This window comes from Paraburkholderia sp. BCC1884, assembly GCF_900996225.1.
Taxonomy (GTDB): Bacteria; Pseudomonadota; Gammaproteobacteria; order Burkholderiales; family Burkholderiaceae; genus Paraburkholderia.
This window is the reverse complement of record NZ_CAAJGL010000011.1, coordinates 1-56,948: the sequence shown is the minus strand read 5'-3', so window position 1 is coordinate 56,948 and position 56,948 is coordinate 1. Positions and strand designations below refer to the sequence as shown.

At 64.6% G+C, this 56,948-nt stretch carries 48 protein-coding genes, 1 pseudogene and 2 riboswitches (1 of these 51 running past the window's edge); of the genes and pseudogenes, 25 read left to right on the top strand and 24 right to left on the bottom strand.

Going from position 1 to position 56,948, the window contains the following annotated elements; all coding sequences use genetic code 11:
* From FQ705_RS00295 to FQ705_RS00280, 4 genes are all read left to right on the top strand, one after another.
* Positions 1 to 2,481 carry the 3' portion of a xanthine dehydrogenase family protein molybdopterin-binding subunit gene (locus tag FQ705_RS00295; protein WP_144137479.1) on the top strand. 348 nt of this gene lie to the left of the window's left edge, so the window shows 2,481 of its 2,829 coding nt (coding positions 349-2,829); its start codon lies beyond the left edge, outside the window; the stop codon is at positions 2,479 to 2,481.
* Positions 2,478 to 3,107, top strand: a complete 630-nt coding sequence (locus FQ705_RS00290) for a (2Fe-2S)-binding protein (protein ID WP_144137478.1) — start codon at positions 2,478 to 2,480, stop codon at positions 3,105 to 3,107. The genes FQ705_RS00295 and FQ705_RS00290 overlap by 4 nt, the downstream gene beginning before the upstream one ends.
* The gene (locus tag FQ705_RS00285) at positions 3,104 to 4,390 is read left to right on the top strand and encodes a c-type cytochrome (RefSeq protein WP_144137477.1); all 1,287 of its coding nucleotides are present in this window, start codon (positions 3,104 to 3,106) and stop codon (positions 4,388 to 4,390) included. The genes FQ705_RS00290 and FQ705_RS00285 overlap by 4 nt, the downstream gene beginning before the upstream one ends.
* Before the next feature lie 552 nt (positions 4,391 to 4,942).
* A complete protein-coding gene (locus FQ705_RS00280) occupies positions 4,943 to 6,028 on the top strand; it encodes a peptidoglycan DD-metalloendopeptidase family protein (protein ID WP_144137476.1) in 1,086 nt (361 codons plus the stop codon).
* Positions 6,029 to 6,065: 37 nt separating this feature from the next.
* Here FQ705_RS00280 and FQ705_RS34375 read toward each other — a convergent pair.
* Both FQ705_RS34375 and FQ705_RS00270 read right to left on the bottom strand, forming a co-directional pair.
* Positions 6,066 to 6,200, bottom strand: a pseudogene (locus tag FQ705_RS34375) (alpha/beta fold hydrolase); the annotation flags it as partial.
* Between the two features lie 71 nt (positions 6,201 to 6,271).
* Positions 6,272 to 6,673, bottom strand: coding sequence for a hypothetical protein (locus tag FQ705_RS00270; protein WP_144137475.1), 402 nt, complete (start codon positions 6,671 to 6,673; stop codon positions 6,272 to 6,274).
* Positions 6,674 to 7,011: 338 nt separating this feature from the next.
* Here FQ705_RS00270 and FQ705_RS00265 point away from each other — a divergent pair, with 338 nt between their 5' ends.
* From FQ705_RS00265 to FQ705_RS00255, 3 genes are read left to right on the top strand one after another with little or no spacing between them, the layout of a single operon-like run.
* Positions 7,012 to 7,467, top strand: a complete 456-nt coding sequence (locus tag FQ705_RS00265) for a (2Fe-2S)-binding protein (protein WP_144137474.1) — start codon at positions 7,012 to 7,014, stop codon at positions 7,465 to 7,467.
* A 1-nt stretch (position 7,468) separates the two neighbouring features.
* Positions 7,469 to 9,712 carry a xanthine dehydrogenase family protein molybdopterin-binding subunit gene (locus FQ705_RS00260; protein ID WP_144137473.1) on the top strand — a complete coding sequence of 748 codons (2,244 nt, stop codon included), beginning with the start codon at positions 7,469 to 7,471 and terminating at the stop codon, positions 9,710 to 9,712.
* A 12-nt stretch (positions 9,713 to 9,724) separates the two neighbouring features.
* Positions 9,725 to 11,008, top strand: coding sequence for a c-type cytochrome (locus FQ705_RS00255; protein ID WP_144137472.1), 1,284 nt, complete (start codon positions 9,725 to 9,727; stop codon positions 11,006 to 11,008).
* A gap of 89 nt (positions 11,009 to 11,097) precedes the next feature.
* Here FQ705_RS00255 and FQ705_RS00250 read toward each other — a convergent pair whose 3' ends face one another.
* From FQ705_RS00250 to FQ705_RS00220, 7 genes are all read right to left on the bottom strand, one after another.
* Positions 11,098 to 11,754, bottom strand: coding sequence for an amino acid ABC transporter permease (locus tag FQ705_RS00250; RefSeq protein WP_144137471.1), 657 nt, complete (start codon positions 11,752 to 11,754; stop codon positions 11,098 to 11,100).
* 2 nt (positions 11,755 to 11,756) lie between these two features.
* Positions 11,757 to 12,503 carry an amino acid ABC transporter permease gene (locus FQ705_RS00245; RefSeq protein WP_144137470.1) on the bottom strand — a complete coding sequence of 249 codons (747 nt, stop codon included), beginning with the start codon at positions 12,501 to 12,503 and terminating at the stop codon, positions 11,757 to 11,759.
* 67 nt (positions 12,504 to 12,570) lie between these two features.
* Positions 12,571 to 13,395: a transporter substrate-binding domain-containing protein gene (locus tag FQ705_RS00240; RefSeq protein ID WP_144137469.1), complete on the bottom strand. Its 825-nt coding sequence runs from the start codon at positions 13,393 to 13,395 to the stop codon at positions 12,571 to 12,573.
* A 57-nt stretch (positions 13,396 to 13,452) separates the two neighbouring features.
* A complete protein-coding gene (locus FQ705_RS00235; protein WP_144137468.1) occupies positions 13,453 to 14,526 on the bottom strand; it encodes an ABC transporter ATP-binding protein in 1,074 nt (357 codons plus the stop codon).
* A gap of 31 nt (positions 14,527 to 14,557) precedes the next feature.
* Positions 14,558 to 15,445: an ABC transporter permease gene (locus tag FQ705_RS00230; RefSeq protein WP_144137467.1), complete on the bottom strand. Its 888-nt coding sequence runs from the start codon at positions 15,443 to 15,445 to the stop codon at positions 14,558 to 14,560.
* On the bottom strand, positions 15,442 to 16,371 hold the full coding sequence (locus tag FQ705_RS00225) for an ABC transporter permease (RefSeq protein ID WP_409934663.1): 930 nt from the start codon (positions 16,369 to 16,371) through the stop codon (positions 15,442 to 15,444). The genes FQ705_RS00230 and FQ705_RS00225 overlap by 4 nt, the downstream gene beginning before the upstream one ends.
* 5 nt (positions 16,372 to 16,376) lie before the next feature.
* On the bottom strand, positions 16,377 to 17,471 hold the full coding sequence (locus tag FQ705_RS00220) for a PotD/PotF family extracellular solute-binding protein (protein ID WP_144137465.1): 1,095 nt from the start codon (positions 17,469 to 17,471) through the stop codon (positions 16,377 to 16,379).
* A 517-nt stretch (positions 17,472 to 17,988) separates the two neighbouring features.
* Between FQ705_RS00220 and FQ705_RS00215 the strand changes: the two genes are divergently transcribed.
* Positions 17,989 to 18,882 (top strand): LysR substrate-binding domain-containing protein, encoded by an 894-nt coding sequence (locus FQ705_RS00215; protein WP_144137464.1) that lies wholly within the window; start codon positions 17,989 to 17,991, stop codon positions 18,880 to 18,882.
* Between the two features lie 27 nt (positions 18,883 to 18,909).
* Here FQ705_RS00215 and FQ705_RS00210 read toward each other — a convergent pair whose 3' ends face one another.
* Together FQ705_RS00210 and FQ705_RS00205 are read right to left on the bottom strand one after the other, a co-directional pair.
* Positions 18,910 to 19,992 carry a calcium:proton antiporter gene (locus tag FQ705_RS00210; RefSeq protein ID WP_144137463.1) on the bottom strand — a complete coding sequence of 361 codons (1,083 nt, stop codon included), beginning with the start codon at positions 19,990 to 19,992 and terminating at the stop codon, positions 18,910 to 18,912.
* Between the two features lie 246 nt (positions 19,993 to 20,238).
* Complete coding sequence (locus FQ705_RS00205) at positions 20,239 to 20,595, bottom strand: BON domain-containing protein (protein WP_144137462.1); 357 nt, start codon at positions 20,593 to 20,595, stop codon at positions 20,239 to 20,241.
* A gap of 303 nt (positions 20,596 to 20,898) precedes the next feature.
* Between FQ705_RS00205 and FQ705_RS00200 the strand changes: the two genes are divergently transcribed.
* The gene (locus FQ705_RS00200) at positions 20,899 to 21,519 is read left to right on the top strand and encodes a DNA-3-methyladenine glycosylase (protein ID WP_144137625.1); all 621 of its coding nucleotides are present in this window, start codon (positions 20,899 to 20,901) and stop codon (positions 21,517 to 21,519) included.
* A 301-nt stretch (positions 21,520 to 21,820) separates the two neighbouring features.
* The gene (locus FQ705_RS00195) at positions 21,821 to 22,168 is read left to right on the top strand and encodes a DUF4148 domain-containing protein (protein WP_144137461.1); all 348 of its coding nucleotides are present in this window, start codon (positions 21,821 to 21,823) and stop codon (positions 22,166 to 22,168) included.
* A gap of 263 nt (positions 22,169 to 22,431) precedes the next feature.
* Here FQ705_RS00195 and FQ705_RS00190 read toward each other — a convergent pair whose 3' ends face one another.
* Positions 22,432 to 22,875, bottom strand: coding sequence for a CBS domain-containing protein (locus tag FQ705_RS00190; protein WP_144137460.1), 444 nt, complete (start codon positions 22,873 to 22,875; stop codon positions 22,432 to 22,434).
* Positions 22,876 to 23,145: 270 nt separating this feature from the next.
* Between FQ705_RS00190 and ribA the strand changes: the two genes are divergently transcribed.
* Entirely contained in the window at positions 23,146 to 23,796 is a 651-nt protein-coding gene (ribA, locus tag FQ705_RS00185; RefSeq protein ID WP_144137459.1) for a GTP cyclohydrolase II, read from the top strand.
* Between the two features lie 41 nt (positions 23,797 to 23,837).
* On the opposite strand, the gene FQ705_RS00180 is transcribed toward ribA, so the two are convergent.
* Both FQ705_RS00180 and FQ705_RS00175 read right to left on the bottom strand, forming a co-directional pair.
* On the bottom strand, positions 23,838 to 24,068 hold the full coding sequence (locus tag FQ705_RS00180) for a hypothetical protein (RefSeq protein ID WP_260854346.1): 231 nt from the start codon (positions 24,066 to 24,068) through the stop codon (positions 23,838 to 23,840).
* Complete coding sequence (locus FQ705_RS00175; RefSeq protein ID WP_144137623.1) at positions 24,065 to 24,994, bottom strand: NAD(P)H-binding protein; 930 nt, start codon at positions 24,992 to 24,994, stop codon at positions 24,065 to 24,067. The genes FQ705_RS00180 and FQ705_RS00175 overlap by 4 nt, the downstream gene beginning before the upstream one ends.
* Before the next feature lie 224 nt (positions 24,995 to 25,218).
* Between FQ705_RS00175 and FQ705_RS00170 the strand changes: the two genes are divergently transcribed.
* A complete protein-coding gene (locus FQ705_RS00170; protein WP_409934661.1) occupies positions 25,219 to 26,073 on the top strand; it encodes a helix-turn-helix domain-containing protein in 855 nt (284 codons plus the stop codon).
* 103 nt (positions 26,074 to 26,176) lie between these two features.
* Here FQ705_RS00170 and FQ705_RS00165 read toward each other — a convergent pair whose 3' ends face one another.
* The 3 genes from FQ705_RS00165 to FQ705_RS00155 form a co-directional block, all read right to left on the bottom strand.
* The gene (locus FQ705_RS00165; protein ID WP_144137457.1) at positions 26,177 to 27,094 is read right to left on the bottom strand and encodes an anti-sigma factor family protein; all 918 of its coding nucleotides are present in this window, start codon (positions 27,092 to 27,094) and stop codon (positions 26,177 to 26,179) included.
* Positions 27,091 to 27,609 carry a sigma-70 family RNA polymerase sigma factor gene (locus FQ705_RS00160; protein ID WP_144137456.1) on the bottom strand — a complete coding sequence of 173 codons (519 nt, stop codon included), beginning with the start codon at positions 27,607 to 27,609 and terminating at the stop codon, positions 27,091 to 27,093. Before FQ705_RS00160 ends, FQ705_RS00165 begins: the two co-directional genes overlap by 4 nt.
* A 161-nt stretch (positions 27,610 to 27,770) precedes the next feature.
* On the bottom strand, positions 27,771 to 28,499 hold the full coding sequence (locus tag FQ705_RS00155; RefSeq protein ID WP_144137455.1) for an anti-sigma factor family protein: 729 nt from the start codon (positions 28,497 to 28,499) through the stop codon (positions 27,771 to 27,773).
* 257 nt (positions 28,500 to 28,756) lie between these two features.
* On the opposite strand from FQ705_RS00155, the gene FQ705_RS00150 reads away from it, so the two are divergent.
* The 3 genes from FQ705_RS00150 to FQ705_RS00140 all read left to right on the top strand — a co-directional run bounded on the left by FQ705_RS00150 (position 28,757) and on the right by FQ705_RS00140 (position 30,765).
* Positions 28,757 to 29,026, top strand: a complete 270-nt coding sequence (locus FQ705_RS00150; protein ID WP_144137454.1) for a DUF4148 domain-containing protein — start codon at positions 28,757 to 28,759, stop codon at positions 29,024 to 29,026.
* A gap of 123 nt (positions 29,027 to 29,149) precedes the next feature.
* Positions 29,150 to 30,241, top strand: coding sequence for a catalase family peroxidase (locus FQ705_RS00145; RefSeq protein WP_144137453.1), 1,092 nt, complete (start codon positions 29,150 to 29,152; stop codon positions 30,239 to 30,241).
* Entirely contained in the window at positions 30,238 to 30,765 is a 528-nt protein-coding gene (locus FQ705_RS00140) for a cytochrome b (RefSeq protein WP_144137452.1), read from the top strand. The genes FQ705_RS00145 and FQ705_RS00140 overlap by 4 nt, the downstream gene beginning before the upstream one ends.
* Here FQ705_RS00140 and FQ705_RS00135 read toward each other — a convergent pair.
* Positions 30,762 to 33,257, bottom strand: a complete 2,496-nt coding sequence (locus FQ705_RS00135) for an FAD-dependent oxidoreductase (RefSeq protein WP_144137451.1) — start codon at positions 33,255 to 33,257, stop codon at positions 30,762 to 30,764. The two genes, FQ705_RS00140 and FQ705_RS00135, sit on opposite strands and share 4 nt — an antisense overlap.
* A 242-nt stretch (positions 33,258 to 33,499) precedes the next feature.
* Between FQ705_RS00135 and FQ705_RS00130 the strand changes: the two genes are divergently transcribed.
* From FQ705_RS00130 to FQ705_RS00105, 6 genes are all read left to right on the top strand, one after another.
* Complete coding sequence (locus FQ705_RS00130; RefSeq protein WP_144137450.1) at positions 33,500 to 34,264, top strand: DeoR/GlpR family DNA-binding transcription regulator; 765 nt, start codon at positions 33,500 to 33,502, stop codon at positions 34,262 to 34,264.
* A gap of 228 nt (positions 34,265 to 34,492) precedes the next feature.
* Positions 34,493 to 38,008: a DEAD/DEAH box helicase gene (locus FQ705_RS00125; RefSeq protein WP_144137449.1), complete on the top strand. Its 3,516-nt coding sequence runs from the start codon at positions 34,493 to 34,495 to the stop codon at positions 38,006 to 38,008.
* 737 nt (positions 38,009 to 38,745) lie between these two features.
* On the top strand, positions 38,746 to 39,483 hold the full coding sequence (locus FQ705_RS00120) for a response regulator transcription factor (RefSeq protein WP_144137448.1): 738 nt from the start codon (positions 38,746 to 38,748) through the stop codon (positions 39,481 to 39,483).
* 35 nt (positions 39,484 to 39,518) lie between these two features.
* Positions 39,519 to 40,928 (top strand): FecR domain-containing protein, encoded by a 1,410-nt coding sequence (locus FQ705_RS00115; protein ID WP_260854345.1) that lies wholly within the window; start codon positions 39,519 to 39,521, stop codon positions 40,926 to 40,928.
* A gap of 45 nt (positions 40,929 to 40,973) precedes the next feature.
* Positions 40,974 to 43,460: a CHASE2 domain-containing protein gene (locus FQ705_RS00110; RefSeq protein WP_144137446.1), complete on the top strand. Its 2,487-nt coding sequence runs from the start codon at positions 40,974 to 40,976 to the stop codon at positions 43,458 to 43,460.
* Between the two features lie 32 nt (positions 43,461 to 43,492).
* A complete protein-coding gene (locus tag FQ705_RS00105) occupies positions 43,493 to 44,092 on the top strand; it encodes a DUF4136 domain-containing protein (protein ID WP_144137445.1) in 600 nt (199 codons plus the stop codon).
* A 16-nt stretch (positions 44,093 to 44,108) separates the two neighbouring features.
* Here FQ705_RS00105 and bluB read toward each other — a convergent pair whose 3' ends face one another.
* Genes bluB through cobA form a run of 5 tightly spaced genes read right to left on the bottom strand, consistent with a single transcriptional unit; the run spans position 44,109 to position 47,899 of the window.
* The gene (gene bluB, locus FQ705_RS00100) at positions 44,109 to 44,774 is read right to left on the bottom strand and encodes a 5,6-dimethylbenzimidazole synthase (protein ID WP_144137444.1); all 666 of its coding nucleotides are present in this window, start codon (positions 44,772 to 44,774) and stop codon (positions 44,109 to 44,111) included.
* Positions 44,758 to 46,056 (bottom strand): cobyrinate a,c-diamide synthase, encoded by a 1,299-nt coding sequence (locus tag FQ705_RS00095; protein ID WP_144137443.1) that lies wholly within the window; start codon positions 46,054 to 46,056, stop codon positions 44,758 to 44,760. The genes bluB and FQ705_RS00095 overlap by 17 nt, the downstream gene beginning before the upstream one ends.
* A gap of 3 nt (positions 46,057 to 46,059) precedes the next feature.
* Positions 46,060 to 46,662 carry a cob(I)yrinic acid a,c-diamide adenosyltransferase gene (cobO, locus tag FQ705_RS00090; protein ID WP_144137442.1) on the bottom strand — a complete coding sequence of 201 codons (603 nt, stop codon included), beginning with the start codon at positions 46,660 to 46,662 and terminating at the stop codon, positions 46,060 to 46,062.
* The gene (locus FQ705_RS00085) at positions 46,659 to 47,102 is read right to left on the bottom strand and encodes a cobalamin biosynthesis protein (protein ID WP_144137441.1); all 444 of its coding nucleotides are present in this window, start codon (positions 47,100 to 47,102) and stop codon (positions 46,659 to 46,661) included. The genes cobO and FQ705_RS00085 overlap by 4 nt, the downstream gene beginning before the upstream one ends.
* Positions 47,099 to 47,899, bottom strand: coding sequence for a uroporphyrinogen-III C-methyltransferase (cobA, locus tag FQ705_RS00080; RefSeq protein WP_144137440.1), 801 nt, complete (start codon positions 47,897 to 47,899; stop codon positions 47,099 to 47,101). The genes FQ705_RS00085 and cobA overlap by 4 nt, the downstream gene beginning before the upstream one ends.
* Before the next feature lie 152 nt (positions 47,900 to 48,051).
* Positions 48,052 to 48,293, bottom strand: a riboswitch (cobalamin riboswitch).
* Between the two features lie 67 nt (positions 48,294 to 48,360).
* Positions 48,361 to 48,642: riboswitch (cobalamin riboswitch) on the top strand.
* A gap of 184 nt (positions 48,643 to 48,826) precedes the next feature.
* Between cobA and cobW the strand changes: the two genes are divergently transcribed.
* From cobW to FQ705_RS00060, 4 genes are all read left to right on the top strand, one after another.
* Positions 48,827 to 49,918, top strand: coding sequence for a cobalamin biosynthesis protein CobW (gene cobW, locus FQ705_RS00075; RefSeq protein ID WP_313955653.1), 1,092 nt, complete (start codon positions 48,827 to 48,829; stop codon positions 49,916 to 49,918).
* A 6-nt stretch (positions 49,919 to 49,924) separates the two neighbouring features.
* Positions 49,925 to 53,728 carry a cobaltochelatase subunit CobN gene (cobN, locus tag FQ705_RS00070; protein ID WP_144137438.1) on the top strand — a complete coding sequence of 1,268 codons (3,804 nt, stop codon included), beginning with the start codon at positions 49,925 to 49,927 and terminating at the stop codon, positions 53,726 to 53,728.
* Positions 53,725 to 54,837: an ATP-binding protein gene (locus tag FQ705_RS00065; protein ID WP_144137437.1), complete on the top strand. Its 1,113-nt coding sequence runs from the start codon at positions 53,725 to 53,727 to the stop codon at positions 54,835 to 54,837. Before cobN ends, FQ705_RS00065 begins: the two co-directional genes overlap by 4 nt.
* A gap of 65 nt (positions 54,838 to 54,902) precedes the next feature.
* Positions 54,903 to 55,520, top strand: coding sequence for a vWA domain-containing protein (locus tag FQ705_RS00060; protein WP_144137436.1), 618 nt, complete (start codon positions 54,903 to 54,905; stop codon positions 55,518 to 55,520).
* Between the two features lie 42 nt (positions 55,521 to 55,562).
* On the opposite strand, the gene FQ705_RS00055 is transcribed toward FQ705_RS00060, so the two are convergent.
* A complete protein-coding gene (locus FQ705_RS00055) occupies positions 55,563 to 56,507 on the bottom strand; it encodes a flagellar brake protein (protein WP_144137435.1) in 945 nt (314 codons plus the stop codon).
* Between the last annotated feature and the right edge of the window lie 441 nt (positions 56,508 to 56,948).

Here is a 56,948-nt window from a genome sequence, read left to right as displayed (position 1 = left end):
GTGGTTACCGCCGACGATCTGACGCGTGACGGCCTGGTCTTCCCGGCGTTTTACGGCGACGACATGTTGCTGCCGCCAGGCAAGACGCCGGCGTATCTCGGCCACGCGGTCGCCATCCTGATCTATCACGATTTCGCGCGCTTCCGTTTTGCGAAAGACAAACTCAAGTTCCAGGATCAGATCATCCGTTACGGCGCGCAGACCGGTCCGCTCGAACGCGATCCGTGGGGCACGTTCCGCTTCGTGCGCGTGGGAGGCAAGACCGCCTACGACGACGATATCTTTTCCAGCCTGAAAGACGCGCCCGTATTCCCGAGCGCGATGCGCAAGCATCAGCCGGTGTGGCCGGACGGCGTCGAGCACGGCAAGCTCGACGAGCAGGGTATGTTTCATGCCGCACAGATCCAGCAGGAACTGGATCAGCCGTCGGCGGACTGGCTCGTGATGGAGCGCGAGTACAACACGCAGTCGATCGATACCGCCGCACTCGAACCCGACAACGCAAACTGCTGGTACGACGCCGCGACGCAATCGCTGCATATGGTCGTGCCGACGCAGGCGCCATCGGAGGTGGTCGACAGCGCCGCCGGCATGGTTGCGAAGTGCGCGTTTCCGGTGAAGAACGTCTTCATGCACCCGTGCTACACGGTCGGCTACGGTTCGAAAGATCACTTCAACGTGCCGTTCTACGGGCTCGTCTGCGCGATGTATGCGAATGGCCGGCCGGTCCGTCTTGCCAACGATCGCTATGAGCAGTTCCAGACCTCGCTGAAGCGGCACGCGTTCAAAATGAAGTACCGCGTCGCCGTCGATAAAAAGAGCGGCCTGCTGCAATCGTTCAAGGCCGAGATGGAAGCGAACGGCGGCGGACGCTGCAACTTCTCGCCCTCGGTGGCGATGGTCGGCGCAACGGCTGCGCAGTCGATCTATTACTTTCCGAAGAACGATCTCTCGGCGGTGGCGATTGCCTCGCGTGCGGTCGACGCCGGTTCCGCGCGCGGCTACGGCACGCTGCAAAGCATGGCCGCGACCGAAATGATGGTCGACGAAATCGCCGCGCAATTGAAGCTCGATCCGATCGATTTCCGCCTGAAAAACGCGCTGCGTTCCGGCATGAAGAACACGCAAGGCGCGGTGCCGGCGGGTGCGATTCGCGTCGACGATGTGTTGAACAAGGCCAAGGTGCATCCGCTGTGGGTGAATCGCGCGAAGCGCAAGGCCGAGTTCGAGACCGCGCATCCGGGCAAGCGTTACGGCGTGGGTTTCGCCTGCGTGCAGAAAGACTTCGGCACGGGTGCCGAGACTTCGTTCGCGAAGGTCGAGTTCACCGCCGACGGCAAGATCAGCCTGCAACACACGGCCGCCGAAATCGGCACGGGTGTATCGACTTCGCAGGCCATCGCGGTCGCGAAGTGGCTCGGCAAACCGGCCACCGACGTGCACGTGGCGCTCACCGACTGGCCCGATCTGCCGGTGGTCACGAGCGGCGATCCGTACATGACGTCGCAGGCGGATCAGGACAAGCTCGCGGCCAATCCGCGCTGGTCGCCGGGCTACGCGTCGCCGTCGAGCGCGACGAACTCCGCGTTCTATTTCACGCACAGCACGCGCGAAGCGGCACGCGTCGTGTTCACGCACGGCTTGTGGCCGGCGGCGATGGCGATCTGGAGTCAGGGCAGCGGCGGCGGCCAGGCCGCGCCGCTGGTGGTGCGTATCGAAGACGCGCGCTGGGTCGACGGCAAGCTCTCCGCGGCGGGCCTCGAAGCGTTGCCATTCGAACAGCTAGCCAGCAAAGCGCACGAACTCGGACTCGTGACCGGCGCAACGGTGCACGTGTTCAATCGCTGGCAATGGACCGAAGCCGACTTCGAGATCGACGGCAATATCGTGCGCTTGCCGCTGGACGGTCTCGCGCTGCGCTACGGCGACCACGCGCCCGACGCGCTCAAGAAGCTGCAGACCACGCCGAATCAGTACCGCGTGCTCGATCGTCAGCGTGTCTTCATTGCACCGGTTCAGCGCAACAACGCCGCGGTGACTTACTACAGCGCTGTCGGCACGCTGGTCGAGTTGTCGGTTCATGAGGCGAGCGGCAAGGTCGAGTTGCTGGCGCATCATTCGATCATGGAGTGCGGCAATCAGATCTCGCCGCAACTCGTGTCGGGTCAGTTGCAGGGTGGCCTCGCGATGGGCATCGGCCACGCGCTGCACGAGTATCTGCCGCTTTACGAAGACGGTCCCGGCAACGGCACGTGGAACTTCAATCGCTACCACCTGCCGCGCGCGAGCGACGTCGCCGTCTGGACCCAAACCGGTGAAGTGCTGCCGCCGCTCACCGACACCGATCCGCCCAAGGGCATCGCCGAAGTCGTGATGATTCCGGTGGTCGGCGCCATCGTGAATGGCATCGCCCACGCGATCGGACATCGCTTCACCGACCTGCCGGTCACATCGCAACGTATCCAGGAGGTGCTCGCATGACGGCCCCCACTCAAACTCAAACTCCCGCTGCAGCCGCCAGCGCGCCGGCCGCCACCGTGGTCGAGCGTCCGTTGACGCATTTCCGCACGCTGCCGCTGTCGATCAAGGTGAATGGCGAAATCGTCGGGCCGGCCGAGGTGCCCGCCGGTCTGATGATGATCGACTACCTGCACGAATATCTGCATCTGACCGGCTCGCGACTCGGCTGCGGCCAGGGCGTCTGTCATGCGTGCGTGGTGATCGTCGACAACCCCGACGGCACCAGCGAGGAAGTGCGCACCTGCATCACCGGCGCGAACTTCTTTCACGGTAAAACCATTCGCACGATCGAAGGTCACGCCAAACGCAACGAAGCCGGTGAAGTCGTCGAACTCTCGCCGCTGCAGCAGAAGTTTCTCGAGCACTTCAGCTTTCAGTGCGGCTACTGCACGCCGGGCTTCGTGAATGCGGCCACGGTGCTGATCGAACGTCTGAAGCGTCAGCCGGTGACGAAGGACGAGGTCGAGGAAACCATCACGGCTGCGCTAAACGATCACATCTGCCGCTGCACGGGTTACGTGCGCTACTACGAAGCCGTGAAGGAAGTCGTGATGACAATGCCCGGTCTCGTGAAGGACGCCGCATGACGAACCGCCCAATCAACTTGCGCCGCGCGCTGTTGCTGCTCGGCACGGCGCTGGCGCTGAGCGCGTGCGGTCAGCACGACGACGCGGGAGCCGCGCGGGTCGCCGCAGCCGCGGCCCTGGGACCGCAAGCCACCGCCGCCGATCCGCTTGCGCGTGGCCGCTATCTCGTCAAAGCGGCCGATTGCGCCGCCTGCCACACCACGGCAGAGGGCGCGCCGTTCGCCGGCGGCGTGAAACTGGCCTCGCCGTTCGGCACTTTCTACGGCACCAACATCACGCCCGACAAGGAACACGGCATCGGCAACTGGAGCGCGGACGACCTGTACAAGGCGCTACATGACGGCGTCACGCCGAGCAAGCAGCTCTATCCGGCGATGCCGTACACGTCGTATCGCCAGTTGTCGCGTGCGGACAGCGACGCGATCTACGCCTACCTGATGGCACGCAAGCCGGCCGCGGTGGCGAACCATGCACCGGAACTGTCGTTCCCATTCAACCTGCGCTTCGGCGTGCGTTTCTGGAACTGGGTGTTCCTGCAAGATGCATTGCCGGATGCGTCGAAGGGACAAACGCCCGAAGCGTCGGCCGACTGGAAGCGCGGACGCTACCTGGCGAGCGCACTTGGTCATTGCGCCGAGTGTCACACGCCGCGTGGCAAGTTCGGCCAACTCGACGGCGCGAAGCCGCTGACGGGCGCGGCCCTCGGCCGGATCGCCGCGCCGGATATCACGCCTCACGGTCTCGCCGCGCGTGGCTGGACAGCCGCTGATCTGCAGACTTTCTTCGCTACCGGCATCGCGCCGCAGGGCTCGGCATTCGGCGAGATGTATCCGGTGGTGCATCTGAGCAGCCAGTATCTGACACACGACGACTTGCGCGCCATGACGACCTACCTGCTCGGCGATACGGCGCCTGCGCCGCGGCCGTTGCAGCCGTTAAAGTCGGTCTCCGCGGATGCTGCGCAACTCGAGGCCGGGCGCAACGTGTATCTCGCGGTCTGCGCCGGCTGCCACGGTGCGAATGGCGAAGGCAAGCCGCACGTCGCGGTGCCGATGCGCGGCAACTCGACGCTGCGTCAGAGCGATGCCCACAATCTGATCGTCGCGATGCTCGACGGTATCGGCGCACAGGATTTTCCTGGCCTCGAACGGATGCAGGAGATGCCAGGCTTCGCCAGCCAACTCAGCGACGCGGAACTCGCTCAGCTCGCGAACTATCTGCGCGTCACGTGGGGCGGCCAATCCGGCGTGGTCACGACGGATGCGGTGCAGGCGTTGCGATAACCGTTGTCATGCGTGAAGCGCCGCAGTTCAGGCGCTCAACGTCGAAGTGAGAAGCCGGCGCCCGAAATCAAGTGGGCGCCGGTTTTTTTTATGCGCGCGCTTGGTCCTCATGCCTTGCGATTCAAGTTTTGGCGGTGATTTGCCGTTAGATCGTAGGCAGCCGTGTGCTCGCAGGCACGCCGCTGCACAACCGGCCGTACACGTTGCACCTGCAACGAAGTCTGCGTGAGCGGGCGTAACGGTTGTATCGGTTGTATCAATCTGTGTGGGATGAGGCGTTTTTTATAAGACGCACTTTACAATTCCGCGTGAATTTTAATCGGCAATCTGGCCCCTTTCTCGGGAGATCGCCGTAGTTGGCGTCGGGGCATTCGGCGTGCGGGCGTCCGGCGAGAGTGGCGGGTTGGGTTGGTCGGCAGGGCATGGGATGAGCGTCGCACGAGGCGACCTCGCTATCTCGCAAAAATCGCAGCGCGGCTTCAGGCACGCGCGCATTGCACGAGCCAAGGCGACATCCGGCCCGGCCAATGAACAAGGCAGGAGTCGCACAAGATGGGAAAGCGTTTCGACAAGACCATGAAGGCCAGTCTGACTGGCGTGTGGGTGGCGCTGGCGGTCAGCGGTTGTGCGAATGTCGGGCAGCAGGGCGCGCAGACGGGAGCGGCATCGGCAGCATCGGGTGTGCCGGTTGCGGCCGCTCCGGTCGCCGGGCCGTCGGCAAGTTTGCCGGTCGCGGCCGGCGCCGATCAGGGCGCGCCGCTCAAGAAATCTCCGCCGCTGGTGTATCGCGTCAAGCGTGGCGATACGCTCGCGCGCATCGCCCAGCATCATCATTGCAGCGTGCGGCAGTTGCTCGCGTGGAACGACTTGAAGAAAAACTCGCGTCTGAAGCTTGGGCAAGTGGTGCACGTGGCGTCGCCGGAAACGGTGAAGGCGGTCAACGCGGCCAACGCGGCGGCGGCCGCTTCGGCGAAGGCCGCGAAAACCGCAGCGGCGGCAGCACCTGCTAGTGCGCAGGCTGGACAACCGGCCGTACTGGCTGCAGCGGCAACATCGTCGACTGCGACTGCGACTGCCAACGCCAACGCCAACGCCAACGCCAACGCCAACGCCAACGCCAACGCCAACGCCAACGCCAACGCCAACGCCAACGCCAACGCCAACGCCAACGCCAACGCCAACGCCACTGACGCCCAACCCGCATCCCCCGCCCCGAGCGCAGCCCTGGTGCGCGAAGTCGCGCAGCAAACCGGGCGGCATGCCAGCGGCGTCGCCCTGGCGTGGCCGGCGGTCGGCAGCGTGCTGGAAAGTTTCCAGCCGGGCGAAACGCGCGGCATCGAGATCGGCGGCAAGCCGGGTGACCCGGTGCGCGCCGCGGCGGACGGCAAGGTGATGTACGCCGGCACGGGTCTGAACAGCTACGGCAGTCTGATCATCGTCCAGCACAACAAGGATTTCCTGACCGCTTACTCGCACAATCGCAGGCTGCTCGTCAAAACCGGCGACATCGTGCGGCAAGGGCAGCAGATCGCGGAAATGGGCGACGAAAACAACTCACGCGTCTCGGTCGGTTTCGAGTTGCGTCACGACGGCAAGCCGATCGACCCCATGCCGTTCCTGCCACAAGGACGCGGCTAAGCCCCGTCGATCGAACCGGCGTCGAACTAGCGTCGAACCAGCGCAGCGCCGCGGCGACGATCGCCTCCGGCGCGTCTTCCTGCACCAGATGCCCGGCGTTCGGCACGGCCTGAAAGCGCGCCCGGGGAATGGTATCGGCGAGCGCCTGTCCACGTTCCAGCGGAATCCACTGAAGATGTGCGCGCAATGCCGTCGCGCCGCTGTCGGGAAGCGGCTACGGCTGCATGGCGATGCGCCGTCCGATTACTTTTTCTCCTGCACGCCACGCAATAGTTGCGACACCTGGCCATGCAGATGCAGGATCGCCGGATCGGCCTGCAGAAGCGGCAGGTAGCGCGGCAGAAAAGCATTGTTCGGCATTTCGGCTGAAAAGAGACCCACCACGGCTTCAGCGGCGCCGACCCGGTCGGCGGCATCGGCTTCCTTGTCGTCGAGAATTTCATCGACGTTGGCGATGATCGTCGAGAGCGGCGTGAGCCACTTGAACCCCGAGCCGTTGATGAGTACCTGCAGGAAAGCCGCCGGCGTCACCGGTCCGAATTCCTTTTCGTACATCGCGCGCTCGTGATCGAGAATGGCTTTATGCAGCGTCAGAAGCGGCTTGCGAATGTCCGAGAGGAATTGCGCGCAGGTCGAGTCGTTCATGGTGCTGCTCCTTCGGATAGTAGGCCGGATCGCGTCGATATTAACGCATCGGACTGAATCCCGTTCCCAGCGCGCCGTCGCGGCGCACGCCTGCGCCGGGTCCGGCACGCGCCTTGTGCACGCGCGCGGCGAACTTCTTTATGCGCGACTACAATTTGGCGGTCAGTTCTGGCGCATCCGCGTCGCGCATCAAGCCGCCTTTGTGTCGAAGTCGAATCGCCGCGCTCATTAGTCCGGCTCCTCGAATAAACGCGGCAAGTCACACCGTTTTGGTTCGACGTCTCTGTCTAAATAGCTGGATCAGCTCGATAAACAATAACCCCACCCGGAGCCGCTCAATGACTACGCTTACTATCAACGGTCAAACCCATACCGTCGACGCGCCACCCGACATGCCCCTCCTGTGGGTCTTGCGCGATCTGGTCGGCCTGACCGGCACCAAGTTCGGTTGCGGCATTGCGCAATGCGGTGCCTGCACGGTGCATCTCGATGGCGTCGCGGTGCGCTCCTGCGTGCTGCCGGCCGCCGCGGTCGGCGACCGGAAAATCACCACCATCGAAGCGGTCGGCAGCACGCCTGCCGGGCAGAAGGTGCAGCAGGCCTGGCGTCAACTGGACGTGGTGCAGTGCGGCTACTGTCAGTCCGGGCAGGTAATGTCCGCGGCTTCGCTGCTCGCGAGCAACCCCCAGCCCACCGACGCGGATATCGATGCCGCCATGGCCGGCAACATCTGTCGCTGCGGCACCTATAACCGCATCCGCGCTGCCATCAAGCAAGCCGCGAAGGGGGCCTGACATGTCCCAGGGATTGCTCGATGCACAGAACGGCGCGCAGGCGCCGAAGGGCGCGGCAGCGGGATTGTCGCGCCGCAGTTTCCTGAAGTTCGGCGTGACGGTGGGAGCGGCGGCAGGTGGTGGACTGCTGCTCGGCTTCAGCATGCCGGCGGTCAGTCAGGATCAGAAAGCCGGCAAGTCGGTGATCGGCGGCGACGGGGTCGAGACGCCGCAAAGCGGCGTGTTCGCACCGAACGCCTTCGTTCAGATCGATACGGCGGGCAAGGTCACGCTGATTATCCCGAAGGTCGAGATGGGCCAGGGCGTTTATACATCGATCCCGATGCTGATCGCCGAAGAGCTCGAAGTGCCGCTCGACTCGGTCGTGATCGACCACGCACCGCCGAACGAAAAGCTCTTCATGGACCCGTTGCTCGGCGGCCAGCTCACCGGCGGCTCGACATCGATCCGCTATGCATGGGAGCCGATGCGCCGGGCCGGCGCGACCGCTCGTGTCGTGCTGATCAACGCGGCGGCGCAGCAGTGGCAGGTCGATCCGGCGAGCTGCCACGCGCAAGCCGGGCAGGTGCTGCACGCGGCCAGCAACCGCAGCCTCGGCTACGGTCAACTGGTCGAGGCCGCGGCAAAATTGCCCGCGCCGCAGAACGTGCCGCTGAAAAGCCCGCAAGACTTCAAGGTGATCGGCACTGCCGTGAAGCGGCTCGATTCGCCGGAGAAAGTGGACGGCACCGCCATGTTCGGTCTCGACGTGCGCGTGCCCGACATGGTCTACGCGGCGATTGCGACATGCCCCGTGTTCGGCGGCACACTCGCAAGCGTCGACGACACCAACGCGAAGAAAATCCCCGGCGTGCGGCAGGTCATCAAGGCCGACAACGCGGTTGCGGTGATCGGCGACCATACGTGGGCCGCCAAACGCGGCTTGCAGGCGCTCGACATCAAGTGGAACGAAGGCGCAGGCGCGACGCTCTCGATGCAACAGATCGTCGCCGATCTGGTCGACGCATCGCAACGCGACGGTGCGGTGGCGCGCAAGGACGGCGACGTCGGCCCGGCGTTTTCCAATGCGAAGACGCGCGTGGACGCGGTCTATCAGCAGCCGTTTCTCGCGCACGCCACCATGGAGCCGGTCAACTGCACGGTGCACGTGCGCCCCGACGGCTGCGATGTCTGGCTCGGCTCGCAAGTGCCGACGCGCGTGGTGGACGCCGCCGCGGCCGTCACCGGTTTGCCCAAGGACAAGATCGTCGTGCACAACCATCTGATCGGCGGCGGCTTCGGTCGGCGCCTTGAATTCGACATGGTCACGCAGGCGGTCAAGATCGCCAAACAGGTCTCGACGCCGGTCAAAGTGGTGTGGACGCGCGAAGAAGACATTCAGCACGACATGTACCGGCCGTACTACTACGACAAGATTTCGGCGGGCCTCGACGCGAACGGCAAACCGGTCGCGTGGCAGCACCGGATCGTCGGCTCGTCGGTCATTGCGCGTTTCGCGCCGCCGGCCTTCAAGAACGGCATCGACCCGGACGCGGTGGAAGTGGCCGCGGATTTGCCGTACGACCTGCCGAACCAGTTGATCGAATACGTGCGCCAGGAGCCGCACGCTGTGCCGACTGCATTCTGGCGCGGCGTCGGCCCGACGCGCGGCACCTTCGTGGTGGAGAGTTTCATCGACGAACTGGCGGCGCAGGCCAAAGTCGATCCGGTCAAGTACCGTCGCGATCTGCTCGGCAAGACGCCACGCGCGCTCAACGTGCTCAACGTCGCCACCCAGGCGGCCAATTGGGGCAGTGCGGTGCCCGCCGGACAAGGGCGCGGCGTCTCGGTGATGCACGCGTTCGGCAGCTTCTTTTCGATGGTCGTCGACGTCGCCGTGGAGCAGGGCGAGGTGTCGGTCAAGCGCGTGGTGTGCGCGGTCGACTGCGGGATGGTGGTCAATCCCAATACGATCGAAGCGCAGGTGCAGGGCGGCATCATCTTCGGCATCACGGCGGCGCTCTATAGCGAGATCACGATCAAGGACGGCCGCGTCGAGCAGAACAATTTCACGGATTACCGGATGCTGCGCATCGATCAGACACCGCCGATCGAGGTGCATATCGTCAAGAGCAGCGAGGCGCCCGGCGGCATCGGCGAGCCTGGCACGGCGGCGCTCGCGCCCGCGCTGACCAATGCGATTTTCGCGGCTACCGGCAAGCGGCTGCGGCAATTGCCGGTCGGCAGCCAGCTGCAAACCGCCTAACCGGAGCCCGACATGAAAAATACTCTCAAGGGTTTCGGCGCGGCAGTGTGCGTGGCGTTGCCGTTCCTCACGCAGACTTCTACCGCACAGGCGGCCGACGCCGCGCTGATCGCGCGCGGTGCGTATCTGGCCAAGGTCGGCGATTGCACCGCCTGTCACACGGCGCCCAAGGGCAAGCCGTTCGCGGGTGGCCTGCCGATGACCACGCCGATGGGCAAGATCTACTCCACCAACATCACGCCGGACTCGCAGACCGGCATCGGCAACTATACCGAGGAGGATTTCGCGCAGGCCTTGCGCGCAGGCGTCGCGAAAGACGGCCACAACCTGTATCCGGCGATGCCGTATCCGTCCTACGTCAAGGTCAACGACGACGACACGAAGGCGCTCTACGCCTACTTCATGAACGGCGTGACACCGGTGCAGCAGGCGAACCGCGAGTCGGACATCAAGTGGCCCATGAACATGCGCTGGCCGTTGAAGTTCTGGAACATGGTGTTCCTCGAGAAGGGCGTCTATCAGGACAAGCCGGGCAAGGACGTCGCCTGGAATCGCGGCGCCTACCTGGTTCAGGGGCTGGGGCACTGCGGCTCGTGCCATACGCCGCGCGGCATCGCGTTCCAGGAGAAGGCGCTGGATGAAAGCGGCAGCGCGTTCGTGAGCGGTGCGCCGCTCGACGGCTGGTTCGCGGCGAACCTGACCGGCGAGCACAACGTCGGACTGGGCCGCTGGAACGATCAGGATCTGCAGGCGTTCCTGAAGACCGGCGCGAATCGCCACGCGTCCGCATTCGGGTCGATGACGAGCGTGATCAACAACAGCACGCAAAACATGAGCGACACCGACGTCGCGGCGATGACGACGTATCTGAAGTCATTGCCGCCGGCGGGCGGCAGCGGCGCGCCGCCGTATCAGTTCGATCCGCAGGCGACGAAGGTGTCGCTGAACCGTCCCGCGAACGATGCCGGTGCGCGCGTCTACACGGCGTATTGCATGCATTGTCACGGCGTCGACGGACGCGGTTTCGCGCCGCTGCTGGCGCCTTTGTCGGGCAATCCGAACGTGCTCGAGAAGGATGCGTCGTCGTTGATCAACGTGACGCTGAACGGCACCGAAGACCTCGTGATCGGCGGCATTCCGGCGCCGTATCCGATGCCGAAGTACGCGCCGGTTCTCAACGACCAGCAGATCGCCGACGTGCTCACTTTCGTACGCGCCGGGTGGAACAACGGCGCGCCGGCGGTGAACGCGGCGGAGGTGGCGAAGCTACGCAAGTCGACGCAGGCGGCGCGTTAATCGTCGCTCGACGTAGCGCCTGCGCGAAAAAAAGCGGCAACCGTGTAGAACGGTTGCCGCTTTTTCTTTGGGCCAGGCGCTGGCGTTGCTCAGCGATGCTGGCCCACCTTCTGCCGTTTTTCCAGCACCCGCGCATACCACGTCAACGGGAAGCACATCGCGAAGTAGATCATTGCGACCATGCCGTAGATCGGAAACGGACGGAACGCCGCGTTGGTGATCATGGTGCCGGTCTTGGTCAGCTCGGTGAAGCCGATGATCGATGCCAGTGCCGTGCTTTTCACCACCTGTACGAGAAAGCCGACCGTCGGTGCCACGGCGATTTTGCGCGCCTGCGGCCACACGATATAGCGCAACTGCTGGCTGAAGGTCATGCCGAGACTTGCGCCCGCCGCCCACTGGCCGCGCGGGATGGCTTCCACGCAACCGCGCCAGATGTCGACCAGATAAGCGCTGGTGTAAAGCGTCAACGTGACGGTAGCGGCCACCCACGGCGACACGTCCACACCGAGCAAAGGCAAACCGAAAAACGCCAGAAAGAGCTGCATCAGCAGCGGCGTGCCCTGAAACACCTCGACGTACACCACGACGATACGGCGCAGCCACGCAATCGGCGATACGCGCATCGCGAGCAGAATCAGCCCGACAATGCCGCCGCCGACAAAGGCGATCAACGACAGCAGCACCGTCCAGCGCGCGGCGAGCAACAGGTTACGGGCGATGTCCCACAGCGTGAATTCGACCATGATCAACGCTCCGTCGGCAGAGTGCGGGCGCCGCGCCACATCAGGCGGGCGCGCCAGCTACGCGGCGCGCTGTCGTTGCCGCGCGCCATCCGGCCGGCGAACAGGCCGCGCCCGAAGCGGTTGAGCAGTTGCCGCAGCAGAATGGACAACAGCAGATACACCGCGGTGATGATCACGTAGCTCTCGAACGAACGGAAGTTGCGCGACTGGATGAAGTTGGCCGCATAAGTGAGATCGGGTACTGAAATCTGTGACACGACAGCCGAACCGAGCATCACGATCAGCACCTGGCTGAGCAGCGCGGGAAACACGTTGGCGATCGCCTGCGGCAGCACGATGAAGCGGAACACCTGGCGGCCGTGCAGACCGAGCGCCTGGGCCGCCTGTACCTGACCGCGTGGAATCGAATCGATGCCCGCGCGCACGATCTCGATCGCGTACGCGCCGAGGTTGACGGTCATGGCGAGAATCGCCGCCTGGATTTCGTCGATATGAATGCCGAGGCTCGGCAGGCCGAAGAACACGAAGAACAACTGCACGATGAAGGGCGTATTGCGGATCACCTCCACGTAACTCGCCACGATCCAGCGCGCCCATTTCGGCCCGGCCACGGCGATACTCGCGCCGCCGATGCCCACCAGCCCGCCCAGCACCGTGGACACGGCGGTGAGCCCCAAAGTCACGGCAGCGCCGCGCACGAGCATCCCCGCGTAGAGGCCGAAGCCGCTGAAGTCGAACGCGTAGGTCATGGGATGGTGCTCATCGTTAGGTCGAACTCCGCCGTGGACCGGTCTCGCCGGTCCACGCAAAAAAGGTTCAGAAGTTGGCCGGCAGCGGCGCGCGCAGCCACTTCTGCGAAATCGCGTTCATGGTGCCGTCCTTGCGGGCCTTGGCAATCACGTCGTCCACTTTCTGCTTCAGGCGCGGCTCGTTCTTGTTCAAACCGACATGATCCGGCGAGCTGAACAGCGAGAACTTCTGCTCCGGATCGTTGGCCGGATGACGCGCGAGAATCGTCGCGCCGACGTCGTTGCCGACGACCATCAACTGTACCTGACCAGAAAGGAACGCCGAAATTGCGCCGTTCGGATCGTCGAATCTTTTTATGTTGGCGGTGGGCGGCGCGATCTTGGTGACACTCAGGTCTTCCAGTGTGCCGCGCGCCACCGAAATCGACTTGCCGGCGAGGTCGGCGGCATTCTTCACGGGCAGCGATTTCGGGCCGAACACGGCGAGGTAGTAGGGCGCGTAGGGCTGCGAGAAGTCGATCACCTTTTCGCGTTCCGGCGTCTGGCCGACTGAAAGCAGCATGTCAGCCTTATGGTCGGCGAGGTAGGCCATGCGGTTGTCGCCCGTTACCGCGACCAGTTCCACCTTGGCGTTAAGCGCCTTGCCGATCAGATTGGCGACGTCGATGTCATAGCCCATCGGCTGCATGTCCGGGCCGATCGAGCCGAACGGCGGATAGTCCTCGAACACGCCGACGCGCACCGTGCCCGATTTGGCGATGCTGTCGAGCGCATCCGCATGGGCGGCCGACGGAAACGCGCACAGCGCGCCGAAGCCGGTGAAGGCGAGCGCCGCGGCGAGCGTGACGAACACGCGGCGCGTGCTGGATGGGGCGGTTTGAGGTTGCGTCATGGTCTTTCCTCTGTCGAGAAGGTAGGTCTTGGTGTGGATTGTTTTAGCGCCGGCTTCTTAGTGCGCGGCGCGCGCGGCAATCAGTTTGCACGCATGAGGTGGCAATTCCGCGAGTACCGGCATGCCGAGCGCGAGGCCTGGCGTCTCGCGCGGCGTGGTCGCAGCTGTCAGCGTGAAGCCGGCGCAATCGATCGTGGCTTCGAGCGACGCTCCCACGTCGCGGATGAACGTCACCGTGCCCGCGAGCCGGTTCGGCGCGGCGACGTCCGTCGCCGGTTTGACGCAGACATCCTCCGGGCGGATCAGCAGACGGATATCGCTGGCCAGATCCGGCACGCGCGCCGGTTGCACGACGGTGATGCGCCGGCCGCCCGGCAGGCTCACGCTGCCCGCGCCGTCGTACGTGACCGGCAGGATATTACCGAGGCCGATAAAGTCCGCGACGAATTCGCTCACCGGATCGCGATAAATATCCAGCGGTTTGCCGACCTGCGCAATCCGGCCTTTCTCCATCACGACGATTTCGTCGGCCATGGTCATCGCTTCGCGCTGGTCGTGCGTGACCATGATCGTCGTGATGCCGAGGCGCTGTTGCAGCAGGCGGATTTCCACCTGCATCGCTTCGCGCAGTTTGGCGTCGAGCGCGGAGAGCGGTTCGTCGAGCAAAAGTAATTTGGGTTGCGAGGCGATCGCGCGCGCAATCGCCACGCGCTGACGCTGGCCGCCTGAGAGTTGAGTGACCGGACGGTTCGCCATGTGCGGCAACTGGATCAGCTCCAGCAATTCGGCGACGCGGCGCGTCTGTTCACCCTTCGCGGTTTTGCGCAGCTTGAGCGGGTACGCGACGTTTTGCGCGACCGTCATGTGAGGAAACAGCGCGAGCGACTGGAATACCATGCCGAAGTCGCGCTGGTTGGCCGGCAGGCGCGTGATATCGCGGCCGGCGAAATGAATGCTGCCGGAGGTCGGCGTTTCCAGGCCGGCGATCATCCGTAGCAACGTCGTCTTGCCGCAGCCGGACGGGCCGAGAAAGCACACCAGCTTGCCGTCGGGCACGCTCAGATCGACGTTGTCGACGGCATGCGCCGCGCCGAAGCGCCGCGTCACGGCCTGCAAGGTCAGATGGGTCATCGGAGGCTCCCGCGAAAAGGTGGGCGATTGGTTACAGCGCGACGCCTTCGTCGCCGATCAGCTTTTCGAGCAGCCAGATCAGCGCAAAGTCGATCGCGACGATGAACACCGCGAAACAGAACACGGTCGGATCGAGCGACGACACCGTGCGGCTGTAGAGCCATACAGGCAGCGTCATCGTATCGATACCGTAGAGGAAGAAGGTCACCGTGAACTCGTTGAACGAGACGATGAACGCGAACAGCATGCCGGCGAGAATGCCGGGGCGCATCAGCGGCAGGATCACGTCGACGAGCGCGCGGCCCGGGCTCGCGCCCATCACGCAGGCAGCTTCCTCGAACTCCGGGCCGATGGAGGCGACCGAGGCCGCGCAATTTTTGACCGTGAACGGCAGCGCGAGAATCACGTGCGCGATGATCAGACGGAACACGCCGAGTTCGATCGGCAGTACGTTGAACACCAGCAGCAGCGACAGGCCGAGCATCACCAGCGGATAGACGAGCGGCAAGGCCACCAGTTGTTCGACCGCGGGTTTGCCGCGAAAACGGTAACGGCTCAGCGCGTAGGCGGCGGGCACGGAAACAAGGGTGGCGATCACCATCGTCGAGAGCGCGACGATCAGGCTCGTGCTCAGCGCGGCGCCCATCGACAGCGAATCGCTCGCATCCGGCGATACGAAGCTCTGCCACGCGGCGCGATACCAGTGCAGGCCGTAGGCGTGCGGCGGGAATTCGAGCGTGTCGGCGGCGCTGAACGACATGACGATCATCGTCAGGATCGGCAGCGCGGCGAGGAACAGCACGATCGCGGCGAGCAGCGCGGCGGCCTTGCCGAGCTGGCCGGGCATCGTCGCATTGAAGAAACGCGTCAAGCGAGGCGTGCGGGGCGACAGCGGCGCGGCGGGATGGGGCGTGCTCATGCGTGAGGCTCCTCGGCAAGACGCTGCGTGCGGCGCACGAGGCGCTGCGAGAGTGCCATGACCGTCAGCGTGGCGATCATCAACACCACGCCCGACGCGGACGCCGCCGGCCAGTTGAGCAGCGGTGCGACCTGGTCGTGGACCAGCACGGCGAGCATCGGCACACGACGTCCACCTAGCAGCAGGGGCACGGCAAACGCGCTGGCGTTATACGCAAAGACCAGCAAGGCGCCCGAGACGAGACCGGGCATCGCCAGCGGCAATAACACGTGACGCAGCGTTTGCCAGCGCGTTGCGCCGAGCGTGGCGGCCGCTTCTTCATACGACGTCGAGACCGCGCGCATCGCGCTCGAGAGCGGCAGCACGGCCAGCGGAAACGCCGTTTGAACCAGCCCAAGCAGCACGCCGTTCTCGCGATACAGCCACAGCAGCGGACGTTGCACGAGGCCGCTCGCGAGCAACGCGTGATTGAGCAGACCGGCCGGTCCGAGGATGATCAGCCAGCCATAACCTTGCAGCAACAGATTGACGAGCAAAGGCAGCAGCACGCCAGCCAGCAGCAGGCGTCGTGCGAGCCGCGATTTTGTGCGCGCCATCGCCAGTGCGACGGGAATCGCCAGCAGCACGGCGCAGATCATGCTTTGAAACGCCAGCTTGAGCGTCAGCCACAGCGACTTCATGAAGTAGCTGTCGAACAGGTCGGCGTAGTTTTGCAGCGTGAAACCGTGCCACTCGTTGCCTTGCGCGCCGAAGCTCATGCGCAGCACGACCAGCGCCGCCGCGCCGAGGATGGCGAGAAACAGCAGGATCGGCGTGAGCAGCAGCCAGGGGCGCGCCTTGTCCATCGACGTGATGCGAGGCGAGCCCGAGGCTTCAGCGGCGGCAGCGGCGGCTGCCGCCGCACGCCGCGAAAAGCGCGCGAGCATCGCGCTCATGCCGAGAAGATTTCGGTGTAGCGCTTGATCCACGCCGGCTGCACGACGGCGAGCGCCTTGTCGTCATGCAACACGGCTTTCTCGGCGATCTGCTGCGGGCTAGGCACGAAGGCGCGGCTCCCGGCGGGAATCACCGCTTTCGAATTGACCGGGCCGTTCAGCACGTCGGCGGCCATGCGGCCTTGCACGCCGGCGTCGAGCGAGTGGTTGATGAAGGCGTGGATCACGTCGCTGTCGCCCGGATGCGATTTGGGGATCACGGTGAACATCAACTGCGTGGCAAAGCCTTCTTTCATGCCGTAGGTCACGCCCATCTTGTACTCGGGCTTGCGGATCTGGTCAGGGAAAAAGGCCGGCGAATAGATGCCGCCGATATCGAGCGAGCCGGTACGGAACAGATCGGCCACCTGGTTCGGGTTCTCGCCGAGCGTCATCACGCGGTCTTTCAACACGGCGAGTTTCTTGAAGCCGGGGTCGATGTTCTGCTGCGAGCCGCCGTTCATCTTCGCGGCGATGATCGCGAGGTCCACCGCTTCGGCCCACTCGGGCGGCGGCAGGAACAAACGTCCGGCGTATTTCGGGTCCCACAGCGCTTCGTAGGAGGTGGGCGCTGTCTTCACCGTGGACGTGTTGTAGATCAGGCCGTCCGACCACAGCAGATAACCGACGCCGAAACCGTTCGCACCCGTGCGGTATGGCGGCGCGACGTCCTTCAGGTTCGGCAGCTTGTCGAGATCGGGTTTCATCAGGAGGCCTGCGTCGCCCAGACCGGATGCGCCGACGCCCGCCAGCGTGATGACGTCGTAGGTGGGGCGATCGCCCGCGGCCTTGAGTTTGGCGACCATGCCGGAGGTGCCATCGGCGCGATCGGCAATTACCTTGCAGCCGGTTTTCGCCGAGAAGCTCTGCGCGATGTTGCGCAATGCGGCCGCGCCGGTGTCGTCCGACCACGTCAGCAAGCGCAGTGTCTTGCCGCTGAAATTGTGTTCCTGAGCGCGCAGATTGACGAACGGCATGGGCAACGCGGACGCCGCGAGTGCCGTGCCGATTGCCTTGATGGCCTGCCTTCTACCCCGTTTGATCTCTTGCATGGCGATCTCCTGTGTTGAGCGCCTGAAGCATGGTGAGTTTCGCTGTGACCGCCGCCGCCGTGTCGCAGCCGATGTAAGCCGGGACGCAGCGTGTGGATGCACTCTAGGTTTGCCAAAATCCCGCGCCAAACGAAATATGCGCATGGAGGGCATGACGGAATCTCATGCGTTGATATCGGGACGCCTGATCCGGCGAGTTTGACAGGGAGGAGCGAGAGTGCCGTGGGCATGGCGTATCCGGGTTAACGTCCACGTTTCGCGGCGTTTGGGCAAAGAGGCGGAGGTATGAGGAAAGCTCGGTTCTGGTGCGGTGCACGGCGCGGCTTGCCCTGTGTCGGTGCAAAATGGCTTGCAAGATGGCGCGTGACGGGGGCGGTATGAGCCGAATGCATGGACGAACGGCTCGTCCGGTGACGTACATTAGTCTGTAATCGTTTATTCTGAAGCCTTGGCGGGCATCGTCGCAACTCGCGCAGCCGTGCCCGCGCAATGATTTTTTCTGATCCGGATTACTTCAATGCGCCGCCTTCCGCCGCTCAACGCGCTGCAGATTTTTGAAACCGTCGCACGTCACCGCAGCTTTACGCGTGCGGCCGACCATCTTTGTCTGACGCAAGGAGCGGTCAGCCGGCAGATCATCGCGCTCGAGGACTACTACAAGTTCCCGCTCTTCAAGCGTCACGCGAAAGGCCTGACGCTCACCGCCGAGGGCGAACTGCTGCTGCCGGCGGTGAAGGAAAGCTTCGCGCGCATCGAGGAGATTTCGCTGCGCCTCACGCGGCAACGTACCGATCTCGCGTTGAAGGTGCCGACCTGCGTGATGCGCTGGATGCTGCCCAAGATCATGCGCTTCCAGGCCGAATATCCCGATCTGCACGTGCAGCTCACCACGACCTGGCAGCACGATGTCGACTTTCAGATGGAGCCGTTCGACGCCGCGATCATCTACGGTTCGTCGCCGGGTGCCGATGTGCAGGCGGTGCCGCTGTTCGAGGAGCGTCTGACACCGGTCTGCGCGCCGGATCTGCTGAAGGACAAGCCGCTCGCGCAACTGGCCGATCTGGCGCGGCACACGCTGCTGCATCCCACGCGCGATCATCGCGACTGGAAGATGTGGCTCGCCAAGGTGGCCGAGGGCGATGCCGCGGAGGTCCAGGCGGTCGACGCCGAGCACGGCCCGAGTTTCGACACGCTCGATATGGCAACCAATGCGGCGTTGCAGGGTTTCGGCGTAGCGATCAGCGACCTGGCGCTGATCGACGAGGACGTCGCCGCGAGGCGCCTCGTGCGTCCGTTCGATACGGTGCTCAAGACCGGCTGGCGGTATTACCTGGTGTATCCCGATTCGGTGGCGCATCAGCAGAAGCTGAATCTGTTCCGCGACTGGATCGCGGAACATTGGCAGGATTAGGTCGGGCGCGCGACTCGACGCGCGAGCTCATGGCGCAAACGACAGAAACAGATACGCCGCGAACAGCGACAGATGCACGGCGCCCTGGAGAATCGTCGTGCGCCCGGAGCTGAGCGTCAGCGTGCCGACCAGCAGCGTGAGAATCAGCAGCACGGTTTCCTTGCCGTCGATGCCGAGCGCGAGCGGCTGCCCGGTCCACAAGAACACGGCGGCCACGGTCGGAATGGTCAGCCCGATGCTCGCGAGCGCGGAGCCGAGCGCGAGGTTCAGACTGTTCTGCAAACGATCGGCGCGCGCCGCGCGCACGGCGGCCAGCCCTTCCGGCAGCAGCACCAGCGCCGCGATCACGATCCCCACCACGGCGGGCGGTGCGCCCGCGTTCTTCACAGCGGTCTCGACCACCGGCGACAGCACCTTCGCGAGCAGCACGACGGCGACCAGACACACCACCAGCAACGCGCCGGCCGCCGACGCGACGCCGACGCTCGGCGGCTCGGCATGGACGTCTTCGTCGGGCGTGCCGGCGAGGAAGTAATCGCGATGGCGCACTGTCTGCACGAACACGAAGACGCCATACAGCACCAGCGACGACACCCCCGCAAACGCCAGTTGCGACGACGACAGCAGCGGCCCGGCGCTGGCAATGGTGTAGTTCGGCATGACCAGCGTCAGCACCGACAGCGAGGCGAGCACCGCCAGCGCGGCGGCCGCGCCCCGGCTCTGAAAATCCTGCTCGCGATGGCGGATGCCGCCCACCAGCAGACACAATCCGACGATGCCGTTGCAGACGATCATCACCGCGGCGAACACCGTGTCGCGGGCGAGACCGGCTTTTTCCGGGCCTGAGGTGAGCATCACCGACACGATCAGCGCCACCTCGATCACCGTGACGGCCACCGCCAGCACGAGCGTGCCGAACGGCTCGCCGACGCGATGCGCGACTACCTCGGCATGATGTACGGCAGTGAACACCGCCGCGCACAGGGCCACGCCGATCAGCGTAAGCAGCAGAGCATTGCCCGGCAGCGCATAGGCGATTCCCAGCACGATCCACGCGACGAACGGCGCGGCGAGAGTCCAGCGGGGCAAAGCGGTCGCGTGCGTGGTCATTCGAACGTCCTTTGAGGGCTTGTTTTTGGGCGGGGCGGTAGCAGGACGATACAACGTCTGAGGCGCGCACGACACCGTTGGCGGCGCTCAGGGGAAGGATCGAGTCGCGCGCGAACGGCGTGGCTCATCAGACAGGAGGCAATACGGGGACTGGGGCGCCGCTGCCGAACGGCGAGGCAAGGGCGCCCGCAGGTGGTGCTACGGCAAAGCGCTACAGCGAGCGCTACGCCGATCTGCTACGACGATTTACTGACCAACCGGACGGATCGTCAGCGCGTTCTTCACCGACGTCACGCCAGCCACGCCTTGCGCAGCTTGCGTTGCCAGATCGACCTGCGGCTGTTCCGGCACCGAGCCGGCCAGCGTCACTGCACCGCCGCGCGCGCGCACGGTGATGTTGGCCACGCTCAGGCCCTTGGTCTTCGACAGGGCGCTGCGCACTTTGCGTCCCAGAGCGCGGTTAGCCGCTTTGGTCTGCTTGGCAGTCGGCGCCGACGATGCAGCCATCGGAGCTGCTGCATCGCTGCTCTGTGCGTAGGCATTGAGGGACGCGAGAACGATCAGCGCGCCGCCGATCATCTTGATTGCCGGAAATACTTTCATTCAACTTTCTCCTATTGTCTTGAATACGGCAGTCCCCGGGCGGGGACAGTGTGTTGCACCTGCGGGTACATCGGGATCAAATCTGAATGGAGCAATGCTGCTGGCCGCGAGAAGGCTTTCAATCGGCATACTGTTTGGCGGCTGACGCGCCGCAAACCGGCAAAAGCCATGCTGCAAGCCGGAAGCACACAATACCCCAATTAGTGCCATGGTGAATTTAAGCTGTGTGGAAATGAGGTTTTGATACAACGAATGAGCCGATCAAAACAGGCCGATGGCGCCGTATTGCTCGAGATCCGACCCATGCACAACGCGTTGCTTCCCATCCTGCCACTGTTTCGTGACGATTTACCACTCGATACGACCGAACTGGCGCGCTTCATGATCGGCAAATATCTCGTTTGCGAACGGTCTGAAGGACGCATGAGTGGACGCATCGTCGAAACCGAGGCATATCCGCTCGGCGATTCGACGAGTCACGCTTTCGCCGGGCGGCGGCCGTATAACGGCTCGATGTTTCTCGCGCCTGGTTATGCGTATGTGCGGCTGACCTACGGACTGTCGTACATGCTCAATATGTCGGCCGAGCCGGAGGGAATCGGCGCCGGGATTCTGATTCGCGCCATCGAGCCGCTCGAAGGCTTGCCGCTCATGGAAGTGCGACGCCCCGGCGTGCCGCTGCGCGACCTTGCGCGCGGACCGGGCCGCCTGACCATGGCACTGGGCATCGATCAGTCGTTCGACGGCTGCGATCTCTGCACGGGGCGCGGTTTATGGATCGGCGTCATCGAAAAGGGCGCGGCGTCGATTGGCGTGACGACGCGGATCGGTTTGTCGCGTGAAATGCATCGGCCATTGCGATTTTTCGAACCGGGCAGTGTATTCGTGAGCGGTCCCAGAAAGCTTTTAATGACGCCCGATTAGCGCTTTTTATCGGCGCGAATAGTTGACCGCTAGTAAGCGCTACATCGGCAAAATCCACTCCATCGCGCCTATTTTTGAAACATCAGACACAAGCGGTTACGAAGCCGACAATTATTACGGAAAGTCTGTCGCTAATAAGCTGAGGGCCGGTAAATGTCGGATTGCTTTTGCGTTTTCAGCAATTATGAATCTTGAAATCAAGGGTTTTCCCTCGACGATCTAATGACTAGACTGAACCTAATCGCTTCTCACATGGTGTGGCAAGCGACGCAAATAAAATCAGATCTGGAGGGTAGTCATCATGAAATCGCTAATCAAGGCAGTCGCCATTGCAGTCGTCCTCGCCGCTCCGGTTGTTTCCTTCGCCCAGTCGAGCCAGCAACCCGTGACTCGCGCCGAAGTGCGCGGCCAATTGAGTCAGCTGGAACAAGCCGGCTACAACCCGGCTAATTCGAGCGACTCGCAATATCCTTCGAATGTTCAAGCGGCTGAACAGCGCGTAGAGGCGCAAAACCCCGCAGTCGCACAAACCCAGGAGCCGGTTGCCGACACCAGCTATGGTGGCGTCGCGAACGGCTCGTCGCAGTCGGGTGCGATGGCCCAGCCGCAACCGACGAGTGGTCCGAAGTCGGTGTATTTCGGTAACTGATCGCCAGCCGCAGTCATAGAAGACCCGATCGCCGACAACCGGTCCGAAGCGGCCGGTTTGCGGCGAAAGAGATTAGATTGAATAAAGATCGCAGGCCGCGAGCGCGACCAAACGCGATCGGGCAATTCGGATCACGACGCTGCCCATGAGCGCGCCGTGATGCCAAAGAACCTCCGCTGCCGCAAGGTAGCTTCGCCCAACCGGTTGACGGATTGGGCTTTTTTTACGCCTGTGTGCGGGCCAGACGGATACCGGCGCGTCGCTTAAGGGCGCTCGCCGTGGATATAGAACTCGAGCTGCTGAATCGTGAACTGCTGTTCAGCGATGATGTTCTTCACGAGATCGCCGATCGACACCATCCCGATCAGCCGGTCGTTTTCGATCACCGGCAAGTGACGCATGCGCCGCTCGGTCATCAGGGCCATGCAGTCGTCGGTGGTCTGGTCCGGGCGCACGAAACGCACCGCCTTGCTCATGATGTCGCGCACCGGCGTCGCCTTCGAGGAACGGTCCATCAACACGACCTTGCGCGCGTAGTCGCGCTCCGTAATGATTCCGGCGATGCTGTCGCCGTCCGTCACGACCAGCGCGCCGATGCCTTTCTCGGCCATCAGCTTGATCGCGTCGTAGACGGAATCGTCGGCCCCGACGGTGAAGACGGTGGTGTTGTTCGGTTTCGTTTTAAGAAGCTGTGCAACGCTGGTCATGGAGCGGCTCCGTTTCGCAGTGCAGCACGCCGAAGCGGCGCGCCGTCGTGTGGGACAGGCGATTCCAGTATAGGCCCGGCGCGCCGCCGGAGAACTTCGGGAATACCTGTGGCGCGCCATGCGTTGCGGGTGATACGCCGCCCCGCGGCACGGCGGTTCCGCGTCGCCGGCGAGGGCATCGCGGTGCGCTTGCCCGATTAGCGGTAAACTCCCAGTCCGTACCTTATCCCCGGTTTGTTCGGGTTCATGTCAGCACCACTGTCTAACGCCATGCTCACGTCTCACGATCCGTCGCCCGCAGCAGACGGCGCACTCAACGGCGAATGCGTCATCCTCGACGCCACGGCCACGCTTCCCACGCGCTACGGCACGTTCACTTCCTACGTGTTTCGCGTGTGCGAAAGCGGCGCCGAACATCTTGCGCTCGTGATGGGCGATGTCGCCAACAAGTCGTCGGTGTTGACGCGTCTGCACTCCGAATGTCTGACCGGCGACGTGCTCGGCTCCTATCGTTGCGACTGTGGCGAGCAACTCGATCTCGCCCTGCGCTATATCGCGGCCGAAGGCTGCGGCGTGCTGCTGTATCTGCGTGGTCACGAAGGGCGCGGCATCGGGCTGTCGAACAAGATTCGCGCCTATGCGCTGCAGGAGCAGGGGCGCGACACCGTCGAGGCGAATCTCGATCTCGGCTTGCCGGACGATTCGCGCGAATACGATTCGGCTGCGGGTATTCTGCGCACGCTCAAAGTCACGTCGGTGCGTTTGATGAGCAACAATCCCGAGAAATTCGACACCTTATCGAAGCACGGCATTCCGGTGTGCGAGCGTGTCGCGCTGGCAATTCCGATGCGTGAAGAAAACGAGCGCTATATCCGTACGAAGCAGGTCAAATTCGGCCATTACTTCGACGAGAACGAGTGAGCGGCACCGCCGCCGTGAATGAACGGCGGCCGGTGCGCGTATCAGAACAAGCCGAAATCGTCGTTGCTGTCGGGAATCGCGTCGAGGACGTCCCGCAGCGCACGCCAGCCGAACCATCCCAATAGCATGACGGACATCCCCAGCCAGCCGCGCCTGGGTTTGCTAGTGCGGGTTTTCGGGCGAAGCCCGGTGTCGGCCTTGCGCCGCCCGGGCGACGCGCGCAGCAATGGGCAGGTCTGCAGGCGATATCGTCCGCCGCACCCGCCGTTCAACGCGCATCTCCCGCAGCCGCAGCCGCAGCCGCAGCCGTCGCGGCCGTCACACGCGGCAGGATCGCCGCCAACTCTTCCGCCAGCGTAGTCGTACCGAAGCGCCGCTCGCTGAGCGCGCTGTCGACATCGATCAAGCCCGCGTTGTGAGCGTCGCACAACTCGATGATCAGACGCGCATGACGCTCGCCGAGTCCGGCGGCTTGCAGCATCGCAGCCCATTCCTCATGCGGCGCTTCGCGCGCCACGATCCGGCGATCCGTCAATTCGCCGATGGTGCGCGCCACGTCGAGCGCATTCACACGCTGATCGCTCTCGATACTCACCACCCGTGGCGACACCTGTGGCGGTGTCGCGTCCAGCAGCAGTTCGGCGGCGAGCAAACCCACGTCGCGCGCGGCGACCGTTGGAAACAGCTTGTCCAGCGGCTGATGCAGACTGTGCAGGACGCCACTGGCCAGCATATTCGGCAACGTACGACCCCAGTTGTGCATGTGTTCGGCGGCGCGTAAAAACGTCAGTTGCGTGTCGACGGTTTGCAGCCTCGTTTCGAGGTAATGAAACAGCGTTGTGATGCCCGTGCCGCGCGCGTGCTCCGCGCCGTAATCCGAGAGCGCGAGAACGCGCGGCGGGGGCGCGTCGCGTAAGGCGGCGACGCTGCTGTCGATCATGGCGCGCATCGCGGCGGCCGGGTCGTCGTCGCCTCGCGGCACCGGACACACGATCTGCACGCCGTACGTGCCTTCGATGGCGCGCGCCACCGCTTGCGTATCGTGCAGATCGGCGACCCTCACCTCACAGCCCAGCGCGGCGAGGGGTCCGCCTTGCTTTTCGCTGCGGACCACCGCGCGGACGTCCTGTCCTGCCTTGCGCAATACCGTCGCGGTCACTTTGCCGACATTGCCGGCGGCTCCAAAAATCACGAACACGTTGATCTCCTTGTCGAGTCGGTGTGACGTCATCGTAGGGAGACGGCGCAGGAAAATCGCGCGGGCAGGGATCGTGATGCGCAGATTCGGATGATGGTTTTCGCATGCAGCATGCGTGCGCTTCGTGGCGAGCGTTGAATCTCGTAGAGTCGAGCGAAGTCGTGAAAAACGCCGCACAATGCAGCCACCGCGGCCGCCCTTAGTGAGGAACTGCAATGCATGCCATGACGTCGACACTCCAGCCGCATAGCGGCACCCGGATCGCCAGGCTGTCCAGCAAGACGCTCGGCTGGCAGGGTTTCGGCGCGGAGCTGGTCGAGGTGTCGGCGGGCCTGCACCGGATGCCGGCGTTCAACTACCATCGGCTCGGCATGCATGTCGGCGCACCCGTCCGGGCCCGCTGCCTGTGCGATGCACGGCGCCTGACGCGCGTGCAGGCGCATGGCGACATCGATGTGATTCCCGCCGGACTCGACGGGCAGTGGAGCGATGAATCCGCCTGCACGATTTTCAGCGTCTGGATCGCCGAGGCGTTTGCGCAGGGTGTCGTGGAGCAGTTGGGTTTGCCATCGGGCGATGCTCAATTGCGCCCGCAATTCCAGATGCGCGAGGCGCGTCTGCAGCATCTCGCGTGGGCCTTGAGCGCGGAGCTCGAAGCAGAGCAGGCCTCGGACTCGCTTTATGCCGAGAGCCTCTGCACGGCGATGGTGGTGCGCCTGATCGGCGGTGCGGCGTCGCTGGAAGAACGGCGCCGCACGCTGGCGCCGAAGACGGCCGCGCGCGTGCTGGAGTTTATCGAAGCGCATCTCGACCAGCGCCTTACCCTTGGCGAGCTAGCCGCGCTGGCCGGGTTGAGCACCCCGCACTTCAAGGTGTTGTTTCGCGAGACGCTCGGCATGCCGGTGCATCGGTATGTGGTGCAGCGGCGGGTGGAGCGTGCCAGGGCGCTGCTACTGCAAGGCCGGCTTAGCGCCAGCCAGATCGCGCTGGATACGGGCTTCGCGCATCAAAGCCATATGGCCCACTGGATGGGCCGGCTACTGGGCGTGACGCCGCGTGAGCTCGTCAAGTCGCGCTGAATCTGAGGTCGGCAAGCGGAGGCTCCAGCCTGACGCTTGAACCCGGCAAGCCGAGGCTTGCCGCCCGCCGTCCATCACACGCGCCGCGTCGCCGGCCGCCGCATCAACCCGGCGTCGCGCCGGTCAGCTGCGCATACACGTCATGCGACAGCTGCAGTAACTGCGCGCGATCGATACCGCCGGACACCGCATAGCCGAAGTCGCCGTCGACCCAGTAAAACACGTTCACCGGTCCGTCCTGATACAGCTTGAACGCCGTGGTGTTCGAGTTCACCTGCCGATGCGAGATACACAGCGTCACCCGCTCGCCATTCGGCCCGCGATACATAAACTGCGCGGTCGGGCCGTCTGCGCCGGGCAGAATACGCCCGCCCGAAAGCTCGAAGCCGCTCTTCGACAAAATCGGCGGATGCACGTTGGTGCCGAGCCGGTTGGACAGCCACTGCACGAAATCCTGCTCGTGATCGGTGCTTATGTCAGCCGGGCGGTCGACGGCGGGCATATACACGACATGCGCCACCGCAGCCTGACGCGCGAACATTTCGCTGCTGTCCGCGCTGACCGCACGCGTATCCGAATGACGTGACGCCGTCGGTGCGATCACGTCCTGACCCATATGGGTGCCCACGCCGATGCCGATACCCATCACCAGCGCCGCCGCCATGCCGGCAAATTGCGGCCAGTTGGCGGCCACCCACCAGCGACGCGCCACCGGGGCGGCCGGCGCAGGCGCGGCCGTGCTGGCCTGCGGGCTGTCGGCCGCGCTGTCGGACGCGCTTTCCGCCGCATCCGCTGCCGCACCCGCGGCTGCCTGCAGTCGCCTCGGCACCGGTTCGTTCAGCACGCGGTCATAGCGTTCATGGAACATGCTGTTGAGCGAGAAATAGTCGCTCACGCGCGTGGCCAGCTCGGGGTTGAGTTCGAGCGCGCGCTCCACCTCGGCACGGCGCTCGTCGGACAAGGTTCCGTCCACGTAGGCGTGCAGGTCTTCTTCGCCGATCGGCATAATCTGGTCGCTCATCGCACCACCTTTAATTTCGCACCGGGCTGCGCGCCCGCCATCAATGCCCTGAGCCGTTCACGTCCGCGCGACAGGCGCGACATCACCGTGCCGATCGGAATGTTCAGCGCGAGCGCCACGTCGGCGTAGCCCATTTCCTCCAGGCCCACCAGCAGCACCACCTCGCGTTGCTCCATCGGCAGACGCTGCAGCGCGTAGTCGAGGTCGCGCATCTCCAGCGAACGGGTCTGATCGGACGGCACGGCGAACTCGCTTTCGGACACGCTCTCGTCGTCCACCGCCACGTGGACGGCGCGCGCCGACGCCTTGCGCGCCTGATTGGCAAACACGTTGTGCATGATCGTAAACAACCACGCGCGCAGATCGGTGCCCACCTGGAACATATCGGTGCGGCCGAGCGCGCGTTCGAGCGTGTCCTGCACCAGATCGTCGGCAAGATCGCGGTTGTTGATCAGCGCACGGGCATAGCGCCGCAAGCGCGGCACATGCTCCATCAACTCGTCACGGACATCCATTTTTTTTATCCCAGTCGTGGGCTTGTCGTGGGCGCGGCACAGAAAGCCTGCACGCGGCGCCGACGGACTTATTCAAACTGCAAACACGCCTGAACGCAGTTTATTCCGTCGACGCGCAAGAAAAATTTTACGGGCGGCGTCTGGCATGCGCCGCCGGGCGTTCATCGCATCGTCATCCGGTCGGCGGCGCGCATCAGGCCGTGGGTGCGGGCGTCGCCGGCCACCACGAAGCGCTGCCGCCGCGCCGTCCAGTTCAGCAGCCGGATCGCGCCGATGCGGCGCGCCGACCATTGCGGCTGGGACGGCGCGAGCAGGGCCAGACTCGACACCAGCACGACCGGCTGATTATCCTGGTTCAGGTAAATGAATTCGTTCGCGCGCTGAAACGGCCCGAGCGACAACACCCGTTGCCCGACGAGCCGCAGCCCGATCGGCTCGAGGACCGGCGCGGAAGGATCGATGCGGGTCGGCGAGGTCGCCGCGAACCGGCCGTCGACGCTTTGTGCCAGCGCCATCACGGCGGCATTGTCGAGTGCCTGGGCGGACACCTGGGTTGCCGCGAGCCAGCCGCTGGCCGTGACGAGCGTGAGCACGAGCGCCAACAGCGCACGAAGCCCCCGGTTGCGAAGCCGTGCCGTTTCGCGGCTTGCGCGCGCGGCGCCGGGTTCCTCCGGCGCGCGCCACCCGGCGGGCTCGTCCGTGGTCTTGAACGCCTGCTGGATCTGTGCGTTCAGCCGGCCGTAAAACGCCACCCGCCGCGCTTCCGCCGGGTCCTTGCCCAGATAGTCCTGCAGGAACGCGGTGCGCTCGGGCGTCAGCGTACCGTCGGCGTAAGCCTGGATGTCCGCTTCGGAAAGCGGCGAGTCGGAAGGGGCGTCGGTCGAGGTCATGGTGTGGGCGTTCGTGAAGGTCGGCTATCAAAGGGCGAACACGCGCAGCGCGGGTTTATTCCATCCATTCTGCGCCCCATTTCCGCGGCCGGTCGAAACGCCGTTTGCATGCCGCCGAACTGACAGCAAACCCTTTCGCGCGGCTTTTTATTCCCGCTTCGAAATTTGTTTTTTATCGGGCATCCGGGCAGGAATAAAAGCCGGCGCGGCGTGGTTCTCCCTCTTGCGAACCCGCACAACACACTCAGGAGTTCATCATGAAGAAGATCGCTTTTGCCGCTTTGTCCGTCGTCGTTCTCGCTGCTTCGTCGAGCGCATTTGCACAGGGCAAGACCCGCGCCGAGGTGTATCAGGAACTGATCCAGGCGCAGCAAAACGGCTTGAACTACGTGACCGATGCGTCGTACCCGGATGTGAGTCCCGTCTTCGCCCAACAGGTTCAGCAGCACAAGGAAGCGCTCTCCGCCGAAGCTGCGGCGACTAGCCAGGCAGCCAGCCAACCCGTGCTCGCCGGCAGCGTCAATTGAATTCGCGGGCACTGAAGCCGGCACCGGCGCGGACATGCAACGGGCGCGCCGGAGTCGATTGGAATAGATCGCTGAATTGCGTGTTAGCACCCTCAGCAGCTCTATTTCCAACCAGGAGGCTTCGTGCCAAAACCATCCGTTCCTCATGCCGGGACTGTCTGCGTGCCGTGCCGGCTCGCGGCCATCGGCGCGGTCGTGCTGACGCTAGCCGGCGGCTTTGCCTACACGGCAGGCTGGCTGACACCCGCGCGTCTCACCGCGCCGCGCATCATCAACACGTTCGAAGCGGCCGCCGGCCAGCCGCATCCGGGCTACCGTCGCAACCATGCGAAGGGCCTGTGTGTGGAAGGCTATTTCGACAGTAACGGCGCGGGCACGACACTTTCGCACGCTGCCGTATTCGCACCCGGCCGCACGCCGGTGACCGGTCGCTTCGCGGTGCCCGGCGGCAATCCGTCCGCGCCGGATACGAGCTCGCCGGTGCGCAGTCTGGCCTTGCAGTTCACCTTGAGCAACGGCGAGCAATGGCGCACGGGAATGAATTCGACACCCGTCTTCGCAGTTCACACGCCTGCGCAGTTCTATCAGCAACTGGTGGCCGCGAAGCCCGACCCCGCAACCGGCAAACCGAACCCCGACGCGCTCAAGGCGTTTTACGCAGCCAATCCCGAGACGAAGCCGTTTCAGGCCTGGGTGAAAGCGCATCCGCCGTCGTCGAGCCTGGCGAATGCCGCGTACTACGGCATCAACGCTTTTCTCTTCACCGACGGCTCGAGTAACACCCGTGCCGTGCGCTGGGCGATGGTGCCCGAGACGCCCTATGCGCCGATCACCGACGCGCAAAAGGCCGAAAAGAATTTCCTCGCCGCCGATCTGAATCAGCGGCTGGAGAGCGGCCCGTTGCGCTGGCATCTGATCCTCACGGCCGCGCAGCCCGGCGACCCGACCGACGACGCCACGCTGCAATGGCCCGACGAGCGTCAACACATCGACGCGGGCACCCTGGTGCTGGAGCGCACGACGTCGCAGGAAGATGGCACCTGCCGCGACATCAACTTCGATCCGACGATTTTGCCCGCCGGCATCCAGCCTTCGGACGACCCGTTGCTTGCCGCGCGCTCCGCCGCGTATGCGCAGTCCTATCAGCGGCGCACGCGCGAAGAGGCATTGCATCCCGCGCTTCATCAAACTCAGGCCAACGGAGCGCACTCATGACGCCCACACAGACTCATTTCAGTCCGCTCGCACGCTTGCTGCACTGGACGATGGCGCCGTTGATCGTCGCGATGCTGTTTATCGGCATCGGTATGGTCGCGACGGTTTCGCACGCGCACACCACGCTGATTGCGATTCACAAGCCGCTGGGCATTGCGTTGTTGCTGCTGGTCGTGTTGCGGGTGGGCGTGCGCCTCGTACGCGGCAGCCCGCCGTTGCCCGACGATATGGCCACGCCGCAGCGGATCGCAGCCAAGGCCTCGCATCTCGTGCTCTATACGTTGATGGCGGCGATGCCGTTGATCGGCTGGGCGATGCTGTCGGCGGCGGGTTATCCGTTGCCGTTGCATCTGCCGCCGATCGCACCGCATAACGTCGTGCTGTTCGCCACGCTGCGCGCGCTGCACACGTGGCTCGCGTTCGCGCTGTTCGCGACCGTGTTGCTGCATCTCGCCGCGGCCCTGTTTCACGGGCTGATTCGCCGCGACGGCGTGTTTTCGAGTATGGCGCGCGGCGGACGTTAGTTTTTTACGCGCTCCGAACGCGGGTCATACGGCGCTTTCAGGTGGACCGTAGCCGGCAGCAACTCGCCGGCGACATCGATCGTGTAGCGGCCGCTCGTCAGATAGGCGACGTCCGCTGCACCATCGGGATGGTTCACGTAGCCCATCGCGACCGGACAGCCGAGCGTGTGTCCGAACGCCGCCGAACTGACGAAGCCGACCGGCTTGCCGTCGCGCAGAATCGCTTCGCCGCCCCACAGCATGCGATCGCTCGCGCCGTCGGCGGTCAGCACGACCATGCGGCGACGTAGCGGTTCGGCGCGCAGTTTCAGCAACGCGTCGCGGCCGCGAAACGGGATGCCGCTGTCGAGCTTGCAGGCGAACGAGAGACCCGCTTCGAACGGATTGGTGTCCGGCGTGAGTTCGCGGCCCCACGCGCGGTAGCCTTTTTCGATGCGCAGCGAGTCGATCGCGTAGTAACCCGCGTTGACGAGACCGAACGCCTTGCCCGCCGCATGCAGCGTCTCGTACACGCCGAGCGCGAATTCGACCGGCACGTACAGTTCCCAGCCAAGTTCGCCGACGTAGGTGAGGCGGGTGGCGCGCACGGTCGCGTAGCCGAGATCGACTTCGCGGCTCTGGCCGAAGGCGAACGCTGCGTTGCTCCAGTCGGCCTTCGACACGCTTTGCAGCAATTCGCGCGAGCGCGGACCCATCACGGCGAGCACGGCGTATTGCCCGGTGACGTCGACGAGCGTGCATTGCTTGTCGTGCGGGATCGCTTTGTCGATCATGTCGAAGTCGCGCGTGGTTTGCGCGGTGCCGGTGACGAGCAGGTATTGGTCGTCGGCCAGTCGCGTGAGCGTGAAGTCCGACTCATACGCGCCGCGCTCGTTGAGCATGCCGGTATAGACCGTGGTGCCGGGCGGCACGGCCACGTCGTTGGCGACGATGCCTTGCAGCACGTCTTGCGCGTCGCGTCCTTTGACGAGAAATTTGGAAAACGATGTCATGTCGAACAGCGCGACACCTTCGCGGCATGCGCGGTGTTCGGCGCCGCTCCACGGCAGCCAGTTCTGTTGGCCGAAGGCGTAGTCGATCTTCGCTTCGGCGGGTGTCGGTGCGAAAAAGTTGGCGCGCTCCCAGCCCATCTTGCTGCCGAAACAGGCGCCGTCCTCGCGCAGCAGCGAGTACAGCGGCGAGCGGCGGAACGGGCGCGCGCTGTCGAGTTCGCGATTCGGCCAGGGCATCGCGTAATGCAGGCCGAGGGTTTCCTTCACGCGATCGTGCAGCCACGTGTCGTTGCCGTTGAAGCGCGCGAATCGGCGGATATCGACCGGCCACAAATCCATGGTCGGCTCGCCCGCCACGATCCATTCGGCGAGCGCCATGCCGGCGCCGCCGGCCGACGCGATGCCCATCGAGTTGAAGCCGGCACCGACGAAAAAGCGTCGCAGTTCGGGCGCTTCGCCCAGCATGAAATTGTTGTCCGGCGTGAACGATTCAGGCCCGTTGTAGAACTGGCGCACTTGCGCCGTCTCGAGGGCCGGCACGCGTTGCAGCGCGTTTTCCATCAGGATTTCGAACTGATCCCAATCGTCGGGCAGCAGTTGAAACTCGAAATTCTCGGGGATACCGTTCATGCCCCAAGGTTTCGCGTCTGGCTCGAACCCGCCCATCACGAGACCGCCCACTTCTTCCTTGAAGTAGATGAAGCCGTCCGGGTCGCGCATCACCGGCAGGTCGGGATGCACGCCCGCGATGCGCTCGGTGACGATGTAGTAGTGCTCCGCCGAATGCAGCGGCACGGTCACGCCGCACAGGCGTCCGACCGCCTTGGCCCATTGGCCCGCGCAATTCACCACGATGTCCGCGCCGATCGTGCCTTCTTCGCCAGCCTTGTTGCGCCAGGCGAGCCCGCTGACTTCACGCGTGCCGTTGTCTTTGCCGCCTTGCGGCGTGCGCGCATGGATCGCGGTGACGCGCGTGTTTTCGACGATGCGCGCGCCGCGCGTGCGGGCGCCACGGGCGAGGGCCTGGGTGAGGTCGGTGGGATTCGCCTTGCCGTCGCCGGGCAGCCAGACGGCGCCGAGCAGGTCGTCGGTGCGCATGACCGGCCAGAGATCGCCGGCTTCCTGCGGACTGATGACGTCGCACGTCACGCCGTAGGCCCGCGCGACGGCGGCGGTGCGTTTGAGTTGCGTCATCCGTTCGGCTGTGCGGGCCACCGAAAGCGAGCCGCACTGTTTCCAGCCGGTGGCGAGGCCGGTGTCCGCTTCGAGTTCGGCGTAGAGCGCGGTGGAATAGCGGATCAGCTTCGTCATGCTTTCCTGGGCGCGCAACTGACCGACCAGACCGGCCGCGTGCCAGGTCGTGCCGCACGAAAGCTGACCCTGTTCGAGCAGCACGACATCGGTCCAGCCCAGCTTGGTCAGATGGTAGGCAACGGAGCAGCCGATGATGCCGCCGCCGACGATGACGACGCGAGCGTGGGTGGGGATGGGTGTGGACATGTGTGGATATGTGGTGAATTTTCTTGGCAAGAATGCCTTATAAAAACATGAAATGCAACACGTGCGATCGACATGGGGATTGTTCGCATGTCACGTAAAGTTATCCAATAAAAGCCTGCAGCCTGAGATTCGGGCGTTGTTCGGAACATTTTTATCGTGGTTTTATGTTGATTTGTGTGGCTATTATTTCCGGCATATCGTGATATTTGCTAGACTTGGTTGACAGTCCACGCATGAACTCTATGTTCTCCACCCCCCGTCAAGCCGAAATCCTCCGACTCGTCCGCGAAGAGCGCAACTGCGCCATCGTCGATCTGGCGAGCCGTCTCGAGGTCTCGGACGAAACCATTCGCCGCAATATCAAGCCGCTCATCGCCGAAGGCCTGCTGATCAAAGTTCACGGCGGCGTCATGCTGCCGGAGCGTCTCGACGAGCCGCCGTTCCAGCGGCGCATGGTGGCGAGCCTCGAAGGCAAACGGGCCATCGGCGCATGTATTGCCGAACTGGTGCGGGACGGCGATTCGCTGATTCTCGAAGGCGGCACGACCTGTCTGCGTGTCGCCGAGGCACTCGCCGCGCGTTCACGGCTCACCGTCGTGACCAATTCGATCGAAGTCGCCCGCGTGCTGACGTCGCGCAACGGCAACCGCGTGTTCATCGCGGGCGGCGAACTCCGGGCGGACGATTCCGCGGCCTTCGGCGACAGCGTGCTGGCCTTCCTGCGCCAATTCCACGTGCGCTACGCAATCGTCTCGGTCACGGCGATCGATCTGCAAGGGCGCTTCATGGACGCACTCCCAGCCGACGCGGCCTTCGCCCAGGCCGCTTTCAGCCAGGCCGAGCGCCGCGTGGTGGCGGCGGACCACGCGAAAGTGGGCCATAGCGCGCTGGTGCACGCTTTCGGCGCCGACGGCGTCGATCTGCTGGTCACCGACGAAGCGCCACCACCCGCGCTCGCCCAGGTGCTTGCGGCAGCGGACGTCGAAGTCATCGGCCCGGTGCGCTAACCGTCGCGCCGTCTGCCCCGGTCAGGCCGACAATGCCTTGCGCCACCGCCGGAAGCGCCACCACAGCCAATGCCCATTCAACGCGTAAAATGGCCGGTTATCACAGGCAACCGAAGCGGGCGGCAACTCGACCGGCAGGCAGCGTCATCAGATGGAACCAGGCGCACCTGACGAACCGGTTGCTTCGCGCGCGGCTGTCTTCGCCGGCTTGAATAGGAATGGACGCTGATGTCGTCAGTTTTCTTTGATCGGGAACGGATTGCGGACTGGCTCGGGGATCACACCGTGGCCAAGGCGCGCATGGTCGGCCCCGTCACCCAGGTGAAATGGCACGGCGCGACGCTGTCGGGCGACGTGCAGGGCTCACGCCCGCTGCCTTATAAAACGCGGGTGCGATTCCGGACCGACGGCGCTTCGCCCTGGGCGCAAAGCGATTGCACCTGCCCGGTGGGGCGCGACTGCAAGCACGTGGCCGCACTTCTGCTCGCCGAACTCGACTACCACGACGAGATGGACCACATCACCCAGGTCCAGCGCGACGGGAGCGACGGAGGCGATGAAAACCTCGCTGACGCCCAAATCGTCGAATCCGCTGAATCCCATTTCCCGCCCGCGCGCCTGTCGCCGAACCCGACCGAATCGTCCGGCGTGCGCCCGGAACTGGTGAGCTGGCTCGAACGCTTTCGCGCGCGCGCCGAGGCCGCGGACGAACTCGCGCAGCAAGGTGGCGTCGCGCGCAGTCAGACGCTCGCCTATCTGCTGAACTGGTCGAATTTCCACATGCGCCACGAGGTCGTGCTGTACCGCGCGCGTTGCAATCCGGACGGCGCGATTGTCGAAGTCGGTGAGCCTTGGGCCAATGTGGAAGCGGCGCTGCTCAAACAACCCAAATTCGTGTCCGACGAAGATCTGTCGATCCTGCGCGGCTTGTGGCTCGGCCGTTCGCGCGAGGACTTCGGCCAGTTCATCCTGCGCGGCACGAGCGGCGCCGAGATGCTGCAAAAGCTGATGGCGACCGGGCGCCTGTTCTTCGAATTGAAACCCGCACCGGGTCGTGAGGGCCCCACGCCGTTATCGCGCGGCGCCGAGCGGCCGGGCCGGATCGAATGGGAGCCGCTCGCCGACCAGCGCCTGCGCCCTGTGCTGTGCACCGAGCCGCGCGCCAGCATGGTTTTGCCGACCGAACCGATCTGGTACGTCGACGGCGTCGCCAACGAGGCGGGTATCGTCGAATCGTCGCTGCCGTTCCAGCAATTGCCCGACTATCTGGCCATGCCCCCCATCTCGCTCGCCGAAGCGCCTTTGGTCGCCTCCGTCCTGCGCGAGATTTCACCCGAGTTGCCGCTGCCGCCCACACACGACACCTCGGCGATTCGCGTGATCGACGTCGAGCCGGTGCCGGTGCTCACGCTGAACAGCCACGCATTGCCGTCGGCGGTGAAGCTCGGGCAGCGCAAGGCCGAAGCCGTCGAGCTGGCCGGTGTGAGCTTCGACTACGACGGCGTCAGCATCAATGTGGACAGCAGTGTGACGCTCGTGCCGATGCCCGGCGGCGACGTCATCCACATCCGCCGCCGTTACGAGGCCGAGAAAAAACGTCTGCTCGAACTGCGCAAGACCGGCCTGCAGAAAGTGCCGACCAGCCGTGTCTACGCCTCGCGCCTGCTGCCCGACACGATGCTCGGTCTGCCCGATGCCGAAGCGTGGACGGCCTTCGTCAACGACGCCGTGCCGGAACTCGTCGGCAAAGGCTGGCGCGTGACGATGGCGCCGGAGTTCCGCTACAACATCATCGAGATCGACGCGATCGACGGCACCGCGCATCAGGCGGGCGACGGCTGGTTCGATCTGGAAATGGGCATCCGCATCGGCGAGCGCAACGTGCGACTCGAGCCGCTGCTCGCCGACCTGTTCCGGCGCGACCGGCGCTGGTTGAACGGCGCGCTGGAAAGCATTCCCGATAGCGAGCCGATCGAGCTCAAGACCGACGAGAACAAACGGCTGCGCTTGCGCGCCGACCGTCTGAAGCCGGTGGTGCGGGTGCTGGTCGATCTGTTCGACGCGCTCGGCGGCGCGCTGGCCGACGGCGTGCCGCTGCGGGTCGCATCGGTCGATGCCGGGCGGCTCGAAGCGCTGAACAGCACCGGGCGCTGGCAATTCCGCGGCGAGGATTCGATCCGTCAACTGGCGCAGCGTCTGCAAGCCGGCCCGGGTCTGCGCGAGGTGGCGGTGCCGCAAGGTCTGCGCGCAGAGCTGCGTGGCTATCAGCAGCAAGGGCTGAACTGGATGCAGTTTCTGCGCGAACACGACTTGGCCGGTGTACTCGCCGACGATATGGGTCTGGGCAAGACCGTGCAAACGCTCGCGCATATCCTCGCCGAGAAGGAAGCGGGACGCCTCACGCGGCCGGCACTGATCGTCGTGCCGACCACGCTCGTGCACAACTGGCGCGAGGAAGCGCGCCGCTTCGCGCCCGACCTGAAGGTGCTGGTGCTGAACGGGCCGCAACGCAAGGAGCGCTTCGAGCGGATCGTCGAACACGAACTGGTGCTGACTACCTACGCGTTGTTGTGGCGCGATCAGAAGGTGCTCGCCGAACACGACTACCACTTGCTGATTCTCGACGAAGCGCAGTACGTCAAGAACGCCACGACCAAAGCGGCGCAGGCGATTCGCGGCTTGCGCGCGCGGCATCGGCTGTGTCTGACCGGGACGCCGCTGGAGAATCATCTGGGCGAATTGTGGTCGCAGTTCGATTTTCTGTTGCCGGGCTTTCTCGGCAGCCAGAAGGACTTCACCAAACGCTGGCGCAATCCGATCGAGAAGAATGGCGACGGCGTGCGGCGTGCGCTGCTCGCGCGGCGCATCCGGCCATTCATGCTGCGTCGTCGTAAGGACGAAGTGGCCAAGGAGTTGCCGGCCAAGACCACGATCGTGTGTTCGGTCGATCTGGAGGGCGCGCAGCGCGATCTGTATGAAACCGTCCGCACGGCGATGCAGGAGAAGGTGCGCGCCGCGGTGAGCGCGCAAGGGCTCGCGCGCAGCCACATCATCGTGCTCGATGCGTTGTTGAAGCTGCGCCAGGTGTGTTGCGATCCGCGCCTGGTGCGCAAGATCAAGCCCATCGGCGAAGCCGGTGACTCGGTCGGCAAATCGGCCGGCGAATCGGTCGAAAAACGCGACAAAGCCGCAAAGGGCACGCGTGTGATGGGCTCGGCCAAGCTCGATCTGCTGCTGTCGATGCTGCCCGAATTGATCGAAGAAGGTCGTCGCGTGCTGCTGTTCTCGCAGTTCACCGGCATGCTGGCCCTGATCGCCGAGGCGCTCCAGGAGGCCGCGATTCCCTACGTGATACTCACCGGCGACACGGCGGACCGCGTGACGCCCGTCGAGCGCTTCCAGCGGGGTGAAGTCCCGCTGTTCCTGATCAGCCTGAAAGCGGGTGGCGTCGGACTGAATCTGACTGCGGCGGACACGGTGATTCACTACGACCCCTGGTGGAATCCGGCCGCCGAAAATCAGGCGACCGACCGTGCGCATCGGCTAGGACAGGACAAGCCGGTGTTCGTCTACAAAATGATCGCGGCGGGCAGTATCGAGGAAAAGATCGTGGAGTTGCAGGAGCAGAAGGCGGGGCTTGCCGACAGCATCCTCTCCGAAGACGCGGCAGGGGCGGCGAAATTCTCCGACGACGATCTCGACGCGCTGTTTGCACCGATGCCGGAGATAGAGGGCGGCAGGTAAATGCGTTGTCACGGTGGCGATGCCGACTGTAACAAAACATCTGCGTATGTAAATTGAATGTCTGAACGGCTTCAAGTCAGACGATTTTCTGTTGAAGCCGAAGTATTGATCCAGCGTTCGCCGTTAATACGTCCGATGTAATAACTACTTTAGCGGCAGTTACAAACGCAGTTCTTTCATCTTGAGATGGAATCGGCCAGCGGCTATTTTGATTCCACTCGTGCGGCTAGACCCCCGCGAGCGTGTCGTGTGTTGAGCGGCGTCGGCCACGGGGCGACGCCGCATTTTTTCGCCCGCCCGCGACGTCGACTTAACAATTGTTAAACGATTTATTTTAAAACCATTCCTATACTGACTCGCAAATTGTCAAATCGCGTTTTCACCGGTATTTCACCGTTGCAAAACGTGGCCTGAAAAGGCAGAGGCAGACGGGGCCAACCATCGCGCGAGCGAGACCACCCAATCAGGTAAGCCAAAATAGAACAGGCGTTTTTCGATTATCATGATTCGCCCCCTCGGAAAGCGACGCGATACAGCAAAAAAGCCGCGTCAAATTTTCGAGACAGTGCGGCGACAAAGACTCGACGGGGCGCAAGGCAAAGGACCACAAGTCGAAAACGAACAGGCAGCCGGAATGGAGTCGGGCGCTGGATCGCCGGTGCGAACACCGTCATCCCTGCACCCGCCGGCTCGCCGGCCATCAAGTTACGAAGAGCGATGTCGCGTTGCGGGGTTATATGAGAATTGCTGTCCTGGATGACGATTCGGCTCAGGCCGACCTGGTTTGCCAGACGCTGGCGGCGGCTGGACATATCTGTCACGCATACGGCGCCGGTCGGGAACTGGTGCGGCAACTGCGGCGCCAGACCTTCGATCTGCTGGTACTCGACTGGAACGTCCCTGACATGTCCGGCGAAGAAGTGCTGCGCTGGGTCCGCGAAAGCCTCTCCGAGCGCTTGCCGGTGCTGTTCATGACCAGCCGTGGCCGCGAAACCGACATCACCTCTATTCTCAACACCGGCGCGGACGACTACGTCGTCAAACCGGTTTCCGCAGCGGTACTGCTGGCGCGCGTCGGGTCCTTGCTGCGCCGTGCTTATCATCTGAAGCCGCTTGCCGCGAAGGAAGTTTTCGGCGAGTTTGAATTCGATCTGGGCGCGAAGCACGTGGTGGCGCGCGGCACCACCGTCGCCGTCACGCAGAAAGAGTTCGATCTCGCGCTGCTGCTGTTCCAGCACCTCAGCCGGCCGCTCTCGCGCGCGCACATTCTCGATGTGATCTGGAAGCAGGCCACCGACATTCCCTCGCGCACCATGGACACTCATGTGTCGATGCTGCGCAGCAAGCTCGGCTTGCGTCCCGAGCACGGTTATCGACTGACGCCGATTTACGGTTACGGCTACCGACTCGAGCGGATCGACGCCGGTACGCCGCCGGCTGCGCCCGATGCACAGTCCGAAGCGGGGCAGGCGTGAGGTTTGCCTCGGCGATGGCATGGCGCGGTAGCACCATGGAGGTAAGGCAGCGCAGCGTGGCCAGGCTGGCCAGCTTCGGTCTGATCGCACTGACCGCGTTCTCGCCCGTCCTGACTTACGCGCAATCGTCGCGGGCAGTGAAGTCGCGGGCGAACGCCGCCGCACCGGTTTATGTGTCCTACGTCACCCATGACGGCGACACGCTCTACGACATCGCCGGGCACTATCTGCGCGACCCGGCCGACTGGGCCGTGTTGAGCCAGTTGAATCACATTCCCGCGCCGCGTCGCATGCCGGCGGGCATCAGCTTGCGACTGCCGGCTTCGCGCCTCAAACAGGAGCAGGAATCGGCCCGCGTGATCGCGACGAGCGGACCAGTGGAGCGCGCCTTCGGCCAGCATCCCTACGTGCCGCTCGCAACCGGTGCGGCGCTCGGCGAAGGCGATCGCATTCGCACCGGCGAAAACGGCTTCGTCACGCTCGAACTGGCGGACGGCTCGCACGTCACGGTCGCGCAGGACGGCGCACTCGACATCGACAGATTGCGGCGGACCACGCTGACGGGCGCCGGCGATCGCGTGCTGAAGCTGCGCCATGGCGAAGTCGATAGCCAGGTGACGCACGCGACCAAACGGGACGACCGTTTTCAGATCCGGTCGCCATCGGTGGTGGCGGGCGTGCGCGGCACGCGCTTCAAAGTGGCTTACGACGGCGATGACAAAACCACCGCCGTAGAAGTGCTGGACGGCGCGGTGGGCGTCGATCCGGTCGGCTCGAAGGGGGCGGCGCCGCTGCCCGGCGTGCCGTTGCAGGACTCCAGGCAACTCGTCAAGGCGCGTTTCGGCAGCGTCACGCGAGCCGATGGTGCGATCGGCGCAGCGGTCGAACTCCTGCCCGCGCCGGCTCTCGCGCAACCGGCCAGGGTGCAGGACGACAAGTCCGTCGCGTTCGACCTCGTGCCGGCCGACCACGCCGCGGCTTACCGCGTGCAGATCTCACGCGACGCCGACCAGCTCGACCTGATCCGCGATCTGCGCGTGAGCTCGCCGCACGCGGATTTCGGCGATCTGGCCGATGGCACGTACTTCGTGCGCATTTCCGCTGTCGACGACCACGGCCTCGAAGGCCTGCCGCAGGTGTACGGCTTCGAGCGACGTCAGTTGGGTCTTGCCGCGTCGGCGGGTCCGCGCGGCAATAGCCGAGACTATGAATTCCGCTGGTTCGTCAGCCGCGCCACGGTCGACACGCGCTTTCGCTTCGTGCTCGCCGCGACGGCCGATCTGCGCGAACCGCTGGTGGACCGTACCGATCTCAGCGGCGGCCAGCTGGTCGTGAGCGATCTGCCAGCCGGCGTCTACTACTGGACGATCGTCGCCGAGCAGTTCGACAATGGCCGCTTCTACGAGAAAAGCAGCGCGGTCCGCTCGTTTACGCTCGCGCGCTAGCGCCGCGCGAGCGGCTCGACCACCGCACGGAACCACGCCACGCCTTTGCCGACTACTTCTTCGCGCCTGAGCCTCGACCCGCGCGCCCGTCTTGGACGGCGCGCCGGACGCCGTTTCCTGATCGAATGGCTGGGAATCGGCTGCCTCGGCGTCGTGGTGATCCTGCTCGGTTCGCTCGGCCGCCTGAGCACGAGCGTCGATCATCTCGTCTACGACCGCTTGCTGAGCCTGCATGCGCAGCCCTTGTCGCGCGATATCGTCGTGCTCGACATCGACAATGCGAGCATCGCGCAACTCGGGCGCTGGCCCTGGCCGCGCAGTGTCCACGCGAAGCTGCTTGAAAAGATCGCGCAAGCGCAGCCTGCCGCGGTGGTGGTCGACGTGCTGTTCACCGAGGCGAATCCGCAGGACGCCGAGCTGTCCCGCGCCGTCGCGTTGAGTCCGACCTATCTGCCGGTGCTGCTTTCCGCGTCCGATGCCGACGGACGGCGCGTCGTCGTCGAACCGGTGGCGCCGCTCGCGCACGCGGCGGCGGGGCTCGGCCATATCAATCTCGAGGTGGACAGCGACGGCATCGTGCGCAGCGTCGCGCGCTACGAGGGCGATGTGAACTCGCGCTGGCCTCAATTGACGGTGCCGGTGGCGGAGGCTGTCGAACGCGATCCATCCCGATTGCGCGAGCCGCCGCCAGGCCACTCGCCCTTCATTCGCGACGACGGTGGCGAACACCGTTTCCTGATTCCGTTCGGGCCGAACGCGCAGAGTTATCCGACGCTGAGTTTCGCCAGCGTGCTCGCCGGCAAGGTGCCGCTCGACATCCTGCGTGGCCGCATCGTGCTGATCGGCGTAACCGCGTCGGGCTTGTACGATCGCTTCGCCACGCCGGTATCGGGCGAACTCGGTCCGCTGCCGGGCGTGTATATCCACGCGAACGTGCTCGACACCTTGCTCACCGGCCGCGAGATCGACGCCACCGAGCCATGGCTGTTGTGCCTGGTGTCGCTCGTGCCGCTGGCCGCGCTGCTCGCCGGATTCCTGGTGATGTCGCCGCGCCGCTCATTGCTGTTGACCGGCGCGCTATGCGGGCTGGCGGCTGCCGGTAGCGCCGCTTTGCTCTACGGGCTGCGACTGTGGATGTCGCCGGTGCCGGCGATCGTCGGCATGGTGGTCGTGTATCCGATCTGGAACTGGCGGCGCCTCGAAATGACGATGGACTATCTGCGCGGCGAACTGCAACGGCTCGCCGACGAGCCGCATTTACTGCCCGAGACCCAGCAGGCCCGCAGCGAATTCGGCGGCGACGTGCTGGAGCAGCACATGGCGCTGATGGCGCAGGCCGCGCAGCGCGTGCAGGACATGAAACGCTTCGTGTGGGACAGCCTCGACAGCATGCCCGAGCCGATCCTCGTGAGCGACGTGCGCGGCGTCGTGCTGATCGCCAATCATGCGGCCAGGGCGCATTTCGCGCGGCTCGGTGCATCGATGCCGGAACGCCGGCCGATGCAGGCCGTGCTGGGCGGCCTGACGCTCGTCAAGACCATCGACAGCAACGCCGTCTCCGATGCGTCCGACGCCGAGCCCAATCTGTTCGCGCACGCCAACTGGCCCGCGCTGCTCGACCCGGCACGCAGCGAATTTGCCGCATTGATGGCGCAGGGCATCGAAGTGCGCGACGCCCACGAGCGCGACTACCTGCTGCGCTACGCGAACTGCACCAACGAGCAGGGCGAGACGACCGGCTGGATCGCGGGTCTCGTCGACGTGTCGGCGTTGCACGCGGCCGAGCGTCAGCGGGAAGACGCGTTGCGGCTGCTGTCGCACGATATGCGTTCGCCGCAAGCGTCGATCCTCGCGCTGGTCGAGATCGAGCGGGCCCGCAGCGAACCGGCGCTGGCGCATGGACTGCTCGAGCGCATCGAGCGCTATGCGCAGCGCGCGCTCACGCTGGCCGATGATTTCGTGCAACTGGCGCGCGCCGAATCGCAGGCCTATGTGCTGGAACCGGTGAGCCTGACCGAGTTGATGATCGACGCCAGCGACGAAGTCTGGCCGCAAGCGCACGCTAAACGCATCGCGCTGCAAACGGAAACGGCCGACGCGGCCGACGTCGACGAAGGCCACTGGATCTGCGCCGACCGTTCACTGATGACGCGCGCGCTTGTCAACATTCTGAACAACGCGGTCAAGTACAGTCCACCGGACACGCGGATTTCGTGCCGCCTCGAAGACGTGTCGCCGGCTTCGTCGCGTGGCGGTTCGAGGCGTGTGTCATGCACGATTCGCGATGAAGGCTATGGCATTCCCGAAGAACAGCAGGCCGGTCTTTTTGAGCGCTTCCGGCGGTTTCATGCGACCGAGCGGCCGGAAGTCGGTGGCGCGGGGCTGGGCATGGCGTTCGTGAAAACCGTGGTGACCCGCCATGGTGGCGAGGTCGACGTGGTCAGCGCGCCGGGCAAGGGCACGGCTTTCACGATCCTGCTGCCGGCGCTCGACGAAGCGCAGTCCGATGCCGCCGCTGCGCGACGCTCCTGAAGTATGAACCCGCACTTGATCGAAGCGAGAAGATGGTGAAAGCAATCCTGATCTGTGCCGCGCTAGTCGCGGTGAGTCTCACCGGCTGCGCCGGTTTGAGCACCGACGTGCACACCGCGAACCCCGCCGCGTCGTTCGCGGGCGCGCGCACTTATACGATCGCCCGGCCGCCGTCGCAGGATGCGAGCGCGAGCGCGCCGTCGTTCGAGACGCTGTTGCGCGCGGAATTGGCGAAGCAGGGGTTCGTCGATACGCAGGACCTACCCGCGCACTATCTGCTTTCGATTGCCTACGACACGCGGCCGGCGACGATCAGCGTCGCTACGAAGGATTGTCCGCCGGGCGAGTGTGACCGCGCGACGCCCGCGCCGTTTTCACTATTCGACGGTCCTGTGTATCAGCACGGGTTGACGCTGCGCTTTTTCGAGCGCGCGAGCGGACGTGAAATCTACAAAGTAAGCGCAATGAGCCGCGATCGCGACGCGGACGCGCTGCATGCGATGCCGTCGCTCGTCAAAAGCGCGCTGGCCAGATTTCCCTTCGACGCCCCGCCTGACTGGCGCGTGAAACTGCGCGCGCACGCGGCGGGCGGGGTGCCGGAGGTGACTTCGGTGAAACCGCTTCAACCGTAGAAGAACGGAAGCTTTTCTAATCCTGCGCTTTGTCGTCTTTCGCTTGCGGCCAGCGGTTTTCGAACACGCAATCCGCGAGCGGCATGCGGCTCGCCCAGCGCTCGGTCTCCAGCATCGGTTCGCTGTAAAACGCGTCGACGTGCCCAAGGCACAGAATCGCCACGGGTCGAGCGCCTTCGGGCATCTGCAGAAGCCGGCGCACGGTGTCCACATCGAAGAGCGAGACCCAGCCCATGCCCAAACCTTCGGCGCGGGCGGCCAGCCACATGTTCTGGATCGCACACGCGACCGACGCCAGATCCATCTCCGGCAAGGTGCGGCGGCCGAAGATATGGCGCTCGCGGCCGTCCATCAGCGCCATCACCAGCAACTCGCCGCAGTCCAGCATGCCTTCCACTTTGAGCTTCATGAACGCTTCGCGGCGTTGGCCGAGTGCGTCGGCCGTGGCGAGCCGTTCGCTTTCGACGGTTGCGTGCAAGGCCGTGCGCAACGCCGGTTCGGTAATGCGGGCGATGCGCCACGGCTGCATATAGCCGACGCTCGGCGCGTGATGCGCCGCGTCGAGCAGGCGCTGCAAGACGGCGGGGTCGACCGGGTCGCGCACGAAATGACGCATGTCGCGCCGTTCGTAAATCGCGCGGTAGACCGCCTCGCGCTCGGAGTCGTTAAAAGGCTTCGCCATGGAACAGGGCGGCCGCGAAGGCCGGGTTGGAGGGCCAATAAGTATGCATGTACGTCGCCACGATCGAGCCGGCGCGATACACCGCCTCGCCGGGCGCGTCGCCTTGCGGGCGGGTGGCCGAACGTAGCGGTGCGAGCGGTGTGCTCAGCTTCGAGTAATGAAACGTGTGACCCGTCATCGGACCGTGCAGGCTGTCGATCTGCTGCATGCCGAGTGCCGTGAAGCGCTTTTGCATCGTCGCCTGACCGGGGACGAGGCCGAGCATCGGCGTGCCGACACCCTGAGTGTCGGTGAGCTGATCCAGCAGATAGAGCATGCCGCCACATTCGGCGACGACGGGTTTGCCGGCGGCCGCGTGCGCGCGGATCGTCGCCGCGCTGCGAGTGTTGGCGGCAAGCGCCGCGGCGTGCAGTTCGGGGTAGCCGCCGGGCAGATAGAGCGCATCGGTGTGGTCCGGCAAGGCATCGTCGGCGAGCGGCGAGAAGTACGCGATGCGCGCGCCGAGCGCTTCCAGCAGTGCAACGTTGGCGGGGTAGATGAACGAAAACGCGGCGTCGCGTGCAATTGCAATCTGCTTACGATCCAGCAGTCGCGGCGGAATGTCCGGCACGGGCGTGCCGAAATCGACCGGTGGCGGCAAGGCGGCGAGCGCGGTTTCGCCGAGCGTGTCGGCAGCATGGTCGAGGCGCGCGTCGAGATCGTCGATTTCGGCCGCCTGATAGAGACCGAGGTGGCGATCGGGCAGGGCGATTTCATCGCGTGCACCGATGTGGCCGCACCAGCGTAGCGAGGGCGGCAAGGCCTCCTGAAGCATCTGCGCGTGACGCGGCGAGCCGACGCGATTGGCGAGCACGCCGTAAAACGGCACCTGCGGCCGGAAATGCGCAAGACCGAAGGCAACCGCGCCGAAGGTCTGCGCCATCGCCTTCGCCGAAATCACGGCGAGCACCGGCACGCCGAACACGGTGGCCAGGTCGGCGCTGCTCGGCGCGCCGTCGAACAGCCCCATCACGCCTTCGATCAGGATCAGATCGGCTTCGGCCGCCGCCTGCGCGAGCAGAGTGCGGCAGGCGGCCTCACCGACCATCCACAGGTCGAGCGACAGCACGGGTGCGCCGCTTGCCTGCGCCAGAATCATCGGGTCGAGAAAATCCGGCCCGGTCTTGAAGACGCGCACGCGCCGTCCCAGCCGCCGGTGATAGCGGGCAAGACCCGCCGTAATCGTGGTCTTGCCCTGGCCCGAGGCAGGCGCGCTGATGAACAGGGCGGGACACGCGGGCATCGCTCAGAACTCCACGCCACGTTGCGCTTTCACGCCCTGCTCGCGATACGGATGCTTGACAATGCGCATTTCGGTGACGAGGTCGGCGGCTTCGATCAGCGCGTCCGGCGCGTGACGGCCGGTCACCACCACGTGCAGCATCGGCGCGCGCGCGGTGAGTACCGACAGGACTTCGTCGAGCGGCAGATATTCATACTTGAGGACCGTGTTCAACTCGTCGAGGATCACCATCTGATAGTCGCCGCTTTCGATCATGCGGCGCGCTTCGTCCCAGCCTTTGCGCGCGGTCGCCATGTCGGCGTCGCGGTTTTGCGTGTTCCAGGTGTAGCCGTCGCCCATCGTGACGAAATCGCACTGGGCGATTGCGCCGAGGAAGTCGCGCTCCGACGTATGCAGTGCGCCCTTGATGAATTGCACGACGCCCAGCCGCATGCCGTGTCCGAGCACCCGCACTGCCATGCCGAATGCGGCGGTGGTCTTGCCTTTGCCCGTGCCGGTGTTGACGATCAGCAGACCTTTCTCGACGGTGGCGCCGGCCTGTTTCTTCTCGTGGCCTTCGCGCCGGCGCTCGGTCATACGTTGATGCGATTCGGGATCGGTTTTCATGGACGGTTCTGTTGCCGGGAGGCGTGATGGGTTGTTTGGGGCGCGGCGCAAGCGACGCTCGAAGCGATCGCCACGGTGACGCCCGCGTGGACGGTCTTGGGCACGACGAGGCGCGCGGTCGATGCGGTCGAGGCCGCTTCTGATGCCGCCAGCAGTGCACACGGTTCGCACACGCCATCGACGCCGAGATGTGCGCTTGCCGCCGCGGAAGGGTGGCTCACGGACACCGTCGCGATCTGTGCGCGACTAAAGAATTGCAGCCGCAGCGCGTGACGTGCGCAGAATTCGAGTAGACCCGCTTCCTGGGCCTTGCTGTCGATCGAGGCGACGACGCCGATCGCGTCGAATGTACAGGAGCCAAGTGCGTCGTGTACGGCGGCTTCGATCTGGTCGGCCGTGGTATGCAAGCGGCAGCCGATGCCCACGCTCAGCCCGGTCATGGCTTGAGTGTCCGGCCGGCGGCGTCGGGCAGTTCGGGACCGTCCGTCACGGCAGGGTCGGCACGCTCGCTTTTAGCCTCGCGCGCCAACGCCAACGAGGCCACGCCGCCGATCACCACGATCGCCGGCGAGCCGAGACCGGCGTGCGCAACCGCAGCGGCAAACTCGCCAAGCCGCCCGAGCACGTGCCGCTGTTCAGGCCGTGTCGCCGACTCGATCGCCGCGCACGGCGTCTGTGCGTCCATACCGGCCGCGAGCAAGGCGTCGACGATATCGTTCAGCCGCCGCATGCCCATATAGATCACGAGTGTCATGCGGGTGGCGACGAACGCAGCCCAATCGGGCTCGCCACTGCCCGCGCCGTGTCCGGTGACGAACACCACGCCTTGCGTGTGATCGCGGTGCGTGACGGGAATGCCAATCGATGCGGGCGCCGCGATGCCCGCCGTGATGCCGTTGACGACCTCCACCTCGATGCCCACGGCGTGCAGCGCTTCCTGCTCTTCGCCGCCACGTCCGAATACGAACGGATCGCCGCCTTTCAAACGGGCGACACTGCGTCCGGCCTGCAAATGCGCGAGCATTTGCGCGACGATGCCTGCTTGCGGCGTGGACGGATGGCCGCCGCGCTTGCCGACGTAGACGATCAGCGCATCGGCGCGCGCGAACTGCAGCACATCGGGATTCACGAGATCGTCGACCAGCACGACGTCGGCCTGCGCGAGCGCGCGGGTCGCCTTGAGCGTCATGAGTTCGACGTCGCCGGGACCCGCGCCGATCAGCCAGGCGCGCGTCATCGTGGCGTGCGTGGCGCACGCCACGTGGTGAGCGACGGGAGAGCGCGCGACGCGAAGCAGCGCCGGGCAGTAGAGTTTGAGGTCATGCGGTGCAACGGCTTCAGCGCCTTCATATCCGTCCCTCGCGGATTCCAGCGGCCGGCGGCGAAATGTTCGCCGCCTCCGCGTCTGGCCGGTATCCGGGCTGGCGGCCTCATGCGCTTTGCCTTCCCGTCTGGATTCGTCAGACAGTGGCAGTGAAAAACGCATGCGCGGCGCGAGAGCACTGCCTCGCGCGCCACAGGTCGCTTACCGTTGCGGGGACAGCACAGGTTGAGCGCGCAGGGCGCTGTCTGTTTCCCGTTTAACTGCACATGCGAACGCATGTGCGGGCACCAAACGCGCGCATACGATAGCACACGACGCCCCGTCCGATAAGCCTTCGCGGCCGGTGTTTCCTTGACGACAAGGGCCCGCGGGCCTAAACTCGCACGCACTTTGGTGCTCGTGTGCGCGCTCCTGCGCATGCAGTTAAACGGGAAACAGGGCGTCCTCCAGCCTGGATTCGGACTCACCTGTGCTGCCCCCGCAACGGTAAGCGAAATGTGGCGTTTCATGCAGTTGCAGAACGCCACGGAGCCGGCTTCGATGTCCACGCGCAAGTGCGCGTCGGCATATCACCACTGGGCGAGAAATCACTCGCCCGGGAAGGGGAAGCGGCGCTTTCGCCAGCCCGGATACCGGCCAGAGCACGTCGAACAATCGCCGCGGGGATGCGGCGCGGGTTCATGAACTCTCTCGCTTTCGGTTTCAGGTTGTCGCGGCAACGCCGTCGTTCGTCCCCGTGTTTGGCTTTTGCTGTTGCCTCTGCTTCTACGCCGTGTTTTTCCGGCTTGCGCAGACAAACACGCCGGCGTGCGCGCGCAACTCCTACGGATGGACCTCACGATGCAAACTCAAATGCGCAAGATTCCCGTCACGATCGTCACGGGCTTTCTCGGCAGCGGCAAGACCACGCTGTTGCGTCACATTCTTCAGCATGCGGGCGGCAAGCGCATCGCGGTGATCGTCAACGAGTTCGGCGAACTCGGCATCGACGGCGAAATCCTCAAGGGCTGCGGTATCGGTTGCGATGAAAACGGCGTGGAGACCGGGGGTCAACTGTACGAACTCGCCAATGGCTGCCTGTGCTGTACCGTGCAGGAAGAGTTTTTCCCGGTGATGGAAAAACTCGTCGAGCGCCGTGGCGAGATCGATCACGTGCTGATCGAAACCTCCGGCCTCGCCTTGCCCAAGCCGCTCGTGCAGGCATTCAACTGGCCGCAGATCAAGAACAGCTTCACGGTGGATGCGGTCGTGACCGTGGTGGACGGGCCGGCCGCCGCGAGCGGCCAGTTCGCCGACAACCCGGTCGCCGTGGATGAACAGCGCAAGGCCGACCCGAATCTCGATCACGAATCGCCGCTGCACGAACTGTTCGAGGATCAATTGTCGGCGGCCGATCTGGTGATTCTGAACAAAACCGATCTGCTCGACGACGCGCAGCAAGGCGCAGTCGAAGCCGTGATCCGCGAGGAAATTCCGCCGCAGGTGAAGATCGTGCGCGCACACATGGGCCAGCTCGATCTGCACACCTTGCTCGGGCTGGAAGCCGCATCGGAAGACACGATCCACTTGCGCCACGATCACCACGGTTCCGCCGAGGACGCCGATCACCATCACGACGAATTCGACTCGGTGGTCGTGCAGGCCGAGGTGAGTTCGCGCGAGGCCGCGATCGCCGCGCTTGAAGCGCTGGTGGAAACTAACACGATCTATCGCGTGAAGGGTTTTGCGGCCTTGCCGGGTGCGCCGATGCGTCTTGTGATTCAAGGTGTGGGCCGCCGCTTCGACAGCTATTTCGATCGACGCTGGCAAGCGGGCGAAGCCGGCCCGAGCCGCTTCGTGCTGATCGGCGAAGACCTCGATCAGGCCGCGCTGCAAAGCGCGTTCGACGCGGCGCTCGGCGTGTCGTCGAGCGCCGCCGCTCAGCAGGCGTAAGCGCTCATGCATCTGCTGCGCACCACGCCGGGGGGCTTTGTCGACGATACGCAAGGCGTGATCCGTATCGATCAGCAGCCCGCCGAGATCGTCGTGCTCAGCTCCGCCGACACCACGCTTTCGCTGCTCGCGAGCGTGGTTCCGCGCCTGGGCGAGGGCTTTCCGAGCGTGCGGCTCGCGAATGTCACGTATCTGCGGCAACCGGCCTCCGTCGATTTTTATCTCGAGGACGTGCTGCAGCATGCGCGCGTAGTGGTGGTCGATCACCTCGGCGGCGAGGCGTATTGGCCTTACGGGATCGAACAGGTGGTCGCGCTCGCCGAGCGCAAACAGCAGACGCTCGCGATGTTCTCCGGCGATCTGCAGGAAGATCCAAACCTGCTCGCGCGCAGCACCGCGGACGCCGGTTTGTGCCACCAGTTGTGGCGCTATCTGCGCGAAGGCGGCGCGCAAAATGCCGAGGCGTTTTTACGCGCGATCGCCTATCGCGAGTTGGGCTGGGGGCAGGAGCCTGCGCCGCCGCGCGCGCTGCCGGCTGCCACGCTTTACCATCCTGGACACGACTCGCCGACCATGGCCGACTGGCAGGCGCGCTGGAAACAGGGCGCGCCGGTTGCGGCGATTCTGTTCTACAAGGCGCATCTGCAGGCGGCCAATACGGCCGTGTTCGACGCGCTGATCGACGCACTCGAAACCCAGGGTCTGAATCCGCTGCCGCTTGCGATTACGTCGCTGAAAGATGCGATGAGCCGCGATGTCGTGCAGTCGCTGTGCGCGCAACACGATGTCGCGCTCGTGCTCAATTCCACGGCCTTCGCCGCGTCCGCGATCGACGACCCCGAGCCGCTCGCGCTCGCCGGCGACGCGCCCGTGTTTCAGGTGATCCTGAGCGGCGGCAATCGCGAGGACTGGGTGAAGGACAACCAGGGCCTCAACTCGCGCGATATCGCCATGCATATTGCGCTGCCCGAAGTGGACGGCCGCATCATCACGCGCGCGATCAGCTTCAAGGGACTGGCGTATCGTTGTCCGCATACGCAGGTCGATGTGGTCCGCTATCAGCCGGATCTCGAGCGCGTGGCTTTTCTCGGCGCGTTGAGCCGGCGCTGGTGCCGCCTGCGTTCGCTCGATAACGCCGACAAGAAGCTCGCGCTGATCCTCGCCAACTATCCGATGAGCGAAGGGCGCATTGGCAATGGCGTGGGACTCGATACGCCGGCGTCCGTGGTCGGCATTCTGGGCATGCTGCGTGACGAAGGCTACCGGCTCGGCGAACTGCCGCGCGACGGCGATGCGCTATTGAGCAAGCTCACCGAAGGCGTGACCAACGACCCGGTGGTGCGTGATTTGCGTCCCGCGTTGCAAAGCCTGGCGCTGGACGACTACCTCGTCCACTTCAGCGCGCTGCCCGCCGAGGCGCGTCAGGCATTGAACGCTCGCTGGGGCGCGCCCGAGCAGGACCCTACGCTGCGGCGCGGCCGTTTCATGATCGCGGGCTGGCGCTGCGGGCAGGTGTTCGTCGGCATTCAGCCGTCGCGTTCCCGCGAGCAAGGCGATTACGCGAGCTATCACGACGCCGAACTCGTGCCCCCGCACGCCTATCTCGCGTTCTATTTCTGGTTGCGTCATCAATTCGGCATCGACGCGGTCGTGCATGTCGGCAAACATGGCAATCTCGAATGGCTGCCGGGCAAGAGCGTCGCTTTGAGCGATGCCTGCTGGCCCGATCTGATTCTCGGGCCGATGCCGCATCTCTATCCGTTCATCGTCAACGATCCAGGCGAGGGCAGTCAGGCGAAACGACGCGCGCAGGCCGTCATCATCGATCATCTGATGCCGCCGCTCACGCGTGCCGAAAGCTATGGGCCGTTGCAGGATCTGGAGCGCCAGGTCGATGAATACTATGAAGCGCTGATGGTCGATCCGCGTCGCTCGAAGCTGTTGCGGCGCACGATTCTGGCGACCATCGTCGAACACAGACTGCATGAAGAATTGAGTCTTGCGCCGCCAAAGGGCGAGGACGATGAAGACGCGCTGCTCACGCGTGTCGATGCATGGCTGTGCGAGTTGAAAGAAGCGCAGATTCGCGACGGCTTGCATACGTTCGGGCAATCGCCCGAGGGTGTTCAGCGGCGCGATACCTTGCTGGCGTTGGGGCGCTTTCCAGTCGGCGACGGGCAGGGCGGCAAGGCCGGGTTAATCGATGCTTTGGCGCGCGATTTGCGCATCGATCATTTGTTCGATCCGTTGTCGGTGGACTGGTCGGCCGTGTGGGACGGGCCGCGTCCCGACGTCTTGCAGCAGATCAGCGATGCGCCGTGGCGGCACTGCGGCGATACGCGCGAGCGTCTGGAATTGCTTGCCGCCGAGCTGTTGCGCGGCGTGTGTGGCGAACCATCGCCAGCGGGTTTGACTGCTTATGCCGGAAGCCTGCCGCAAGCGGAGTGTGTGATCGAACGCTTGCGGCAGGACGTTCTGCCCCGACTCGACGCATGCGGCCTGCAGGAAATGCTGCAACTCAGGCGCGGTCTCGAAGGACGTTTCGTTCCGCCGGGTCCGAGCGGTTCGCCCTCGCGCGGTCGGCCCGACGTGCTGCCCACGGGCCGCAACTTCTATTCCGTCGACACGCGCGCGGTTCCGACCCAGGCGGCCTGGTCGCTCGGCCTGAAGTCGGCGCAGACGCTGATCGAGCGTCATCTGCAGGAAAAGGGCGACTATCCGCGCGCGATCGGGCTCTCGGTCTGGGGTACGGCGACGATGCGCACCGGCGGCGACGATATTGCCCAGGCGCTGGCGCTGCTTGGTGTGCGGCCGAAGTGGGCGCCGGGCAGTCATCGCGTGACCGACTTTGAAATCATGCCGATCGAGGTGTTCGACCGGCCGCGGATCGACGTCACTTTGCGGGTGTCCGGTTTTTTTCGCGACGCCTTCGCCAACGTGATGCATCTGTTCGACGCTGCCGTGCAGGCGGTCGCCGGACTCGACGAACCCGAACACCTGAATCCGATTCGCGCCCGCGTGCTGCGCGAGCGCGACGCGCTCATCGCGCGCGGCATGGACGCGGTCGAAGCGCGTCGGCGCGCCGGCTGGCGCGTCTTCAGCGCGCGGCCCGGCGCGTACGGCGCGGGTCTGCAGGACCTGATCGACTCGCAGCAATGGCAGACCGACGCCGATCTCGCCAACGCGTATCAGGCATGGGGCGGCTACGCGTACACGCAGAAGAGCGCGGGCGAGGAAGCGCGTCAGGCATTCGGCGCGCGGCTCGCCGCGATGGACGTGGTGCTGCAGAACCAGGACAACCGCGAGCACGATCTGCTCGATTCGAACGATTACTATCAGTTCCAGGGCGGCATGGTCGCGGCAGTGCGTCACCTGACCGGCGATCAGCCGAGCGTGTATCACGCCGACCACAGCAATCCGGCCGCGCCGCGCGTGCGCACGCTGCACGAAGAGATCGCGCGCGTGGTGCGCTCGCGCGTGGTCAATCCGAAATGGCTCGATGGCGTGAAGCGTCACGGCTACAAGGGCGCCGCCGAGATCGCCGCGACCGTCGACTATCTGTATGGTTATGACGCCACCGCGCGCGTGATCTCGGATCATCAATATGCGCTCGTCGCCGACGCGTATCTGAACGACGCCGACACTCGCGAGTTCATGCAGCGCCACAACCCGCATGCCTTGCATTCGGTTTGCGAGCGTCTGCTCGAGGCGATGCAGCGCGGTTTGTGGCAAACACCCGGCGACTATCGCGCGCAAGTCGAACAGCATTGGCTGGCGAGTGAGCAGCAGATCGAAGGAAAGCAACGATGAATGCGACGAATCCACGGCTGGGTTTTCCCTTCGCCGCGCTGATCGGTCAGACAGCCTTGCAGCAGGCGCTGTTGCTGGCCGCGATCGATCCTGGCCTGGGCGGCGTGCTGGTGAGCGGGCCGCGTGGTACGGCCAAGTCCACTGCGGCGCGCGCGCTGGCCGAACTGCTGCCCGAAGGGCAACTGGTGAATCTGCCGCTCGGCGCCAGTGAGGAACGTTTGATCGGCACGCTCGATATCGAAACCGTGTTGCGCGATAACGCGGTGCGCTTTTCGCCGGGCTTGCTCGCGAAAGCGCATCGCGGCGTGTTGTATGTCGACGAAATCAACCTGCTGCCCGACGCGCTCGTCGACGCGCTGCTGGACGCGGCTGCCAGCGGTGTCAATACGGTGGAGCGCGATGGCGTGTCGCATAGTCACGACGCGAGCTTCGTGCTGATCGGCACGATGAATCCCGAGGAAGGTGAGTTGCGGCCGCAATTGATCGACCGTTTCGGTTTGACGGTGGAGTTGGAAAACTGTTTCGAGCCGCGTGTGCGTCAGGAGATCGTGAAAGCGCGTCTCGCGTTCGATGTCGATCCCGCGGGTTTTCGGATCGGCTATGCCGCGCAGCAGGCGGAGTACGTGCAGCGGATTCGGGTGGCGCGTGAAGCCTTGCCCCGGCTTGCGTTCGACGACGCGGTGCACGCCTATGTCAGCGAGTTATGTATCGAGGCCGCCGTGGATGGTCTGCGCGCCGATCTCGTGATGCTGCGCGCGGCGCGTGCGCTGGCGGCGCTGGAGTTGGCGGATGCGGTGACGGTGGAGCACGTTGAGCGTGTCGCCGGGGCGGTGTTGATTCACCGGCGTCATGATCGTGCGGCGAATTCAAGCGGCGGTTCGGGGGACGGCGACGCGCCAGCCGACGATCCTTCAAACGAGGCGAAAGCGAACGCTGCTTCCAGCGGCGCGAAAGCGAACACGTCTTCTGGACGCGGCGCCGGGCGCGCGCCGGATGCTGCCCGATCGGCCGCGCCAGCCGATGACAGCGACTGGGGTTATCTGCCGCCGCAGCCCGTTCCTACGACGCAAGTCAAAGGCGTGGTGCCGCTTGGCGTAAAAAAACGCTGAGCCATCGGAAGGGCGCCGCCGCTGACTCGCTCAGCGGTTTCCGATGGCAGCAAGGCGCAAGGTTGATGTCGCGCGGCGCGTTGCGTGAACGCCCGCACGGCCGGCCCGGCAAGCGCATCGCCTGGCCGCAAACCATCGTCGCCAAACGCCAGGGCGCGTTGCGCGCGGAACATCTGCGTTTCGTCCGTGAAGCGCCGCGTGGTGGCGTGCTGCATTGCTTCGTCCTCGATTGCTCGGGGTCCATGCTGGGCGGCCGGCAACTCGCGCTTGCCAAGGGGCTGCTGGTTGCCTTGTTCGATCAGGCGAGCACCGCGCGTGCCGAGGCGGCGCTGGTGTGTTTCGGCGGGGCGGGCGCGGATGTCCGCTTCGGGCCGGCGGTGCCGCGCTGGTGGAACGAGCGCTGGCTCGGTCCGGTGGGCGGCGGCGGTGGCACACCGCTCATCGACGGGATTCGGCGCGCGGCGCAAGTGCTCGGGCGCAGCGCCCGCCGCAAGCCGGCGCAACGGCGCTGGCTGTGGATTCTGACCGACGGCCGCACCAGCGATCAGCCGACGCGTCCGCCAGAAGCGGACGAAGTCGTGTTCGTCGACTTTGAACGTGGTTCGATTCGCCTTGGACGTTGCGCAATGCTCGCCGAAGCGTGGGGCGCGCGGCTGCATACGCCGGAAGAACTGATGGATTGATCGTTCGAGCGGCGCGTCTTGCCGAGCCGCTCGCGGCCGGGCTTATTTGAGTCCGGTCGACCAGTACTGCACGTCGTCCTGGCGATCGAATACGTAGACCTTCATCGCCATCTGCTCAGCGTGATTGAGTTGATCGAATTCGATTCCATGGACCGACGGTTCGCCCGGGCCGCTGCCTTTCTGCACATTACGGATGACCGCCGAGGTCTCGACCTCGGTGTCGAGATCCGTCGATTTCAGGCGGAAAGCTACGCGCAATCGATCGCCCACCGCGCCGAGCGTCCACGACGCCGCCAGCGACATGCCGAGTGCGCTGATACCTTTGGCTAATCCCAGACCTTCATAAACATCGCCGGTTTCGCCGATGCCGAAGCGCACCGGCAGATGCGCCTGGACCCGGATCGACTTGCGTTCGCGCAGACGGCGGATCACGCCCGGCTTCGACAGCACGACGTAATCGAACGGCGAACGGCAGACTGTTTCAATGGTGCAGACGAACCGGAACACGGCGTGGCTGGCGATGGCCACGATCTCGATGTTTTCACCGGCGCTCAGCGGCAGCAGACGCCCCTCGTGAACGGGCGGCGTGACGAACAGCGCGTGATTCGGCGCGAAGCCGATGATGCGGCACGGATGCATGGGCGAGCCGCTGCCCACTTGCGACCTAGCGCCGATCAGCGCGCCGATTTCCAGATGCATGTCCTTGACGGTCAACTGGCCGTTGGGATCGGTCTGGGGGTCGCCTGCCGGCAGTTCGGGCCGGGCGGCGTCCTGCAGATCGCCGCGGCGCGGCTGGAAGTTATTGAACAGGAAGGTGCGTTCGTCCGTGGTCGCCAGAATCGTACCGCTGGCGAAGAGGAGCGCGCCGTCGGCGTCGACGATGGGCCAGTCGAGTGGGCTGCCTACCGGGACCGCGTCCACACTCAGCGCGGGCGAAGGCGTGGCGGGTGCGGTGTTCTCGACGTGTTCCGCGACTGGGTTGTCCATGGGCGATTAATGTCGGAGTGACGGGATATCCATGTTGACGGCCGGCGAGCGGGAAACTTTAGCGTCGGCGCCGGGTGCTGGTTTCTTACGCATTATTTTCTGCATATTGGAGTAAATCGGATCACTAAGTAATTTATCGCGTCGATCTCTGCACGTTTTTTAGGCGCCTTGCAATTTGATGAAAATATTCTGCGAAGGGGGTTGACGGCCTGTCAGTCGATCGCCATAATCTCGTTTCTCTGCTGCAAGAGCAGCGACGCAGAACGAAGCGGTACAGGCGGTTGTGAAGTTGGCAGCTGCGGTGGCCGGTGAGGTGGTGGATGCGTACTCGATCTTTAAAAATTAACAGCCGATAAGTGTGGGCGCTTGATGCGCGATGCGAGCCGGGTCCTTCGGGGTCTGGCGCAAAGCAGAAGTATCAAGTCTCACACAGTAATGAAA

Excerpts from the sequence above, each read along its gene's own strand:
- FQ705_RS00290 (WP_144137478.1), top strand. The coding sequence starts at position 2,478 with ATGACGGCCCCCACTCAAACTCAAACTCCCGCTGCAGCCGCCAGCGCG.
- FQ705_RS00285 (WP_144137477.1), top strand. The coding sequence starts at position 3,104 with ATGACGAACCGCCCAATCAACTTGCGCCGCGCGCTGTTGCTGCTCGGC.
- FQ705_RS00280 (WP_144137476.1), top strand. The coding sequence starts at position 4,943 with ATGGGAAAGCGTTTCGACAAGACCATGAAGGCCAGTCTGACTGGCGTG.
- FQ705_RS00270 (WP_144137475.1), bottom strand. The coding sequence starts at position 6,673 with ATGAACGACTCGACCTGCGCGCAATTCCTCTCGGACATTCGCAAGCCG.
- FQ705_RS00265 (WP_144137474.1), top strand. The coding sequence starts at position 7,012 with ATGACTACGCTTACTATCAACGGTCAAACCCATACCGTCGACGCGCCA.
- FQ705_RS00260 (WP_144137473.1), top strand. The coding sequence starts at position 7,469 with ATGTCCCAGGGATTGCTCGATGCACAGAACGGCGCGCAGGCGCCGAAG.
- FQ705_RS00255 (WP_144137472.1), top strand. The coding sequence starts at position 9,725 with ATGAAAAATACTCTCAAGGGTTTCGGCGCGGCAGTGTGCGTGGCGTTG.
- FQ705_RS00250 (WP_144137471.1), bottom strand. The coding sequence starts at position 11,754 with ATGGTCGAATTCACGCTGTGGGACATCGCCCGTAACCTGTTGCTCGCC.
- FQ705_RS00245 (WP_144137470.1), bottom strand. The coding sequence starts at position 12,503 with ATGACCTACGCGTTCGACTTCAGCGGCTTCGGCCTCTACGCGGGGATG.
- FQ705_RS00240 (WP_144137469.1), bottom strand. The coding sequence starts at position 13,395 with ATGACGCAACCTCAAACCGCCCCATCCAGCACGCGCCGCGTGTTCGTC.
- FQ705_RS00235 (WP_144137468.1), bottom strand. The coding sequence starts at position 14,526 with ATGACCCATCTGACCTTGCAGGCCGTGACGCGGCGCTTCGGCGCGGCG.
- FQ705_RS00230 (WP_144137467.1), bottom strand. The coding sequence starts at position 15,445 with ATGAGCACGCCCCATCCCGCCGCGCCGCTGTCGCCCCGCACGCCTCGC.
- FQ705_RS00225 (WP_409934663.1), bottom strand. The coding sequence starts at position 16,371 with ATGCTCGCGCGCTTTTCGCGGCGTGCGGCGGCAGCCGCCGCTGCCGCC.
- FQ705_RS00220 (WP_144137465.1), bottom strand. The coding sequence starts at position 17,471 with ATGCAAGAGATCAAACGGGGTAGAAGGCAGGCCATCAAGGCAATCGGC.
- FQ705_RS00215 (WP_144137464.1), top strand. The coding sequence starts at position 17,989 with ATGCGCCGCCTTCCGCCGCTCAACGCGCTGCAGATTTTTGAAACCGTC.
- FQ705_RS00210 (WP_144137463.1), bottom strand. The coding sequence starts at position 19,992 with ATGACCACGCACGCGACCGCTTTGCCCCGCTGGACTCTCGCCGCGCCG.
- FQ705_RS00205 (WP_144137462.1), bottom strand. The coding sequence starts at position 20,595 with ATGAAAGTATTTCCGGCAATCAAGATGATCGGCGGCGCGCTGATCGTT.
- FQ705_RS00200 (WP_144137625.1), top strand. The coding sequence starts at position 20,899 with ATGCACAACGCGTTGCTTCCCATCCTGCCACTGTTTCGTGACGATTTA.
- FQ705_RS00195 (WP_144137461.1), top strand. The coding sequence starts at position 21,821 with ATGAAATCGCTAATCAAGGCAGTCGCCATTGCAGTCGTCCTCGCCGCT.
- FQ705_RS00190 (WP_144137460.1), bottom strand. The coding sequence starts at position 22,875 with ATGACCAGCGTTGCACAGCTTCTTAAAACGAAACCGAACAACACCACC.
- ribA (WP_144137459.1), top strand. The coding sequence starts at position 23,146 with ATGCTCACGTCTCACGATCCGTCGCCCGCAGCAGACGGCGCACTCAAC.
- FQ705_RS00170 (WP_409934661.1), top strand. The coding sequence starts at position 25,219 with ATGACGTCGACACTCCAGCCGCATAGCGGCACCCGGATCGCCAGGCTG.
- FQ705_RS00165 (WP_144137457.1), bottom strand. The coding sequence starts at position 27,094 with ATGAGCGACCAGATTATGCCGATCGGCGAAGAAGACCTGCACGCCTAC.
- FQ705_RS00160 (WP_144137456.1), bottom strand. The coding sequence starts at position 27,609 with ATGGATGTCCGTGACGAGTTGATGGAGCATGTGCCGCGCTTGCGGCGC.
- FQ705_RS00155 (WP_144137455.1), bottom strand. The coding sequence starts at position 28,499 with ATGACCTCGACCGACGCCCCTTCCGACTCGCCGCTTTCCGAAGCGGAC.
- FQ705_RS00150 (WP_144137454.1), top strand. The coding sequence starts at position 28,757 with ATGAAGAAGATCGCTTTTGCCGCTTTGTCCGTCGTCGTTCTCGCTGCT.
- FQ705_RS00140 (WP_144137452.1), top strand. The coding sequence starts at position 30,238 with ATGACGCCCACACAGACTCATTTCAGTCCGCTCGCACGCTTGCTGCAC.
- FQ705_RS00135 (WP_144137451.1), bottom strand. The coding sequence starts at position 33,257 with ATGTCCACACCCATCCCCACCCACGCTCGCGTCGTCATCGTCGGCGGC.
- FQ705_RS00130 (WP_144137450.1), top strand. The coding sequence starts at position 33,500 with ATGTTCTCCACCCCCCGTCAAGCCGAAATCCTCCGACTCGTCCGCGAA.
- FQ705_RS00125 (WP_144137449.1), top strand. The coding sequence starts at position 34,493 with ATGTCGTCAGTTTTCTTTGATCGGGAACGGATTGCGGACTGGCTCGGG.
- FQ705_RS00120 (WP_144137448.1), top strand. The coding sequence starts at position 38,746 with ATGAGAATTGCTGTCCTGGATGACGATTCGGCTCAGGCCGACCTGGTT.
- FQ705_RS00115 (WP_260854345.1), top strand. The coding sequence starts at position 39,519 with ATGGAGGTAAGGCAGCGCAGCGTGGCCAGGCTGGCCAGCTTCGGTCTG.
- FQ705_RS00105 (WP_144137445.1), top strand. The coding sequence starts at position 43,493 with ATGGTGAAAGCAATCCTGATCTGTGCCGCGCTAGTCGCGGTGAGTCTC.
- bluB (WP_144137444.1), bottom strand. The coding sequence starts at position 44,774 with ATGGCGAAGCCTTTTAACGACTCCGAGCGCGAGGCGGTCTACCGCGCG.
- FQ705_RS00095 (WP_144137443.1), bottom strand. The coding sequence starts at position 46,056 with ATGCCCGCGTGTCCCGCCCTGTTCATCAGCGCGCCTGCCTCGGGCCAG.
- cobO (WP_144137442.1), bottom strand. The coding sequence starts at position 46,662 with ATGAAAACCGATCCCGAATCGCATCAACGTATGACCGAGCGCCGGCGC.
- FQ705_RS00085 (WP_144137441.1), bottom strand. The coding sequence starts at position 47,102 with ATGACCGGGCTGAGCGTGGGCATCGGCTGCCGCTTGCATACCACGGCC.
- cobA (WP_144137440.1), bottom strand. The coding sequence starts at position 47,899 with ATGACGCGCGCCTGGCTGATCGGCGCGGGTCCCGGCGACGTCGAACTC.
- cobW (WP_313955653.1), top strand. The coding sequence starts at position 48,827 with ATGCAAACTCAAATGCGCAAGATTCCCGTCACGATCGTCACGGGCTTT.
- cobN (WP_144137438.1), top strand. The coding sequence starts at position 49,925 with ATGCATCTGCTGCGCACCACGCCGGGGGGCTTTGTCGACGATACGCAA.
- FQ705_RS00065 (WP_144137437.1), top strand. The coding sequence starts at position 53,725 with ATGAATGCGACGAATCCACGGCTGGGTTTTCCCTTCGCCGCGCTGATC.
- FQ705_RS00060 (WP_144137436.1), top strand. The coding sequence starts at position 54,903 with ATGTCGCGCGGCGCGTTGCGTGAACGCCCGCACGGCCGGCCCGGCAAG.
- FQ705_RS00055 (WP_144137435.1), bottom strand. The coding sequence starts at position 56,507 with ATGGACAACCCAGTCGCGGAACACGTCGAGAACACCGCACCCGCCACG.